53 protein-coding genes and 1 pseudogene (1 of these 54 cut by a window edge) are annotated in these 55,024 nt (G+C 65.6%); 19 read left to right on the top strand and 35 right to left on the bottom strand.

What is annotated here, in order from left to right; translation table 11 throughout:
• The 13 genes from B2R83_RS11700 to B2R83_RS11640 form a co-directional block, all read right to left on the bottom strand.
• Positions 1-1,502: the 5' portion of an SEL1-like repeat protein gene (locus tag B2R83_RS11700; protein WP_292041345.1), read on the bottom strand. 43 nt of this gene lie to the left of the window's left edge; the window shows 1,502 of its 1,545 coding nt (coding positions 1-1,502); its start codon is at positions 1,500-1,502; its stop codon lies off the left edge, out of view.
• A gap of 9 nt (positions 1,503-1,511) precedes the next feature.
• Positions 1,512-3,713: a putative bifunctional diguanylate cyclase/phosphodiesterase gene (locus B2R83_RS11695; RefSeq protein ID WP_414674401.1), complete on the bottom strand. Its 2,202-nt coding sequence runs from the start codon at positions 3,711-3,713 to the stop codon at positions 1,512-1,514.
• A 25-nt stretch (positions 3,714-3,738) separates the two neighbouring features.
• Positions 3,739-5,910 (bottom strand): HDOD domain-containing protein, encoded by a 2,172-nt coding sequence (locus tag B2R83_RS11690; RefSeq protein ID WP_292041341.1) that lies wholly within the window; start codon positions 5,908-5,910, stop codon positions 3,739-3,741.
• 306 nt (positions 5,911-6,216) lie between these two features.
• On the bottom strand, positions 6,217-7,506 hold the full coding sequence (locus B2R83_RS11685; protein WP_292041338.1) for a multidrug effflux MFS transporter: 1,290 nt from the start codon (positions 7,504-7,506) through the stop codon (positions 6,217-6,219).
• A 6-nt stretch (positions 7,507-7,512) separates the two neighbouring features.
• A complete protein-coding gene (locus B2R83_RS11680; RefSeq protein WP_414674400.1) occupies positions 7,513-8,718 on the bottom strand; it encodes a THUMP domain-containing class I SAM-dependent RNA methyltransferase in 1,206 nt (401 codons plus the stop codon).
• A 200-nt stretch (positions 8,719-8,918) separates the two neighbouring features.
• A complete protein-coding gene (locus tag B2R83_RS11675) occupies positions 8,919-9,332 on the bottom strand; it encodes a CopD family protein (RefSeq protein ID WP_292041336.1) in 414 nt (137 codons plus the stop codon).
• A 23-nt stretch (positions 9,333-9,355) separates the two neighbouring features.
• Positions 9,356-10,621, bottom strand: a complete 1,266-nt coding sequence (locus tag B2R83_RS11670) for a glutamate-5-semialdehyde dehydrogenase (RefSeq protein ID WP_292041334.1) — start codon at positions 10,619-10,621, stop codon at positions 9,356-9,358.
• Between the two features lie 49 nt (positions 10,622-10,670).
• On the bottom strand, positions 10,671-11,684 hold the full coding sequence (gene holA / locus B2R83_RS11665; protein ID WP_292041332.1) for a DNA polymerase III subunit delta: 1,014 nt from the start codon (positions 11,682-11,684) through the stop codon (positions 10,671-10,673).
• A gap of 17 nt (positions 11,685-11,701) precedes the next feature.
• Positions 11,702-12,208, bottom strand: coding sequence for an LPS assembly lipoprotein LptE (gene lptE / locus B2R83_RS11660; protein ID WP_209587123.1), 507 nt, complete (start codon positions 12,206-12,208; stop codon positions 11,702-11,704).
• Between the two features lie 4 nt (positions 12,209-12,212).
• Positions 12,213-14,855 (bottom strand): leucine--tRNA ligase, encoded by a 2,643-nt coding sequence (gene leuS / locus B2R83_RS11655; protein ID WP_292041328.1) that lies wholly within the window; start codon positions 14,853-14,855, stop codon positions 12,213-12,215.
• A 257-nt stretch (positions 14,856-15,112) separates the two neighbouring features.
• Positions 15,113-15,439, bottom strand: coding sequence for a barstar family protein (locus tag B2R83_RS11650; RefSeq protein ID WP_292041325.1), 327 nt, complete (start codon positions 15,437-15,439; stop codon positions 15,113-15,115).
• Positions 15,440-15,441: 2 nt separating this feature from the next.
• Positions 15,442-16,254 carry a 4-hydroxy-tetrahydrodipicolinate reductase gene (dapB, locus tag B2R83_RS11645; protein ID WP_292041323.1) on the bottom strand — a complete coding sequence of 271 codons (813 nt, stop codon included), beginning with the start codon at positions 16,252-16,254 and terminating at the stop codon, positions 15,442-15,444.
• Positions 16,251-16,862: an outer membrane protein assembly factor BamE gene (locus B2R83_RS11640; protein WP_229413128.1), complete on the bottom strand. Its 612-nt coding sequence runs from the start codon at positions 16,860-16,862 to the stop codon at positions 16,251-16,253. Before B2R83_RS11640 ends, dapB begins: the two co-directional genes overlap by 4 nt.
• A 78-nt stretch (positions 16,863-16,940) precedes the next feature.
• Here B2R83_RS11640 and fur point away from each other — a divergent pair, with 78 nt between their 5' ends.
• On the top strand, positions 16,941-17,369 hold the full coding sequence (gene fur, locus B2R83_RS11635) for a ferric iron uptake transcriptional regulator (RefSeq protein WP_027866534.1): 429 nt from the start codon (positions 16,941-16,943) through the stop codon (positions 17,367-17,369).
• A 104-nt stretch (positions 17,370-17,473) separates the two neighbouring features.
• On the opposite strand, the gene hrcA is transcribed toward fur, so the two are convergent.
• The gene (hrcA, locus tag B2R83_RS11630) at positions 17,474-18,484 is read right to left on the bottom strand and encodes a heat-inducible transcriptional repressor HrcA (RefSeq protein WP_209587120.1); all 1,011 of its coding nucleotides are present in this window, start codon (positions 18,482-18,484) and stop codon (positions 17,474-17,476) included.
• Positions 18,485-18,522: 38 nt separating this feature from the next.
• A complete protein-coding gene (locus B2R83_RS11625; RefSeq protein ID WP_292041317.1) occupies positions 18,523-19,233 on the bottom strand; it encodes an HAD family hydrolase in 711 nt (236 codons plus the stop codon).
• Between the two features lie 243 nt (positions 19,234-19,476).
• On the opposite strand from B2R83_RS11625, the gene B2R83_RS11620 reads away from it, so the two are divergent.
• On the top strand, positions 19,477-20,064 hold the full coding sequence (locus B2R83_RS11620) for a hypothetical protein (protein WP_292041315.1): 588 nt from the start codon (positions 19,477-19,479) through the stop codon (positions 20,062-20,064).
• A gap of 29 nt (positions 20,065-20,093) precedes the next feature.
• A complete protein-coding gene (locus B2R83_RS11615) occupies positions 20,094-20,747 on the top strand; it encodes a hypothetical protein (RefSeq protein WP_209587117.1) in 654 nt (217 codons plus the stop codon).
• Positions 20,748-20,928: 181 nt separating this feature from the next.
• Here the strand turns inward: B2R83_RS11615 and B2R83_RS11610 are convergent, their stop codons facing one another.
• The 5 genes from B2R83_RS11610 to B2R83_RS11590 form a co-directional block, all read right to left on the bottom strand.
• Positions 20,929-21,102 (bottom strand): hypothetical protein, encoded by a 174-nt coding sequence (locus tag B2R83_RS11610; protein ID WP_169728133.1) that lies wholly within the window; start codon positions 21,100-21,102, stop codon positions 20,929-20,931.
• Positions 21,103-21,328: 226 nt separating this feature from the next.
• Positions 21,329-22,099 carry a 16S rRNA (adenine(1518)-N(6)/adenine(1519)-N(6))-dimethyltransferase RsmA gene (rsmA, locus tag B2R83_RS11605; RefSeq protein ID WP_292041310.1) on the bottom strand — a complete coding sequence of 257 codons (771 nt, stop codon included), beginning with the start codon at positions 22,097-22,099 and terminating at the stop codon, positions 21,329-21,331.
• Positions 22,100-22,122: 23 nt separating this feature from the next.
• The gene (pdxA, locus tag B2R83_RS11600) at positions 22,123-23,172 is read right to left on the bottom strand and encodes a 4-hydroxythreonine-4-phosphate dehydrogenase PdxA (RefSeq protein WP_292041369.1); all 1,050 of its coding nucleotides are present in this window, start codon (positions 23,170-23,172) and stop codon (positions 22,123-22,125) included.
• 9 nt (positions 23,173-23,181) lie between these two features.
• Positions 23,182-24,576 carry a peptidylprolyl isomerase gene (locus B2R83_RS11595; protein WP_292041308.1) on the bottom strand — a complete coding sequence of 465 codons (1,395 nt, stop codon included), beginning with the start codon at positions 24,574-24,576 and terminating at the stop codon, positions 23,182-23,184.
• Positions 24,577-24,659: 83 nt separating this feature from the next.
• Positions 24,660-26,939, bottom strand: a complete 2,280-nt coding sequence (locus B2R83_RS11590; RefSeq protein ID WP_292041306.1) for an LPS-assembly protein LptD — start codon at positions 26,937-26,939, stop codon at positions 24,660-24,662.
• 96 nt (positions 26,940-27,035) lie between these two features.
• Between B2R83_RS11590 and B2R83_RS11585 the strand changes: the two genes are divergently transcribed.
• Genes B2R83_RS11585 through B2R83_RS11570 form a run of 4 tightly spaced genes read left to right on the top strand, consistent with a single transcriptional unit; the run spans position 27,036 to position 31,318 of the window.
• Positions 27,036-28,094, top strand: a complete 1,059-nt coding sequence (locus tag B2R83_RS11585) for an aminoglycoside phosphotransferase family protein (RefSeq protein ID WP_292041305.1) — start codon at positions 27,036-27,038, stop codon at positions 28,092-28,094.
• Positions 28,095-28,110: 16 nt separating this feature from the next.
• A complete protein-coding gene (gene murU, locus B2R83_RS11580; RefSeq protein WP_292041303.1) occupies positions 28,111-28,830 on the top strand; it encodes an N-acetylmuramate alpha-1-phosphate uridylyltransferase MurU in 720 nt (239 codons plus the stop codon).
• A complete protein-coding gene (locus B2R83_RS11575) occupies positions 28,827-30,170 on the top strand; it encodes an aminopeptidase P N-terminal domain-containing protein (protein ID WP_292041302.1) in 1,344 nt (447 codons plus the stop codon). The genes murU and B2R83_RS11575 overlap by 4 nt, the downstream gene beginning before the upstream one ends.
• The gene (locus tag B2R83_RS11570) at positions 30,170-31,318 is read left to right on the top strand and encodes a UbiH/UbiF/VisC/COQ6 family ubiquinone biosynthesis hydroxylase (protein WP_292041300.1); all 1,149 of its coding nucleotides are present in this window, start codon (positions 30,170-30,172) and stop codon (positions 31,316-31,318) included. Before B2R83_RS11575 ends, B2R83_RS11570 begins: the two co-directional genes overlap by 1 nt.
• A gap of 3 nt (positions 31,319-31,321) precedes the next feature.
• Here the strand turns inward: B2R83_RS11570 and B2R83_RS11565 are convergent, their stop codons facing one another.
• Positions 31,322-31,546, bottom strand: a complete 225-nt coding sequence (locus tag B2R83_RS11565) for a DUF7661 family protein (RefSeq protein ID WP_292041298.1) — start codon at positions 31,544-31,546, stop codon at positions 31,322-31,324.
• A 209-nt stretch (positions 31,547-31,755) separates the two neighbouring features.
• Here B2R83_RS11565 and B2R83_RS11560 point away from each other — a divergent pair, with 209 nt between their 5' ends.
• The gene (locus tag B2R83_RS11560; RefSeq protein WP_209587108.1) at positions 31,756-32,955 is read left to right on the top strand and encodes an RNA-guided endonuclease InsQ/TnpB family protein; all 1,200 of its coding nucleotides are present in this window, start codon (positions 31,756-31,758) and stop codon (positions 32,953-32,955) included.
• A gap of 162 nt (positions 32,956-33,117) precedes the next feature.
• Here B2R83_RS11560 and B2R83_RS11555 read toward each other — a convergent pair whose 3' ends face one another.
• Genes B2R83_RS11555 through B2R83_RS11545 form a run of 3 tightly spaced genes read right to left on the bottom strand, consistent with a single transcriptional unit; the run spans position 33,118 to position 36,040 of the window.
• Positions 33,118-34,572: an NAD(P)(+) transhydrogenase (Re/Si-specific) subunit beta gene (locus B2R83_RS11555; protein ID WP_209587107.1), complete on the bottom strand. Its 1,455-nt coding sequence runs from the start codon at positions 34,570-34,572 to the stop codon at positions 33,118-33,120.
• A complete protein-coding gene (locus tag B2R83_RS11550) occupies positions 34,569-34,904 on the bottom strand; it encodes a proton-translocating transhydrogenase family protein (RefSeq protein ID WP_209587106.1) in 336 nt (111 codons plus the stop codon). Before B2R83_RS11550 ends, B2R83_RS11555 begins: the two co-directional genes overlap by 4 nt.
• Positions 34,905-34,927: 23 nt before the next feature.
• Positions 34,928-36,040: a Re/Si-specific NAD(P)(+) transhydrogenase subunit alpha gene (locus B2R83_RS11545; protein ID WP_292041292.1), complete on the bottom strand. Its 1,113-nt coding sequence runs from the start codon at positions 36,038-36,040 to the stop codon at positions 34,928-34,930.
• A 246-nt stretch (positions 36,041-36,286) separates the two neighbouring features.
• On the opposite strand from B2R83_RS11545, the gene B2R83_RS11540 reads away from it, so the two are divergent.
• On the top strand, positions 36,287-36,769 hold the full coding sequence (locus B2R83_RS11540) for an NUDIX hydrolase (protein ID WP_292041290.1): 483 nt from the start codon (positions 36,287-36,289) through the stop codon (positions 36,767-36,769).
• Between the two features lie 15 nt (positions 36,770-36,784).
• Entirely contained in the window at positions 36,785-37,888 is a 1,104-nt protein-coding gene (gene mnmA / locus B2R83_RS11535; RefSeq protein ID WP_292041288.1) for a tRNA 2-thiouridine(34) synthase MnmA, read from the top strand.
• Positions 37,889-37,940: 52 nt separating this feature from the next.
• Here mnmA and B2R83_RS11530 read toward each other — a convergent pair whose 3' ends face one another.
• On the bottom strand, positions 37,941-39,701 hold the full coding sequence (locus B2R83_RS11530) for a sensor domain-containing phosphodiesterase (RefSeq protein WP_292041286.1): 1,761 nt from the start codon (positions 39,699-39,701) through the stop codon (positions 37,941-37,943).
• Between the two features lie 184 nt (positions 39,702-39,885).
• Between B2R83_RS11530 and B2R83_RS11525 the strand changes: the two genes are divergently transcribed.
• Positions 39,886-40,590, top strand: coding sequence for a GAF domain-containing protein (locus B2R83_RS11525; protein ID WP_292041284.1), 705 nt, complete (start codon positions 39,886-39,888; stop codon positions 40,588-40,590).
• Between the two features lie 8 nt (positions 40,591-40,598).
• Here B2R83_RS11525 and B2R83_RS11520 read toward each other — a convergent pair whose 3' ends face one another.
• Genes B2R83_RS11520 through B2R83_RS11510 form a run of 3 tightly spaced genes read right to left on the bottom strand, consistent with a single transcriptional unit; the run spans position 40,599 to position 42,520 of the window.
• The gene (locus tag B2R83_RS11520) at positions 40,599-40,997 is read right to left on the bottom strand and encodes an ANTAR domain-containing response regulator (RefSeq protein ID WP_292041282.1); all 399 of its coding nucleotides are present in this window, start codon (positions 40,995-40,997) and stop codon (positions 40,599-40,601) included.
• Positions 40,998-41,009: 12 nt separating this feature from the next.
• Positions 41,010-41,795 carry a 5'-3' exonuclease gene (locus B2R83_RS11515; RefSeq protein WP_292041280.1) on the bottom strand — a complete coding sequence of 262 codons (786 nt, stop codon included), beginning with the start codon at positions 41,793-41,795 and terminating at the stop codon, positions 41,010-41,012.
• 56 nt (positions 41,796-41,851) lie between these two features.
• A complete protein-coding gene (locus B2R83_RS11510) occupies positions 41,852-42,520 on the bottom strand; it encodes a glutathione S-transferase (RefSeq protein WP_292041277.1) in 669 nt (222 codons plus the stop codon).
• Positions 42,521-42,602: 82 nt separating this feature from the next.
• On the opposite strand from B2R83_RS11510, the gene B2R83_RS11505 reads away from it, so the two are divergent.
• Both B2R83_RS11505 and B2R83_RS11500 read left to right on the top strand, forming a co-directional pair.
• Entirely contained in the window at positions 42,603-43,490 is an 888-nt protein-coding gene (locus B2R83_RS11505; protein WP_292041275.1) for a DUF72 domain-containing protein, read from the top strand.
• A 44-nt stretch (positions 43,491-43,534) separates the two neighbouring features.
• Positions 43,535-43,915: a hypothetical protein gene (locus B2R83_RS11500; protein ID WP_292041274.1), complete on the top strand. Its 381-nt coding sequence runs from the start codon at positions 43,535-43,537 to the stop codon at positions 43,913-43,915.
• Positions 43,916-43,931: 16 nt separating this feature from the next.
• Here the strand turns inward: B2R83_RS11500 and B2R83_RS11495 are convergent, their stop codons facing one another.
• The 3 genes from B2R83_RS11495 to B2R83_RS11485 are packed head-to-tail and all read right to left on the bottom strand — an operon-like array spanning position 43,932 to position 46,341.
• A complete protein-coding gene (locus B2R83_RS11495; RefSeq protein WP_292041272.1) occupies positions 43,932-44,195 on the bottom strand; it encodes a DUF6587 family protein in 264 nt (87 codons plus the stop codon).
• A 3-nt stretch (positions 44,196-44,198) separates the two neighbouring features.
• Positions 44,199-46,079 (bottom strand): ferrous iron transporter B, encoded by a 1,881-nt coding sequence (gene feoB, locus B2R83_RS11490; RefSeq protein WP_292041270.1) that lies wholly within the window; start codon positions 46,077-46,079, stop codon positions 44,199-44,201.
• 4 nt (positions 46,080-46,083) lie between these two features.
• Positions 46,084-46,341 (bottom strand): FeoA family protein, encoded by a 258-nt coding sequence (locus tag B2R83_RS11485; protein WP_036213477.1) that lies wholly within the window; start codon positions 46,339-46,341, stop codon positions 46,084-46,086.
• 221 nt (positions 46,342-46,562) lie between these two features.
• Between B2R83_RS11485 and B2R83_RS11480 the strand changes: the two genes are divergently transcribed.
• Complete coding sequence (locus tag B2R83_RS11480) at positions 46,563-46,772, top strand: (2Fe-2S)-binding protein (protein WP_027866506.1); 210 nt, start codon at positions 46,563-46,565, stop codon at positions 46,770-46,772.
• A 221-nt stretch (positions 46,773-46,993) separates the two neighbouring features.
• Entirely contained in the window at positions 46,994-47,464 is a 471-nt protein-coding gene (gene bfr, locus B2R83_RS11475; RefSeq protein WP_027866505.1) for a bacterioferritin, read from the top strand.
• A gap of 129 nt (positions 47,465-47,593) precedes the next feature.
• Here the strand turns inward: bfr and B2R83_RS11470 are convergent, their stop codons facing one another.
• Both B2R83_RS11470 and B2R83_RS11465 read right to left on the bottom strand, forming a co-directional pair.
• Positions 47,594-48,526, bottom strand: a complete 933-nt coding sequence (locus B2R83_RS11470) for a PfkB family carbohydrate kinase (RefSeq protein WP_292041265.1) — start codon at positions 48,524-48,526, stop codon at positions 47,594-47,596.
• Positions 48,523-49,137, bottom strand: coding sequence for a glutathione S-transferase C-terminal domain-containing protein (locus B2R83_RS11465; RefSeq protein ID WP_292041263.1), 615 nt, complete (start codon positions 49,135-49,137; stop codon positions 48,523-48,525). Before B2R83_RS11465 ends, B2R83_RS11470 begins: the two co-directional genes overlap by 4 nt.
• Before the next feature lie 157 nt (positions 49,138-49,294).
• On the opposite strand from B2R83_RS11465, the gene purB reads away from it, so the two are divergent.
• Complete coding sequence (gene purB / locus B2R83_RS11460; protein ID WP_036212779.1) at positions 49,295-50,674, top strand: adenylosuccinate lyase; 1,380 nt, start codon at positions 49,295-49,297, stop codon at positions 50,672-50,674.
• Positions 50,675-50,677: 3 nt separating this feature from the next.
• On the opposite strand, the gene B2R83_RS11455 is transcribed toward purB, so the two are convergent.
• Entirely contained in the window at positions 50,678-52,642 is a 1,965-nt protein-coding gene (locus B2R83_RS11455; protein ID WP_292041260.1) for a TonB-dependent receptor plug domain-containing protein, read from the bottom strand.
• Between the two features lie 197 nt (positions 52,643-52,839).
• Here B2R83_RS11455 and B2R83_RS11450 point away from each other — a divergent pair, with 197 nt between their 5' ends.
• The 3 genes from B2R83_RS11450 to B2R83_RS11440 are packed head-to-tail and all read left to right on the top strand — an operon-like array spanning position 52,840 to position 54,553.
• Complete coding sequence (locus B2R83_RS11450; RefSeq protein WP_292041258.1) at positions 52,840-53,385, top strand: cytochrome b; 546 nt, start codon at positions 52,840-52,842, stop codon at positions 53,383-53,385.
• The gene (locus tag B2R83_RS11445; RefSeq protein ID WP_292041256.1) at positions 53,385-53,936 is read left to right on the top strand and encodes a YceI family protein; all 552 of its coding nucleotides are present in this window, start codon (positions 53,385-53,387) and stop codon (positions 53,934-53,936) included. The genes B2R83_RS11450 and B2R83_RS11445 overlap by 1 nt, the downstream gene beginning before the upstream one ends.
• Before the next feature lie 41 nt (positions 53,937-53,977).
• Complete coding sequence (locus B2R83_RS11440) at positions 53,978-54,553, top strand: YceI family protein (RefSeq protein ID WP_209587091.1); 576 nt, start codon at positions 53,978-53,980, stop codon at positions 54,551-54,553.
• 75 nt (positions 54,554-54,628) lie between these two features.
• Here the strand turns inward: B2R83_RS11440 and B2R83_RS11435 are convergent.
• Positions 54,629-55,024 (bottom strand): annotated as a pseudogene (locus B2R83_RS11435) (hypothetical protein); the annotation flags it as partial.

Genomic DNA, 55,024 nt, shown 5'->3' with positions numbered 1-55,024 from the left:
CGCGCCGCGATCTTCTTCAGGTAGCCTGACGCGGCGGCCACGCCCGCCCCGCCCGCGCGCTGCAGCCAGGCGTAGGCCTCGACCAGGTCGCGCTGCACGCCCTGCCCTGCCGAATACATCACGCCGAGGTTGAACTGGGCGCGCGCATGCCCCTGGCGCGCCGCGCACAGGTACCAGAAATGCGCCGCCTCGTAGTCGCGCTCGACGCCCTTGCCGCAGTCGTGGCGCAGGCCCAGCTCGAATTGCGCCAGCGCGTGGCCCTGGTCGGCGGCCTTGTGGAACCAGTCGGTCGCCTCGCTTGGATCGGCATGCTCGGCGCGGTCCAGCAGCACGCCCACCATGTACTGCGCCGGCGCGTAGTCCTGGTTCGCCGCGCGCCGGTACCACTCCAGCGCCTGCGCCTCGTCGCGCGCCACGCCCACCCCGCCCTCGTAGCGCAGGCCGAGGTCGAACTGGGCGCGCAGGTGGCCCTGTTCTGCCGCCTTGCGGTACCAGTGGGCCGCCTGGGCGGGATCCTGCGGCACGCCGCTGCCGGCGTCGAACAGCTGGCCGAGGTGGTACTGGGCCGAGGGCATGCCCTGCTCGGCGGCCTGGCGGTACCAGTGGGCAGCCTGGCTTGGGTCGGGCTCGACGCCCTGCCCGTGCTCGTAGCGCACGCCGAGGTTGTCCTGGGCGCCCGCATGGCCCTGGCTTGCCGCGCGGCGGTACCAGTGCAGCGCCAGCGCTTCGTCGCGCGGCACGCCGTGCCCGCTGTCGTAGATGAGGGCCAGATTGAACTGGGAGCTGGCGTGACCCTGTTCGGCGGCGCGGCCGTACCACAGGATCGCCAGCGCGCTGTCCTGCTCGAGGTCCTGCCCCTTGTCGTAGCGCAGGCCGAGGTTGAACTGGGCCGGCGCGTAGCCCTGCTCTGCGGCCTTGCGGAACCAGTCGACCGACTGCGCCCCGCTGGAGCGCAGCGCGAGGCTGAACTGCGAGCGCGCATAGCCCTGTTCCGCGGCGCGGCGGTACCACTCGGTGGCGGCATCCTGGTCCTGGGGCACGCCCTTGCCGGTCTCGTACATCATGCCGAGGTTGTGCTGCGCGCCCGGTTCGCCCTGGCCGGCGGCCTGGCTGAACCAGTGCAGGGCCTGCTGCACGTCGCTCGGCACGCCCTGGCCTTTCGCATACAGCCAGCCCAGGTTGTACTGCGCCGGCGCATAACCCTGTTCGGCGGCGCGGCGGTACCAGTAGGCGGCCTGGCCGTAGTCCTGGCCGACGCCCTGGCCCTTCTGGTACATCACGCCGAGGTTGTACTGCGCCAGCTCGAGGTCGGCGCTGGCCGCCATGCGGTACCAGGCCACCGCCAGTTCGTAGTTCTGGGGCACCCCCTGGCCGCTCGCGTACATGAAGCCCAGGCTGTGCTGGGCGCTCGGCACGCCGCGCTCGGCCATGCCCTTCACGCGCAGGAATTCCGCGGTGTGGCGACCTTCGATGTCGCCAGGCTGGGCAGGGATGTCGAGCATGGCGTCCGCTTACGCCTGCACTGCCCGCAGGCCGAACAGCGTCGGCTGGGTGCGCAGCGACTTGATGAATTCGCCCAGCGGGATCGGGCGGTAGTACAGGTAGCCCTGCATCGTCATGCAGCCGTTGGCGCGCAGGTAGCGTGCCTGCTCCTCGGTCTCCACGCCTTCCGCGATCAGGTTCAGGCCCAGGCCGCGCGCGATCGAGATGATCGCCAGGATCACCGGATAATGGCCGCCCTCTTCGTGGATCTCCTTGACGAAGGACTGGTCGATCTTGACGGTGTGGATCGGGAAGCGGTGCAGGTAGGACAGCGACGAGTAACCGGTGCCGAAATCGTCGATGGCGATCGACACGCCGAGCTGGCACAGTTTATTCAGCTGTTCGATCGCGTACTGCGGGTTGCGGATGCAGATGTTCTCGGTGATCTCGACTTCGATCTGGCCCGGCGCGATCCCGTAGCGCACCAGCGCGTTGCGCATCTTCTCGAAGAAGTCGCCGCGGTCGAGGTATTGCGGCGACAGGTTGAGCGACAGGCGCACGTGGTCGGTGCCCGAGGCATTCCACTGCAGCATGTCGCGACACAGCGCGCCGATCATCCAGTCCGAGATCGGCAGCATCAGGCCGTTCTCTTCCGCAAACGGCAGGAACTCGCCGGCCGACAGCACGCCGCGGGTCGGGTGGTTCCAGCGCATCAGCGCCTCGGCGCCGACGATGCGGCCGGTGAGCGCGTCGATCTGCGGCTGGTAGTACATCTCCAGCTCGTCCTGCTCGAGCGCGCGGCGCAGCGCCTGCTCGAGGGCGATCTTCTGGTGCGAGATGTCCAGCATCGAGGTGTGGTAGAAGCTGTGGCCGTTCTTGCCCTGGGCCTTGACCTGGTACATGGCGATGTCGGCATGACGCAGCAGCTCGTCGATCGATTCGCCGTCGGTCGGGTAGATGGCGATGCCGATCGATGCCGAGATGTGCACTTCGTGGCCGTCCAGGTCGAACGGCTCCTGCAGGACCTCGAGGAACTTGTCGGCGACCATGCGCGCGTCGTCGCGGTCGCGCAGCTCCGGCAGCACGATGGTGAATTCGTCGCCGCCCTGGCGCGCCAGCGTGTCGCCCTTGCGCAGGCAACTCTTCAGGCGGGTGGCGGCCTGCTGCAGCAGCTCGTCGCCCTTCACGTGGCCGAGGGTGTCGTTGACCAGCTTGAAGCGATCGAGGTCGATGAACATCACCGCCAGCTCGGTCTTCTTGCGCTTGGCCTGGATCACGGCCAGTCCGAGGCGATCCTTGAACAGGATGCGGTTCGGCAGGTCGGTCAGGATGTCGTGGTAGGCCTGGTAGGAGATGACTTCTTCGGCGCGCTTGCGGTCGGTGATGTCGCGCGCCACGCCGTAGGTGCCGAAGAACTCGAGCTTCTTCACTTCCTGGTCGGGCACGTGCATGCCGATCGCGTTCAGCGAAATCGTCATCAGGGTGTTATTGAAGGTGCGCTCGTGGCCGTTGCCGTTGCCGCTCCTGCACTTCAGGCGCAGCTCGACGTTGCGCGAGGCGCGCTCGTCGACACGGCGCTCGTTGAAGACGTAGCGCGCGCGTTCCAGGTCTTCCTCATGCACCAGCACCGAATAGTGCTTGCCGAGCAGCTCGTCGCGCGAGTAACCCAGCAGCTGGTAGGCGCGGTCGTTCACGAAGGTGAAGCGGCCTTCGTGGTTCAGCGTGTAGATGATGTCCGGCGAGGAGTCGACCAGGTAGCGGTACATCTTCTCGGAGGCGTCCAGCTGGGTGGCCATGCGCTGGTTCTCGAGCGCCAGGCGGCGGCCCTTGAGGGCGTTGGCGACCGTGGCCAGCAGTTCTTCGCGCGCGTAGGGCTTGCGCAGGTAGTCGTAGGCGCCGCGCTTGAGCGCGCCGATCGCCGCATCGATGCCGACTTCGCCGCTCATCACGATCACGTCGGCGTCGATGCCCTTCTGGTTGATGAAGTCCATGATCTCGTGGCCGCCGATGTCGGGCAGGCGCAGGTCGAGCAGGACCAGGTCGAAGCGCAGGCGCGACAAATGGGCCAGGGCTTCGGTGCCCGAGGACGCGGTGGTGAGCTGGTAGCCGCGGCCCTTCAGCAGCTCGTACAGCGAGGACAGCAGGCGCGGCTCGTCGTCGACCAGCAGCAGGCGTGGCTGGCTGTCGGTCTCGAGCGTTGGGGAATACGGGGCCGGTTCGCCGGAAAACATGGCGTTGTGCGCGTTGATCATGATGTTATGCGGAGCCGATCGCGCGGGCCGGCAGCGCCACGGCGTTACCAAGACTGGTGCCGGTGGCGGCGGCGCCGGACCACGCCGGCAGGAGGATTTCGAATGCGGTGCCGTTGCGGCCGCTGCGGCAGCCGATGTGGCCGCCCAGCTTCTTGACCAGGCTGTGCACGATGGACAGGCCGAGGCCATGGTGGGCGCCGTCCTTGGTGCTCTTCACCGGCGAGAACAAATGGGCCAGCACGTCGCGCGACAGGCCGGGGCCGTTGTCGCTGACGACCAGTTCCAGGTAGAGCTGGCGCTCGCGGTTCACATGGCCGCGGTTGACGATCTCCACGCGCCCGCCGCCCGTGCCGAGGGCCTCGATGGCGTTCTTCACCAGGTTCACCAGGATCTGCTTGAGCACGTCGGCGTCGCCCTCGATGCGGGTCGCTTCCTCGTGCATGGTGACGACGATGTCGACCGTGGCCGGAACGAAGCCGGTGCTGCGGAACAGGCGCTGCACCTCGTCCACCACCTTGGCGACGTCGGTCGGGCGCGGGCCGGTATCGACCGGCTTGAGCTCGGCCAGGCTGCCGACCAGCTGGCCGACGCGGTCGATCTCTTCGTTCAGGATCGACATCTCGGTGTTCACCGGCTCCTGGCGCGCCAGCTTGCTGTCGAGGACACTCAGGTAGTTCTTGATGATCGACAGCGGGTTGTTCACTTCGTGCACCACGCGGCGCGAGGCCTCGCGGTATTCCTCGGCCACGTGGGCCAGCTGGCGCCTTGCATGGCCGCGCTCGAGCAGCATGTTCTCCAGCGCGGTGGCGGCCTGCGCCCCGAAGGACTGCATGAAGCGCTCGCGCCGCTGGCAATACGGGACCTGCCAGGCCGCGATGCCGCCGATCAGCACGCCCAGGCAGCGCGCGCCGGCGACCAGCGGCACGCACACCAGGCTGTCGGTGCCGAGCATGCGCAGCAGCTGTTCCTCGGCCAGGCCGAGGCTGTCGCCGTCGCGCCCGATGAAGGCCGGACGGCGCTCCAGCGCGCTCTTGGCGATGGCGCCGCCTTTCGCGAGCGGCACGGCGAATTCGGCGATGCGCTGGCTGCCCTGGGTCGGCGCACCGACCAGGGCGTGGCCGGTCGGGTTCTCCAGCAGGACCACGGCATTGCCGAAGTCGAACAGGATGCGCGCCGAGCGCGTCATCGCTTCCAGCAGGCCGGATTCTCCCTGCTGGCGCGCGAAGCTCTGGCCCACTTCCGAGACCAGCACCATGTTGCGCACTTCTTCGGACAGGCGCTGCTGCACCGGATCCAGGCTTGGTGGCGCATAGGCCGGCGGCGCCGGGACGTCGTCGGCGCCTTCCAGGTCGATGCCCAGGTGGGCGGCGGCCTTCTCGACCTGGCGCGCGGCGCCGGCCAGCATCTGGCCGGCCTGTTCGTCGTCGATGCCGCACAGGGCCGCGGCGTCGCGCACCATGACTTCGTCGCCGGCATGGCTGGACAGCACGTGGGCCAGGCGCACGATGCGGATCAAGGGGTGGGCCGACTCCAGGCGCTCGCTCGGCTCGTGGTGGTACAGCACGGCGTCGGCCAGGAAGGAATCGAGCTGCCAGCGTTCGATCAGCCAGGCGCCGGCTTCGGCGTGGGTGATCTGCAGGGTGCGCTGCTCGACCGCGCACAGGTCCTCGTCGTCGCGCGCGCTGAAGTTGAAGGCGTATTCCTTGGGCGCGGTGGCCAGGAGGGCCAGGCGGCCGACATTGTGCAGCAGGCCGGCCAGGTAGGCCTCTTCCAGGTGCGGGTACTCGACGGCGCGTGCGATGTCCTTCGCGATGACGGCCGTGCTCAGCGAATTCTTCCAGAAGGCGCGCAGGTCGGTGCTGCCCGAATGCGGGAAATTGTTAAAGGTCTGGAACACCGAGTCGCTGATCACCAGCGTCTTGATCATGTCGGTGCCGAGGGCGACCAGGGACTGCTCGAGGTTGACGTTGCGGTGGTGCCGCTGGTAGGCGGAGCTGTTGGCCACGGCCAGCAATTTGCCGGTCATGCCGGCATCCTTCGAGATCAGGGCGGCCAGCTCCGGCATGCCGAGGTCGTCGGCCTGCAGGTGTTCGATGAGACGCACGAGGATCTGCGGCATGGCCGGCAGACGGGCAATCAGCAGACGATTGCGTATATCCTGATCCGAAGCTTGCATGGTCTCCAACGCGGCCGCGTGTCGAAGGTTGTCCGAGGCAGCCCGGGTAGGGTTGCCACAAAGTCTTTCTTGTTTATGTATTGAACAGAACAATGTTTAAACGTTTGTTCTGGGCACGAAAAACTTATCTTAGCATATAGACATTTCTGATCGGGAACAATACTTTCTGTAAAAAGTGTTGTCGAGATGTCGCTCTAAAGTGAGAGGCGCAAGAAAGCTATTTCGGCATCAATGGAAGATTATTTCACATATGCATGCATATATGAAATTTTATTTCACGACAATGATCGGGTTCACTGAACCCGATCACGGCATCGGGTGCCCGTCGCGGATTTTCTGGCGCCGGTAGTGGCGCGCAGTGGCCCACAGGCCGATCGACAGCAGCGTGAAGCCGGCCTGGCCGAGCGCCAGCGACAGCACCGAATGCGACAGCATCGGCGAAATCACGCCCGCCACGATCGCCCCCGCCAGGGTGGTCATGAAGGACTGGCACGAGGCCACGGTGCCGCGGATGTGCGGGAACATATCAAGTGCCATCAGGGTGGCGCCCGGCGCGATGATCGAGCTGCCGAAGGTGAAGAAGAACATGTGCGCCACGCTCCAGGGCAGCGAGGGCGGCAGGAAGCTGTGGTAGGTCACGTTGAAGGCGACCGCGCCCAGCATGAAGAAGAAGCCGATACGGATCTGGCGCGCGAAGCCCAGCTTGCCGGCCATGCGGTTGGCCGCCAGCGCGCCCAGGAAGATGCCGCTCACGGTCGGCACGAACAGCCAGGCAAACTGCGACGGGCCCAGGCCGAGGTGCTCGGGCAGCATCACCGGCGCCGACGCGATGTACAGGAACAGGCCGGCGAAGTTCAGCGCCACCACGCCCGACTTCATGTGGAACAGGAAGGAGCTGAAGATGGCGCCGTAGCTCTGGGCCAGGAAGCGCGGATTGAAGGGCTGGCGCTTTTCCTTCGGCACGGTCTCGGGCAGGTGCTTCCAGCAGAACCAGCCCAGGATGACGGTATAGGCGCACAGCGCCAGGAAGATCGCGCGCCAATCGGCCAGGGTCACGATCCAGCCGCCCAGCACCGGCGCGATGGCCGGTGCGATCGAGAAGATCATGGTCACCATCGACAGCAGGCGCGCCGCCTCGGCATCCGAATACAGGTCGCGGATGATGGCGCGCCCCACCACCACGCCCGCCCCCGCCGACACGCCCTGCATGATGCGGAACACCCACAGGTAGTGCACCGAACTGGCCGCCGCGCAGCCGAAGGTGCCGATCGCGAACACGACCAGCGCGAACAGGACCACGTTGCGCCGCCCGAAGGCATCCGACAGCGCGCCGTGCCACAGCACCATGCCGGCGAAGGCCAGCATGTAGGCGGTGAGCGTCTGCTGCACTTCCAGCGCCGAGGCGTTCAGCTCGGCGCGGATCTGCGGGAAGGCCGGCAGGTAGGCGTCGATCGAGAACGGCCCCAGCATCGACATCGCCGCCAGCAGCGTGGCCAGGCCGCCGGCGCTGAGCATGGCGATCTTGTGGGGCGCGGGCAGCGGAACCGGCGTGACCGGATCCTTGGGCAAGTCGTCGGGTTCGGTCGGCGGCAGCATGGAGGCTTATTGCTCCTGTTTCGGTTTGGCTTCCTCGCGGCGGTTGAAACCCGCCACCATGTCGAAGCGGAACAGGCGGCATTCGAGCGCGCCGTTGAAGAACGGGGTCTTGCGCGATTCCTTCAGGCGCAGCAGCTTGGGCAGCCCGAGGTCCGCCGTGAACAGGAAGGCGGTCCAGCCGGCGAAACGCTGCTTCAGCGTGGTGCCGAGCGCGGAGTAGAAGGAGACCGCCATCTCGTCCTGCGGCACCGTGGAATCGCCGCGCACGCCGATCCGCTCGCCATACGGCGGGTTGGTCAGCAGGATGCCTGGCTCGCTTGTGGGCGGCGACACGTGCTGGGCTTCGATCTGCTTGAGCGGCACGTCGAACAGGATGCCGGCGATCTTCAGGTTATGGCGCGTCATCGCGACCATGTCGCCCGAGATGTCGGAACCGAAGATGGTCGGCTCGGCAGGCAAGAGGTTCGGCTTGATCTCGGCCTTCAATGCTGCCCAGGCCTCGCGGTCGAAGTCGGCGAATTTTTCAAACGCGAAGCGGCGGCGCGCGCCCGGCGGAATGCCCTGCACCATCTGGGCCGCTTCGACCAGGATGGTGCCGGAGCCACACATCGGGTCGAACAGCGGGATGCCTGGCTTCCAGCCGGCCACGCGCAGCATGCCGGCGGCCAGGTTCTCGCGCAGCGGCGCGTCGCCGGTCTCTTCGCGCCAGCCGCGCTTGAACAGCGCTTCGCCCGAGGTGTCGAGGTAGATGATGAAGTTGCGCTGGTCGAGGAAGCCGACGATGCGCATGTCCGGCTCGCGGGTGTTCACCGAGGGACGCTTGTTGAACTGGTCGCGGAAGCGGTCGCAGACGGCGTCCTTGATCTTCAGCGTGGTGAACTCGAGGCTCTTCAGCGGGGATTTCACCGCGGTGACGTCGACGCGGATGGTGTGGTTGACGCCGAACCAGTCTTCCCAGGGCTGCTCGAGCACCAGGTCGTAGATGTCGTTCTCGTTGTTGTAGCTGCGCTGCCCCATGCGCATCAGGACGCGCGAGGCGATGCGCGAGTGCAGGTTGATGCGGTAGGCATCCACCAGCGAACCGGAGCAGTGCACGCCGCCAGGCACCTGGTTGTGCACCCGCATGGTGGTGCTGTGCTGGGCGATTTCACCCAGTTCTTCGGCAAGTGCCGCTTCCATGCCGCGCGGGCATGGGCAAAAATATGAGGCCATGAGGGGTACCCTTTGTCCGTTAATAAAACTTGAAACGTGTTAGCAGTATCAGTACTGCTAACCTTGAGACCGTCGCAATCTAATTGCACCGTTAGCCTGAAGACCGTCGTTCCGGCGAAGGCCGGAACCCACTGACGTTCGTGGCGGACCCGCGAACTTGGATCCCGGCCTTCGCCGGGATGACGTTCCAGAGCTAACTCTTAGAACGGTTTGACGACTACCAAAATCACAATCGCCAGCAGCAACAGCACCGGCACTTCATTGAAGTAGCGATACCATGTGTGGCTGCGCACATTCGTCCCGCGCTCGAATTTCTTGAGCAGCGAGCCGCAGGCGTGATGGTAGCCGATCGTCAGGATCACGAGCGCCAGTTTCGCATGCAGCCAGCCGCCCCGGATGCCGTAGCCCAGCCACAGCCAGATGCCCAGCACCAGGGCCGGCACCATCAGGATCGTGGTGAAGCGGTACAGCCGGCGCCCCATGCCCAACAGGCGCTCGAGCGCCGCCGGATTGGTTTCCTGGGCCAGGTTCACGAAGATGCGCGGCAGGTAGAACAGCCCGGCGAACCAGGAGGCGATGAAAACGATGTGCAGGGCCTTGATCCAGAGGTACATGCGATTCCTTGTTGTCGTTCTTGTCAGCTACGCACTTCGCCGTGCCCGAACACGACGTACTTGAGCGAGGTGAGCCCCTCCAGCCCCACCGGTCCGCGCGCATGCAGCTTGTCGTTCGAAATGCCGATCTCCGCGCCCAGGCCGTATTCGAAGCCGTCCGCGAAACGGGTCGAGGCGTTCACCATCACCGAGGCCGAATCCACCTCGCGCAGGAAGCGCAGCGCGGCGCTGTAGTCTTCGGTGATGATCGATTCGGTGTGCTTCGACGACCAGGTGTTGATGTGGTCAATCGCGCCGTCCAGCCCTTCCACCACGCGGATCGACAGGATCGGCGCCAGGTATTCGGTGCTCCAGTCCTGCTCGGTCGCATGCGCCAGCCAGGGGTAGCCCGTCAGGATCGCATGCGCTTCCGCGTCGGCGCGCAGCTCGACCTCTTTCGTCTTGTACAGCTCCGCCAGCTGCGGCAGCACGACGGGTGCGACCGAACGTGACACCAAGAGGGTTTCCATCGTGTTGCAGGTGCCGTAGCGGTGGCACTTGGCGTTGAAGGCGACCGGCAGCGCCTTGGCGATGTCGGCCTTGTCGTCGATGTAGACGTGGCAGATGCCGTCCAGGTGCTTGATCATCGGGACGGTCGACTCTTCGATCAGGCGCGCGATCAGGCCCTTGCCGCCGCGCGGGACGATCACGTCCACGTACTGCGACATCGTGATCAAGGCGCCGACGGCGGCGCGGTCGACCGTGTCGACCACCTGCACCGCGTCCAGCGGCAGGCCGGCGCCCTGCAGGCCCTCCGACACCAGCTTGGCCAGCGCGCGGTTGCAGTGGATGGCTTCCGAGCCGCCGCGCAGGATCGCCGCGTTGCCGCTCTTGATGCACAGGCCGGCCGCATCCACCGTCACGTTCGGGCGCGCCTCGTAGATGATGCCGATGACGCCCAGCGGCACGCGCATCTGGCCGACCTGGATGCCGCTCGGGCGCGACTTCATGTTGGTAATTTCGCCGACCGGGTCGGGCAGCGTGAGGATCTGGCGCAGGCCCTCGACCATGGTCTTGATGGCGCCCTCGGTCAGCGCCAGGCGGTCGAGCAGGGCCGGTTCCAGGCCGCCGGCGCGGGCCGCCTCCATGTCTTCCTGGTTCGCCGCGCGCAGCACGGCGGCGTCGCGCTCGATGGCGTCGGCGATCAGGAGCAGCGCGCGGTTGCGGGTGGCGCCGTCGGCACGCGCCATGGCGCGCGAAGCGGCACGGGCCTTGCGGCCCATGGAGTGCATGTGTTCGGTGATGTCCATCGTCGTTCCCTAGCCTAGTTGTAATGAGACGCAGCCGGAACGGATTCGGTTATCGTGCGACCCGCAGCGCCAGCTGCAGCATGGCATCCCACGCATCGCCCGCAAACGCCTTCGCGCGCAGGCCCTTGACCATCCGGTCCACCTGCGCCGCCTCCTGCAGCGCCGCTTCCAGCGTGGCGAGGGACACGCGCCGCAGCGCCGGTTCCATCATGCGCTCGCGCGGACCCCAGATGCGGTATTCCTTCAGCAGCGCGCCCAGCGGGCGGCCCTGCGCCATCCCGGATTTCAATTTTAGCAGCGTGCGGATTTCTTCACTGACGGCCCATAAAACCAGCGGCAGCGCCTCGCCCTCGCCTTTCAGGCCGTCGAGCATGCGCGCCAGGCGCGCCGGGTCGCCCGCCAGCATGGCTTCGGACAGCTTGAACACGTCGTAGCGCGCCACGTTGAGCACGGCGTCGTGCACCTGTTCGAAGCTCAGCTTGCCCGGCTCGTACAGCAGGCCGAGCTTCTGGATTTCCTGGTGCGCCGCCAGCAGGTTGCCCTCGACGCGATCGGCGATGAAGTCCAGGCTCTGGCGCTCGGCACTCTGCCCTTGCGCGGAGAGACGCATGCCGATCCAGCCCGGCAGCTGGGCGCGCTCCACGTTCGGAATCTCGATGTAGACCGCCGCCTGCTGCAGCGCCGCCACCCACGAGGCCTTGGCGGTCTGCCAGTCCAGCTTCGGCAAGGTGATCAGGGTGAGGTTGTCGGGACCGAGGTCCTTGGCATAAGCCTGCAGGGCGGCGCTGCCGTCCTTGCCGGGTTTGCCGCTCGGGATGCGCAGCTCGATCAGCTTCTTGTCGCCGAACAGGGACATGGCCTGGTTCGCGGCCAGCAGTTCGCCCCACTTGAAGTTGCGCTCGACCGTGAGCACGTCGCGCTCGGTAAAGCCTTGCGCGCGGGCGGTCTTGCGAATACGGTCGGCCGCTTCCAGCGCGAGCAGGTGCTCGTCGCTGGTGATCACGTACAAGGGCGCCAGGCCCTTGGCCAGGTGGCCCTCGAGGGCCTCAGGCCGCAGCTGCATGCTTCAGTCTCAACTCGTCAGACAGGTTTGATCGCGGCCAGGCGGCGCAGGATCTGCTGCACCAGGTCGGCCTGCATGTCGCGGTACAGCAGCTGCTCTTCCGATTCCTTGGCCAGCACCTGCGATTCGTCGAAGGCGATGTTGCGGCGCAGGGTGATCTCGGTCGGGCCGAGCAGCTCCTTGTTGTTGGCGTCGCGCACGCGGAACACCAGGGTGTAGCTCAGCGAGTACTCGCGCACCCGGCCCAGGCTGTTCAGCGACAGGATCGACTTGCCGCGCGACTCGGACAGCACGTCGAACAGGGCCTGCGCCTTGGAGGCGTCGGTCTCGACGCGCACGGAGTCGCCCGCGCGCAGGTTGCGCTTGAGCTCCGTGCCCAGCGGCGAGGTCTCGGGGAAGGCCAGGTAGATGCTCTGGAAGGGCATGTTGTACTGGCCGGTCGAGCCGCGCAGCTGGAAGCCGCAACCGGCGACGGTTGCGGCCACCAGGACCGCTGCCAGCGTGCGTACCACGATGGTTTTCATCGATTTACACCACGATGTTGATGAGTTTGCCCGGCACCACGATGACCTTCTTCGGCGTGCCCTCGATGAACTTGCTGACCGATTCCTCGGCCAGCGCAGCCGCTTCGATGCTCGCCTTGTCGGCATCCTTCGGCACCTTGACCGAACCGCGCAGCTTGCCGTTCACCTGGATCATCAGCTCGATCTCCGACTGCTCCAGCGCGGCCGGGTCGACTTGCGGCCACTGCACGTTGAGGATGTCGCCATGGACGGCGGCATAGCCCAGTTCCTGCCACAGACCGTGGGTGATGTGCGGCGCCACCGGGTTCAGCAGGCGCAGGAAGATCGAGAAGCCTTCGGCGATCACCGCATCCGACGCCACACCCTCGGCCAGCTTGGCCGACTCCAGCGTGTTGAGCATCTTCATGCAGGCCGAGACCACGGTGTTGTACTGGATGCGCTTCAGGTCATAGTCGGCCTGCTGCAGCACCTTGTGCACTTCACGGCGCAGGGTCTTCTGGGCGTCGTCCAGCGAACCTTGCTGCTGGCCTTTCAGGGCATTGGCGATGCGCTCGCGCTGCGCGTAGCCGTAGGCCCAGACGCGGCGCAGGAAGCGGCTCGCGCCTTCCACGCCGCTGTTCGACCACTCCAGGGTCTGCTCCGGCGGCGAGGCGAACATGGTGAACAGGCGCGCGGTGTCGGCGCCGTACTGCTCGATCTGCGCCTGCGGGTCGATGCCGTTGTTCTTCGACTTCGACATCTTCTCGGTGCCGCCGATCTGGACCGGCTGGCCATCCGATTTCAGGACGGCGCTCTGCGGGCGGCCCTTGTCGTCGAACGTGAGCTCGACGTCGGCCGGGTTGAACCAGGTCTTCTTGCCGGACTGGTCTTCGCGGTAGTAGGTCTCGTTCAGCACCATGCCCTGGGTCAGCAGGTTCACGAAGGGCTCGTCGAACTTCAGCAGGCCGAAGTCGCGCATCACCTTGGTCCAGAAGCGCGCGTACAGCAGGTGCATGACGGCGTGCTCGATGCCGCCGATGTACTGGTCCATCGGCATCCAGTAGTCGTTGCGCTCGTCGACCATCTTGTCGTTGGAGCCCGGCGAGGTATAGCGCATGTAGTACCAGGACGAATCGATGAAGGTATCCATCGTGTCGGTCTCGCGGCGCGCCAGCTTGCCGCACTTGGGGCAATCGCACTTCAGGAAGGCTTCGTCCTTGTTGAGCGGGTTGCCGGTGCCGTCCGGGACCAGGTGTTCCGGCAGCACGACCGGCAGGTCTGCTTCCGGCACAGGCACCGCGCCGCAGTCGCCGCAGTGGATCATCGGGATCGGGGTGCCCCAGTAGCGCTGGCGCGAGATGCCCCAGTCGCGCAGGCGGAAGGTGACCTTCTTGTCGCCCAGGCCCTGGGCGGCAAGGTCGCCGGCCACCGCGTTGACGGCGGCGATGTAGTCCAGGCCGTCGTACTTGCCCGAGTTGACGGTGCGGCCAGCTTCCTTGTCGCCGTACCATTCCTGCCAGCCGTCCAGCGAGAATTCCTGGCCTTCGACGGCAACCACCTGCTTGATCGGCAGATTGTATTTGGTGGCGAAGCCGAAGTCGCGCTCGTCGTGGCCCGGCACGCCCATCACGGCGCCGTCGCCGTAGGTCATCAGGACGTAGTTGCCGACCCAGACCGGCAGCTGCTCGCCCGTCACCGGGTGGGTCACGGTCAGGCCGGTCGGCATGCCTTTCTTTTCCATCGTCGCCATGTCGGCTTCGATGACGGAACCCAGCTTGCACTCGGCGATGAAGGCCTGCAGTTCCGGGTTGTCTTTTGCTGCGTGCTGGGCCAGCGGGTGCTCGGCCGCCACGGCGCAGAAGGTCACGCCCATGATGGTGTCGGCGCGGGTGGTGAAGACGTACAGCTTGCCCTCGTTGATGAGCTCACCCGATTCGTCCTTGATCTGGTGCGGGAAGGCGAAGCGCACGCCGGTCGACTTGCCGATCCAGTTGGCCTGCATGATGCGCACGCGCTCCGGCCAGCCCGGCAGCTTGTTGTCGACGTAGTCCAGCAGCTCGTCCGCGTACTCGGTGATGCGCACGTAGTACATCGGGATCTCGCGCTTCTCGATCAGCGCGCCCGAGCGCCAGCCGCGGCCGTCCACCACCTGTTCGTTGGCCAGCACGGTCTGGTCCACCGGGTCCCAGTTCACGGTGCCGGTCTTCTGGTAGATGATGCCCTTCTCGAGCATCTTGAGGAACATCCACTGGTTCCACTTGTAGTATTCCGGCTTGCAGGCGGTCATCTCGCGCGACCAGTCGATGGCCAGGCCCATCGATTCCATCTGCCCGCGCATGTGGGCGATGTTCGAATAGGTCCACTCGGCCGGCGGCACGTTGTTCGCCATCGCCGCGTTCTCGGCCGGCATGCCGAAGGCGTCCCAGCCCATCGGCATCAGGACGTTGTAGCCGTTCATCCGCAGGTAGCGGTACATCACGTCATTGATCGTATAGTTGCGCACGTGACCCATGTGCAGCTTGCCCGACGGATAAGGCAGCATCGAGCAGGCGTAATACTTGCCTTTTGGGAAACGTGGGTCGTTCTCGACGGCCTTGTAGGCGTCGATCGACTTCCAGTAGGCCTGGGCGGCCTGTTCGACTTCAGCTGGACTATATTTTTCTTGCATGATTTCTTGCAGACGTGGAGGGTGGAACAGAACATTATACTGTTTCATTTTGCACTGCGGCGAAAGGCGGTGGACCAGGCGTAAGTAGCGCCTGCGGCGATGTCTTTATGACCACAGAATGAAAAACCGTCATTCCCGCGCAGGCGGGAATCCAAGTTCGTCGCACCGCGTTGGCCTACGCATGGGCCACGGCAACGCAAACAAAATTGGATTCCGGCCTTCGCCGGAATGACGGTCTTAAAGCCGTGGGCTAAGGTTTAGCGCAGCACCAGCTCCAGCGCCGGCTTCTCGCCGTAGTCCTCGTAGCGCTCGTTGATGCCGCCCACGCAAAAGGCGATTTCGTCCAGCAGGTCCGGCACGGCCGCCTTCATCCTGTCGGCATCGGCGATGACGATTTCCAGCACCTCATTCGGCTTGAGCCGGAACTTGGTCATGTTTTCCTCGTCGCGCAGGTAGCTCAGGCAGTCGACCCAGGCGTCGATGCTGCCGGCATAGGACTCGGGGAAGCCGAACGCGCGCCGGGATTCAAGATGGAAGGAGGCCTCGTCGACGATGGCCGCGCCGTTCAGTTCCGCGACGGCCATGCTTACCCCTTCAGGCCCAGCACGTCGTCCATGCCGAACAGGCCGTTCGGCTTGCCCGACAGGAAGCGTGCGGCGCGGACGGCGCCATGGGCGTAGGTGACGCGGCTGCTCGACTTGTGGCTGATCTCAATGCGCTCACCGGTGCCGAGGAACATGACGGTATGGTCGCCCACCACGTCGCCGCCGCGCACGGTGGCAAAGCCGATCGTCGACGGGTCGCGCTCGCCGGTCACGCCTTCGCGGCCGTAGACGGCGCATTCCTTCAGGTCGCGACCCAGGGCGTCGGCGATGACTTCGCCCATCTTGAGGGCGGTGCCGCTCGGTGCGTCCACCTTGTGGCGGTGGTGCGCCTCGACGATCTCGATGTCGTAGCCTTCGCTGAAGCTCCTGGCCGCCATTTCCAGCAGCTTGAGGGTGACGTTCACGCCCACGCTCATGTTCGGGGCGAACACGATGCCGACCTTCTCGCCGGCAGCATGGATCGCCGCCTTGCCGGCATCGTCGAAGCCGGTGGTGCCGATCACCAGCTGCACGCCGTTGGCCGCGCAGTATTCCAGGTGGCGCAGCGTGCCTTCGGGACGGGTGAAGTCGATCAGCACGTCGGCGTTCTTCAGTGCGCTGGCGAGGTCGGACTGGATGATCACGCCGGTCAGCTGGCCGGCGAAGGCGCCGGCGTCCATGCCGATCGAGGGCGAACCCGCGACGTCGAGCGCACCTGCCAGCTCGGCGTCCGGCGCGGCCCCGATGGCTTCGACCAGCATGCGGCCCATGCGGCCGCTGGCGCCGGCGACGGCGATTTTCAACTTGGTGGTCATGGCTGCACCACCGGGGCGCCGCCGACCTTGGGCGCTTCCATCGGGCGCGATTCAGGCTTGGCCTTGGTGCTGACCTTGGACGGGCCGGCGATGCGGTCGATGTATTCGCGCTCGGTCGGCAGGTTGCCGCCTTCGAAGCGCTCGACCTTGTCGTCCTTGAAGAAGACGGTGACGCGGCTGGTGGTCAGCTCGCCGTTGCCGCGCGCGAGGTAGAACGGGTAGTCCCAGCGGTCCTGGTGGAAGACGTCGTTCAGCAGCGGGGTACCGAGGAGGAAGCGCACCTGGTCGCGGGTCTGGCCGACCTTCAGCTGGTCCAGCATCTCCTGCGAGACGAAGTTACCCTGCTGGATGTCGGGGCGGTAGGGCGAGAACACCCACATGAACTTCTGCAGCTTGGTGGCCTGGACGGTCTGGGCGCCGGCATTCGCGGCAGCGGCCGACTTCTGTGCGTCCGCGGCGACAGCCGCCGGGTCCGTGCTCACCGGCGGCGCGGGACGCGTCTGGTTGCGCCAGGCGGCGCAGCCGGACAGCATCAGCGTGCATGCGAGGCCGGCCACGACGACTGCCCGGCTTGAGAATCGGTGGAGAACGGCTGGTTTGACGCGCATAGGTAACCTCAAAACGTTTGAGCGGGAGCTCCAAAACGCTATATCATAAAGCACTCCGCCAAACTACGAGCAACAAACATGAGTAACAACCCCACCGACCTGAAGGCCAGCGGCCTGAAGGCAACGCTGCCACGCCTGAAAATCCTGGAAATCTTCCAGAACAGCTCCGTTCGGCACCTGACGGCGGAAGATGTCTACAAAATCCTCCTCGCCGACAACATGGACGTGGGCCTGGCCACCGTGTACCGCGTGCTGACCCAGTTCGAACAGGCCGGCCTGCTGAACCGCAACCACTTCGAGACCGGCAAGGCCATCTACGAGCTGAATGCCGGTTCGCACCACGACCACCTCGTCTGCCTCGACTGCGGCCACGTGGAAGAGTTCTACGACGAAGAAATCGAAGCGCGCCAGCACAAGATCGCGGTGGAACGCGGCTTCAAGATCGCCGAGCACTCGCTGGCGATCTACGGCAATTGCGTGAAGCCGGCCTGCCCGCACCGCCACTGATTCAGGTAGGGGTGTAAAAAGCGGCCAGGGCAAGGCGCCGAGTCGAAGACAGTACGGGTAGTACGGCGAGACGAGGCAACGCAGCCATGGCCGCTTTTTACACCCTACGACTGGCTCAGGGCGTTCGACAGCAGCTTGGCCGTGATGTCGACAATCGGAATCACGCGCTCGTAGGCCATGCGCGTCGGCCCGATCACTCCCAGGGTGCCGACGATGCGTCCATTGACCTCGTAGGGCGCCGTCACCACGCTCATCTCGTCCATCGGCACCAGCTTGGATTCGCCGCCGATGAAGATCTGCACTCCGCCGGCCTTGCTCGACACCTCGAGCAGCTGCATCAGGCCGGTCTTCTGCTCGAACATCTCGAACATCTGGCGCAGGGACGACATGTTGGACGACAGGTCCGACACCGACAGCAGGTTGCGTTCGCCCGCGATCACCATGTCGTCGCCCTCGGCCATCGCCTCGCTGCCCGCCTCCACCGCCACCTGCATCAGCTTGCCCATGTCGTCGCGCAGCTGGCGCAGCTCGCCGCTCAGGCGCGCGCGCACCTGGTCGAAGGTGAGGCCCGCATAGTTCTGGTTCAGGTAATTGGCCGACTGGGTCAGCTGGCCCGGCGTGTAGTCGACGTCGGTGTGCAAGAGGCGGTTCTGGACGTCGCCGCGCGGATCGACGATGACCAGCAGGATGCGCTTTTCGGACAGGCGCAGGAATTCGATCTGCTGGAACACCGACTCGCGCCGCGGGCTTTGCACCACGCCGGCGAACTGCGACAGCGAGGACAGCATCTGGGCCGCGTTGGCGATGATCTTCTGGGGCTGCTGGCTCGGGAGACGCATGTGCTGGGCAGCCTGCTCGTCGATGTGCTGCACGGTGAGCAGGGTGTCGACGAACAGCCGGTAGCCGCGCGGGGTCGGGATGCGGCCGGCCGAGGTGTGCGGACTGGCGACGTAGCCCATTTCCTCGAGGTCGGCCATGATGTTGCGGATCGTGGCCGGCGACAGGTCGAGGCCGGAAATCTTCGACAGCGCACGCGAACCGACAGGCTGGCCGTCGGCGATGTAGCGCTCGACGAGGGCTTTGAGCAGGGTCTGGGCGCGGGGTTCGAGTTGCATGCTCTTATTATGCACGCGATAGCGGGCGGGGCGCCAGTTCAGGCGTGCTCGCGCTTGAGCCAGTCCAGCAGCCCGTCCAGGCTGCTCGTTTCCAGGTCGGGGCGGACCTGCTCCGGCATGTCGTTGACCTTGCCGATCCGGTTCATCCACACGGCGCGCAGCCCGGCGCGCTGGGCGCCCTGGACGTCCAGCAGCAGGTCGTCGCCCACGTACACCGCCTCCTGCGGCGCCACGTCCAGCAGACGGCAGGCCTCCAGGAAGATCCGCGGGTCCGGCTTGGCGACGCCGAAGCCGGGGGCGGCGACCGAGGCATCGAAATGGCGCGCCAGGCCGATCGTCTGCAGGTCGGCATTGCCGTTGGTGACCGAGCCGATCCGCACCCTGCCCTTCAGGCGCAGCAGGCCGGGCAGCACGTCGTCGTAGGGAATCACCGCATTGCGTGCCGCGAAGAATTCGGTCATCGCCAGTTCCACCTTGCCCGCATCCTCGCCGGCCTGCTCGAAGGCGGCGATCAGGCCGGCCCGGCGCAGGGCGCCCAGGTCGAGCTGGAATTCGGGCTGGCGCGCCAGCAGCTCGAGCCGGGCCTGGCGCAGCGTCTCGATGGTGAACTGCTGCGCCACCCGCGGCGCATGCTGGCGCAGCCAGGCGAACAGGATCTGCTCGGCCTCCAGGATCACCGGGGCGATCGGCCACAGGGTGTCGTCGAGGTCGAACAATACGGCTTTGGGCCAGGCGCGGCGCTGGATCATGGTGTGCTTGCTTGGAAGATGGGTGCCTGGCCCAAGGATAGCGAGCACGCCCGTAGAAAGCAATCGGGCACTGCCCCCTGCTACCCACGGTTACAGCGTGATACAAAGGCAAACCGTCCAGTCGCTTGTTAAATGGACTAAAATGTTGGGCTAATATAATGTGGTCGTAGCTCGTCCACCAGCGTGTCCACAGCTCACTTGCACACGCTTGCACGTTCACCAGTCAGATTTTTTGGAGAAATTATGAAGAGTTCGTACCTGCGTGCCGGTGCTGCGCTGGCATGCGCGCTGGCGCTGTCCGCCTGCGGCGGCGGCGATGGCGACCGGGTTATTGGCGGTTCGTTTTCGGGCGTGACCAAGCCTGGCCTGGTCCTGCAGAACAATGGCGGCTCCGACCTTGTCATCAATCCGACCAACGGAGGTATCGGCAATTTCTATTTCCCTAACATGGTGGAAACCGATTCCGACTACAACGTGACGGCCAAGAGTTTCCCGAGCAATGCTGAAACTTGCACCGTAACCAACGGAAAAGGCAAGGTCGCCATCGACATCAACACCATCTACGTCGAGTGCACCATCCGCCAGCATGAGCTGAAGGGCACCGTCACCGGCCTCACCGGCAACCTGGTACTGGTCAACGGTTCCGACCGCGTCACGGTCGCCCCCGGCGCCACCTCCTTCAGCATGGCCAAGGTCAACGAAGACGCGCCCTACGGCATCGCCATCCTGACCCAGCCCGACAACCAGACCTGCACGGTTGCCAACGGCAGCGGCACCGTGGGCCAGGCCGACATCACCAACGTGACCGTGACCTGCGGCCCGCGTACTTGATCAACACTGTATATCCTGGAGCAAGCTTCATGAAGTTTTCCCTGATCCGTCCGGCAAGCATGCTGGCAATGGCAGCGGCCCTGGCATCCTGCGGTGGCGGTGGCGACGACGACAGTTTTACGGTGGGCGGCCGCGTCGCAGGTATCGTGTACCCGGGCATGACGCTGACCAATAACGGCACCGAGACCATCAACATCGCGCCGCCGGCCAAGGCTGGCGAAGAAGTCACGTTCAGTTTCGCCAAAAAGCTGGAGTACGGCGACACCTACGACGTGCGCATCACGTCCAATCCGCAGCACCAGGACTGCCGCATCTACCAATACGCGCCGAACAGCACGACCGGCACGGCCGGCCAGCTGGCCGTGATCAATGCCCGCTTCGAGTGCTTCATCCAGACGCATGCGATCGGCGGCGAAGTCACGGGCCTGACCAAGGACAATACCGGCCTGGTGCTGGCCAATGGCAGCACCACCGGCACCACCGTGATCATCCCACCTGAAGCCAACACCACCGGCGCCGCGTTCAAGTACTCGATGGTTGTGCCGGTGGAGTACAACCAGTCCTATGGCGTGACCATCGTGACCCAGCCAAAAGACGCCGTCTGCACGGTCCAGAACCCGACCGGCATCATGGGTGACGTCGATGTTACCAACATCAACATCACCTGCGTCCGCTCCTCATAAGATATTCGAAAAACTTATGTCGAATATGCGAAAGGAAAATTGGACTTATATGCTGTAACGCAGCATACTAGCTCCTGTCTCCTCCAACTCTCCTCAGAAAAGAATTGGATTTCAAGCCCGCTACCCAGCGGGCTTTTTTTTTGCCCGCCGCCCGGCGGTGGCCGGAAGGGGGCATCGGACATCAGGCCGGACGCTTGGCCGTGACCTTCACCACGGCGACCTGCGAGGCGCCCACCGACACCTGGGCATTGTATGCCTCGGCCGCGCGGCTGGTGGCGGCTTGCGCATAGCTGCTGACGCCGGCGAGGACCAGGGTGGCGAGGAAGATGGCTTCCATGTGCTTGAGGACGTTCATTTTGTGCTCCCTTCGGTGAATTGGTGGCCGCTTCGTGTGTCGTGCGGCTTGTCGATGGAAGCACTTTAGCCAAGGCGTCCCGCGGCTTCCACCGGGGTGCGACGGACTGCAGGAATTGGCGGATGAAGGGACAAAAAATGGGATACGCTGTCGTTGTGCAGCGCAATGTAGAGCAGGATTGAGGGGAGTTTGACTGGGCGGCAAGGCGCCGCCCAGCGCGGGACGATCAGAGCAGGTTTGCCAGCGCCACGTACTGTTCCAGGCCCACCGCTTCCGGCCGTGCGCCCGGATCGATCCCGGCTTCGACCAGCTGCGCCTCGGTGAACATGCCCGCCACGCAGTTGCGGATCACCTTGCGGCGCTGCGAGAAGGCCTTGGCCACGACTTTTTCCAGCTTGTCGCCGTCCACTTCCAGCTTCTGGCGCTTGGGGATCATGCGCACGATCGCCGAGTCCACCTGGGGCGGCGGGTCGAAGGCGGTCGGCGGGACGATGAACAGCAGGTCCATGTCGTAGCGCCACTGCAGCATCACCGACAGGCGGCTGTAGGCCTTGGTGCCCGGCTCGGCCACCATGCGCTCGACCACTTCCTTCTGCAGCATGAAATGCTGGTCCTCGACCAGCGGCGCGAATTCCGCCAGGTGGAACAGCAGCGGGCTCGAGATGTTGTACGGCAGGTTGCCGACCACGCGCAGCTTCCGGCCTTCCGGCACAGGAATGGAGCCGAAATCGAACTTCAGCGCATCGCCCGAGTGCACGGTGAGCTTCTCTCGCGGGTAGGCCTTTTCCAGGCGCGCCACCAGGTCGCGGTCCAGCTCGACGACGTGCATGTGGTCGAGCGACTTGAGCAGCAGCGCCGTCATGGCGGCCAGGCCCGGCCCGATCTCGACCATCGCCTGGCCGCGCTGCGGGCCGATGGCGTCGATGATGTTGTCCAGGACGAGTTTGTCGGTCAGGAAGTTCTGGCCGAAGCGCTTGCGTGCTACGTGTTTGCTCATGGTGTTCTAGTAGTTGTGTTCGTTCAGCGGCGGTGCGAGGCCGCCATCTGCATGGCGGCGCGGATCGCCTCCTCCATGCTGCCGCAGTCGGCCAGGCCCAGGCCCTGTGCCGCCAGGTCGAGCGCGGTGCCGTGGTCGACCGAGGTGCGCACGATCGGCAGGCCGAGCGTGACGTTGATGCCGCGCCCGAAAGTGGCGTGCTTCAGCACCGGCAGGCCCTGGTCGTGGTACATCGCCAGCACGCAGTCGGCATCCTGCAGGTACTTCGGCTGGAACAGGGTGTCGGCCGGATAGGGACCGCGCGCGTCGATGCCGCGCGCCCGTGCCGCTTCGAGTACGGGCGTGATGACCTCGATCTCTTCGCGGCCCAGGTAGCCGTTCTCGCCCGCGTGCGGGTTCAGGCCGGTGACCAGGATGCGCGGCGCGGCGATGCCGAACTTGTTCTTCAGGTCGGCGTCGACGATGTCGATCACCTGCGCCAGGCTCTCCGGCGTCAGCGCCGCCGGGACGTCCTTCAGCGGCAGATGGGTGGTGGCCAGCGCCACGCGCAGGTAGGGCTGCTCATTTCCCCCTGCCGCGCCGGGCTGCCCCGCCAGCATCATCACGACCTTCGGGGTGTCGGTCTTCTCGGCCAGGTATTCGGTATGGCCGGAAAAGGCCACGCCGGCGTCGTTGATCGTGCTTTTCTGGAGCGGCGCGGTAACGATGCCGTCGAACCAGCCACACTTGGCGCCTTCGATCGCGAGGTCCAGGGTCGCCAGCACGGCGCGCCCGTTCTCGGCATTCAGCAGGCCCGGGACCACGTGGGCGGCAAGCGGCACGTCGACGACGGCCAGGCGGTCCTTGCCGAAATGCGGCAGGCCGCCGTTGCGCAGGGCCTGGATCGACAGGGCCGACAGGCGGATGGCGGGATCGATCAGGCTGGCGGTGAGCGCCAGGAAGGCGGCGTCGCCGACCAGCACGCAGTTGGCGGATTCGCGCAGCGCCCAGGCCGCGCGGATCGAGATCTCGGGACCGATGCCGGCCGGCTCGCCGACCGTGACCGCGAGGGTGGGCCGGCGTCCGTTCGACATCAGCATGGCTTACTGCTCCTCGCGGAACTCGACGTAGGCGCGGTCGCGCACCTGGCGCATCCAGTCTTCCAGCGCTTCCTGCATCTTGCGTTCGCGCAGCACCTGGCGTGCATTGTTACGCTCGCGCTGCTTGCTCTGGTCTTCCGACTTGCGCTCGGTGACGCGCAGGATGTGGAAGCCGAACGGCGACTCGATGACGTCCGAGACCTCGCCCGGCTTCAGGGTGGACAGGGCCTGGTCGAATTCCGGACCGGCGTCGCCCGGCTCCAGCCAGCCCAGGTCGCCGCCCTTGGCCGCACTGCCCGGTTCCTGGCTGTTCTGGCGCGCCAGGTCTTCGAAGGTGGCGCTCTTGTTGACGATCTTTTCCTTCAGCTCGAGCAGCTTCTTCTTGACCTCGGCCGCGTTCATGGTCGGCGTCGGCTTCATGAGGATGTGGCTGACGCGGGTCTGCTGGACCACGGCGTCCTCGGGCGCGGCCTCGTCGGCCAGGTTGCGCTTGTCGGCCATCTTGAGGATGTGGAAACCGACGTTGGTCTTGATGATGGGAGTGACCTGGCCCTTGTTCAGCTTGCGCAGCTCGGTGGCGAAGATGGCCGGCAGGCGGTCCGGGTCGCGCCAGCCGATTTCGCCGCCCTTCAGGGCGTCGGGCGCGTCGGAATAGGTCGCGGCCATCTTGGCGAAGTCCGCGCCGGTGCGCAGCTGGCGCGCCACTTCGTCGGCGCGCGCGCGGCGTGCCGCGATCTGCTCGGGCGAGGCGTTCTCGGGCACCGCCACGAGGATCTGCGCCAGGTTCATCTCGACGCGCTCGGCCGCGGCAGCCTTGGAGGCGGCCAGGTAGGTGTCGATCTCGGCTTCCGAGACCTGGATCTTGGAGTCGACCTCGTGCTCGCGCAACTGCTGCATCATGATCTCGTTGCGGATGTCTTCACGGAACTGCCCGAAAGGCAGGCCCTCTTTCTCCATCTGGTTGCGCATCTCCTGCACCGACATCTTCTGGTTCTCGGCGATGCGGGCGATGGTGGCGTCGAGGCGGCGGTCATCGACGCGCACGCCCATTTCCTTGGCCAGCTGGAGCTGGGCGCGCTCGACGATCATCGCCTCGACCACCTGGCGCTCCAGGGTGGACTGGTCCGGCAGCTGCACGTTGCGCGCCTTCAGGTTCTGCGCGGTCTGGGCCACGCGGTTGCCCACCTCGTTTTTCGTGATCACTTCGTCATTGACGACGACGTGGATCGAGTCGAGCACCTTGGCATTGCTGGACGCCGGCGGCAGGAAGCCGCTGCCCGGCTTGGCGGCCGGCGTCGCAGCCGGCGCCGTGGCTTGGGCCAGAACCTGGCCCGCGGTCAGCGCGCACAGCAGGGTTGCGGCGAGCTTGATGGTGTGCAAACGGGTGGTACGCGTCATCTGGAAAGCACTCATTCAGGGTGAAGAATCATTCAATAGCAGCCGAGTAGTGTACTCCACGGCGTTTAAGGCGTCCTTAAATTTTAAGGCCGCCCCACATTGGTCGTGAGCTGCTGGTAGCCCGGCACGGCCTTGTTGAAGGCCTCGAGCGGGTTGCCCGAACCGAGGCGCGACAGGCCATTGAGCTCGAGCTGGAAGAAGATCGGCGTCGAGGTGGTCTGCGCCGCGGTCACGAAGCGCTGTGCACCGAAACGGAACACCCAGCAATCGGCCTTGTATTCCAGGCCGATCAGGCTCTCGAGCAGCTTGCCCTTGCCCGGCGTGACGCTGCCCACGGTGTACGAGCGCAGCGCATAGCTCACGCGCCCGACGCCGTACCAGCGCGAGGACAGCGGCCACTGCCCCGACAGGTCGACGTTGCGGAAGCTGCCGCGCTGGTAGCGGTATTCGGCGTTCAGGACCTTCATCGCGGCCGGGCGCCACTGCGTGCTCAGGTTCGAGCTGTACAGGTTGCTGCCGGTCGCGTCGTATTGTACGCCGCTGTCGAAGCTCCAGGTTTCGGAGATGCGGCCCGAGGCCGCCAGCAGCACGTCCGAGCGGCTCTGGTGCACCGGCTCGCCCGGCAGGCGCACGCGCGGCTCGTCGAAATAGATGCGCTGGCCGAAGGCCAGGCGCAGGCGCTCGGCGCCGTCGGACTGGATGAAGCGCGACACCACGGCGGCGGTCATCTGGTTGGCGTCCGACACCCGATCCAGCCCGACGAAGCGGTTCTCGCTGAACAGCTGGGCGTAGTTGAAGCCCGCGCGGCCGGTATCGAAGTTCGGGAACAGGCTCTGGTCCTTGTACGGCGTGTACACGTAGAACAGGCGCGGTTCCAGGGTCTGGGTCATGCTGTTCTTGAACAGCGTGGTGTCACGCTCGAACACCAGGCCGCTGTCGAGCGAGAAGGTATTCAGGCTGCGCGACAGCTTGGTCGGTCCGGTGTAGCCGTTGGCGCGGTCCAGGTCATACTTGGTATGGTGGCTGATGAGCTTGGGCGTGACGAACCAGCCCGGACGCACGAACGGGTAGCTGACCTGGGCCACGGCCACGGCGCGGTTGCCGCGCACCCAGTCCGGGTGCCAGAAGCTCACCGCCTCGGCATCCACCGCCCAGTCGAAGCCCTTGACGTCGTAGCGGCCGGCGTGGAAGTTAATCTGCGGCAGGCGGTCGTAGGGACGCGGCACCGTCAGGCGCGGGTCGCTGGCGGCCGCCGGGTCCTGCAGCACCTGGTAGTTCTGGGCGCGCGCGGAGAGGTTCCAGAACTGGCCGACGAAGTCGGTGCGCACCTCGCGCAGCAGCTGGCGCTCGGCGCTGGCCGCCACGGTGCGCGAGAAGTCGCTCGGGTATTCGTCGTCCGAAGCCGCATGCAGGTTCCAGCCGTAGGACCAGCCCGGGCCGAGGGCCTGGGTGTGCACTGAGTCGACGCGCCAGCGGTCTTCGCCGGTCTCGCGGTCCTTGCGCAGGCCCTCGACGTGCGTCTCGCCATTGTAGGCGCCCAGGTCGGTGACGCCGAGGTAGCGCCCGGTGGCGCCGAGCTGCAGGCCGCGGTCGAACATCATGCGCGGGTACAGCGTCAGGTCGCGGTTGGGGGCGATGTTGAAGTAATACGGCACCATGACCTCGGCCTTGCCCTTGGAGCCGAAGCCCACGGTGGGCGCCAGCCAGCCGGAGCGGCGCGCGCCCGACAGCGAGAACGACAGGGCCGGGGTGCCGATGATCGGCACGTCCTTGAAATAGATGACGGTCTTGCCGGCCAGGCCGACGTCGCGGCCGCTGTCCAGGCGCAGGGTGCTCGACTTGAGGTACCAGTCCGGGTCCGGGCCTTCGCAGGTGCTGTAGGTGCCGTCGCGCACCAGCGCCACGTCTTCGCCGAGGAAGTCGATGCGCGAGGCATTGCCCTGGGCGTTATTCAGCTGCAAACGGTACTCGGGACGCAGCACGTAGCCCTTGCCCGTCTCGAGGTTCAGCTGCAGCTCGTCGCCCTTGTAGCGGTCGCCGAAGCGCCACATGTTGACGTTGCCGACGGCCGTTACCTGGTCTTCGACGCGCTGGTAGCAGGCGGTGTCGGCAGTGAGGCGGGTCTGACCGCGTGTCAGTTCGACATTGCGTTCGAGGTTGATCTGGCGGTCTGGACGGCCGCTGATCTCCTCGGCGCGGATCGTGATCGGCAGGTCCTGTTCATCGCGAGATGAGCTCGACTGTGGCGTGGGAGCGACGTCCTGTGCATGCAGCGGCAGCGCGACGCCGGCGGCCGCACTGGCCAGTACATACAATGCGAGCGCTTGTCGCGGAGGAAATGGGTGGGCCGAAAACCAGCTCATGGAGAATCTGCGTGCGCCATAAAGGGCGGTATTTTTGGAATGAATCCCTTATTATATGGGAATAACTTTGATCAACCCGATTCACCAGGCCGCTTCATGTCTTCTTTGTATCAAAATTCTTCCACTTCCGCTGACAAGGACGCGCGCCTGCAGCAGCTGAACGAATGGCTGGCTTCGACCGGCCTGGTGGAAGTGGAAACCGGCCGCCCGGCATCCGCGGATGCCAGCTTCCGTCGTTATTTCCGCTACGACGTTGTTCCCGCCATGCGCGAGAAACTGGGCGCGACCCTGGTGGCCATGGATGCCCCGCCCGAGCGCGAGAACGTGCCGGCCTTCATCCATGTGCAGGGACTCCTGCTGGATGCCGGCGTCACGGTGCCGGCGATCGTCGCTAGAGCCGTCGAGAGCGGCTACCTGCTGCTGTCCGACCTCGGCGTGACCACCTACCTGCAGCGCCTGGACTCGGACAATGCCGCTTTCATGTACTCGAGCGCGGTCGACGCCCTGCTCAAGTTCCAGCTCGCCAGCGAGCCCGGCAAGCTGCCTGAATTCGACCGCGCCTTCGTGCTGCGCGAGATGAATCTGTTCCCGGAATGGTATATCGGGCGTCACCTGGGTGTGACCCTGAACGACAAGCAGCAGAAGCAGCTCGATGGCGTGTTCGAGGCGATCACCGCCAACGTGCTGGCGCAGCAGCAGGTCTACATGCACCGCGATTTCCATTCGCGTAACCTGATGTGGCTCGAACAGGGCAACCCGGGCGTGCTCGACTTCCAGGACGCCGTCTACGGCCCGATCACCTACGACCTGGCTTCGCTGCTGCGCGACGCCTACATCCAGTGGGACGAAGAGATCGTGCTGGACTGGGTGGTGCGCTACTGGCAGAGCGCCAAGCAGGTCGGCCTGCCGGTGAACCCCGACATCGACGCCTTCTACCGCGACTTCGAATTCATGGCCCTGCAGCGTCACCTGAAGATCCTCGGCATCTTCTGCCGCCTGAACTACCGCGACGGCAAGCCGCACTACCTGGGCGACCTGCCGACCGTCATGGATTACGTGCGCCGCACCGCTAACCGCTACACCGAACTGAAACCGCTGCTGCGCCTGCTCGATTCGCTCGAGGACAAGGCGCCGCAGGTCGGCTACACCTTCTGAGGACGATTCCTTTCTCATGAAAGCCATGATTTTCGCCGCCGGCCGCGGCGAGCGCATGCGCCCGCTCACGGACGCCTGCCCCAAGCCGCTGCTCAAGGTGCGTGGACGGCCGATGATCACCTACCACGTGCTGAACCTGGTGCGCGCCGGGATCAAGGACATCGTCATCAACCACTCGCACCTCGGCCACATGATCGAGGACGTGCTGGGCGACGGCAGCAAGTACGGTGCGCACATCGTGTACTCGCACGAGCCGACCCCGCTCGAGACTGCGGGCGGCATCGCCAATGCCCTGCACCTGCTGGGCGACGAACCCTTCCTGGCGGTGTCGGGCGACATCTACGCGCCCTACTTCGACTTTTCCCAGGTGTTCGACGTCCTGAAGGACAAGGACATGCTGGGCATCCCCTACCCGCCGGACAAGCGCGACATCGCCTGGCTGTGGCTGACGCCGAATCCCTGGCACAACCCCGAGGGCGACTTCGCGCTCGACATGTACACCCTGCGCAACGACGGCCCGGCCAAGTGGAACTTCGCCGGCATCGGTGTCTATCGCCCCGAGATGTTCGAGGGGATCAAGGCCGGGGACTTCGTCAAGTTCGGGCCCCTGATGCGCAAGTTCATCGAGCAGGGCCGCGTGGGCGGCGAGCTGTACAACGGCCAGTGGGTCAACGTCGGCACCGCCCAGCAGCTGGAAGAACTCAACGCGCCGCTGGCGGCCAAGACGGGGTCATGACGGCCGCGGTCGCGCGCCATATCGAACGCCGTGCTCGCGTGGCGGCGCGCATGCAGCCAGGATCGGTCGCGGTGCTGGCCACCGCGCCGGAAGTGCTGCGCAACGGCGACAGCGACTATCCCTACCGGCACGACAGCTATTTCTATTACCTGACCGGTTTTACCGAACCGGAGGCGGTGCTGGTGTTGCTCGCCCCTTCGGGCGACACGCCTGCGCGCTCGATCCTGTTCTGCCGCGAGAAGAATCCCGAGCGCGAGATCTGGGACGGCTACCGCCATGGACCGGAAGCGGCGCGCATCGCCTTCGGTTTCGACGAGGCCTATCCGGTCGGCGAACTCGATGCGCAGATGGGCAAGCTGCTGGCCAACGTGCCGGCGCTGTACTACGCGCTGGGCCACAGCGCCGCCCTCGACGCCCAGGTTGCAAGCTGGCTCAAGGCCGTGCGCGCGCAGGGCCGCAGCGGGATCACGGCGCCCGGCAGCACCCACCACCTGCTCGGCATGCTCGACGAGATGCGCCTGCTGAAGGATGCGGACGAACAGGCGCTGATGGCGCGCGCCGCCGGCATCGCCGCAGCCGCCCACGCCCGTGCGATGCGGTTTACGCGTCCCGGCGTGTTCGAATACGAGATCGAGGCCGAGCTGCTGCACGAATTCCGCCGCAACGGCGCCCAGTTCCCGGCCTATACCCCGATCGTCGCTTCCGGCGCCAACGCCTGCGTCCTGCACTACAACCAGAACGACCGCCAATGCCGCGAGGGCGAGCTGGTGCTGGTCGATGCCGGCTGCGAGCTGGATGGCTATGCCTCGGACATCACGCGCACCTGGCCGGTGGGTGGCCGTTTCAGTGCGCCGCAGAAAGCCTTGTACGAGCTGGTCCTGCGCGCGCAGGAAGCGGCATTCGCCGCGATCGCGCCCGGACAGCCGTACAGCGGCATGCACGAGGCGGCGGTCAAGGTGCTGGCCGCGGGCATGCTCGATATCGGCCTGCTCGACAAGCAAAAATACGGTTCGCCCGAAGATGCGATCGCCGACAAGGCGCACCTGCAGTTCTACATGCACGGCACCGGCCACTGGCTCGGCATGGACGTGCACGACGTCGGCCCTTACCGCGACCTGAGCGTGGCCGACAAGCCCTCGCGGCCCCTGCTGCCTGGGATGGCGCTGACGGTGGAGCCGGGCATCTACGTGCGTCCGGCGGAGGGCGTGCCGGAAGCGTATTGGAACATCGGCATCCGGATCGAGGACGACGTGATCGTCACGGACGACGGCTGCCAGGTGCTCTCGGGCGATGCACCGAAGGGCGTGGCCGAGATTGAGAACATGATGAAGGAGCGCTGATGGCGGACGAAGGCATTGACGTCGATGTGGCGATCTGCGGCGCCGGTCCGGTCGGACTGGCGCTGGCGGCCTTCCTGGTCCGGCGCGGCGTCGAGGGCAAGCGCATTGCCCTCATCGACGGCAAGTCGCTGGGCCAGGCGATCACCGATCCGCGCTCGATCGCGCTGTCCTGGGGCAGCGTGCAGCTGCTCGAAGAAGTGCGCGCCTGGCCGCTGCCGGCCACGCCGATCCACGAGATCCACGTTTCGCGCCGCGGCCAGCTGGGCCGCAGCCTGATGGACCGCGCCGAGCACAGGCTGCCGGCGCTGGGCTATGTGGCGCGCTACGGCGACGTGGTGGATGCGCTGGCGCGCGCCTGCGACAAGGCCGGCGTGGCGACCCTGCGCCCGGCCCGCGTCGCCTCCTTCGACGAAACGGACGATGGCGTGGCGCTGTGCCTCGACGACGGCCGCACCGTGTTCGCCCGGGTGGCGGTGCAGGCGGAAGGCGGCGTGTTCGGCCAGCAGGAAAGCAAGGCGCAGCAGCGCGACTATGGCCAGACCGCCCTGATCGCGCGCGTGAGCGTGAGCGAGCCGCTTGCCCACCGCGCCTTCGAGCGCTTCACCGACGAGGGCCCGCTGGCCCTGCTGCCGCAGGATGGCGGCGATGGCCACCAGTATGCGCTGGTGTGGTGCATGCGGCCGGAACGGGCGCTGGATGTCCAGCTGCTCGACGATGCCGGTTTCCTGGCCCAGCTGGGCGAGGCCTTCGGCACCCGCCTCGGAAGGTTCACGTCGGCCTCGCCGCGCGTCGCCTTCCCGCTCGGCCTGAACGCCGAAGCGCGCGCCACCGCGCGGACGGTCGCGATCGGCAATGCCGCCCAGACCCTGCACCCGGTCGCCGGCCAGGGCCTGAACCTCGGCCTGCGCGACGCCGCCGTACTGGCGCGCCAGCTGGGCCGCGGCGCCACCCCAGGCGCGCTCGAGGGCTTCATGCGCGAGCGAGCCCAGGACCGCAGTCTGACGATTTCCCTGACCGACACGATGGCCCGCGCCTTCACCGGCGGCGGCCCGCTGCAGCCCCTGCTGGGCCTGTCGCTGGCGGCGCTGGACGTCGTCAAGCCGGCCCGCCTGCTGCTGGCCGACCTGATGATGTTCGGCCGCCGCTAGGACCTAATTTGCAGGGAGGCGCTCGACCGTATTGCGCCTTGGGGTCGCGTCTTCATGGAACAGGTCGGCCAGGTAGTCGGCCAGCCCATCCTCGGTGACATCGGCGGGAACGATGAAATCGGCCAGCCGGCGCGTGCCGTCGTTGCCGGGATAGAAGGCCTGCCATGCACCTGGCTTGCCGCTGATGGCAACCAGGGTGCCGAAGACATTGAAACGAAGCGCGTTCATCGATGAGGGTTTTAACGGTTAGTCAGAAACTTATCTAGTTTTGCACGATCTCATCCTGTAATGAATAAACTGGCCGCAATCGGTATCGCTGCCGTCGCCTTTGGGAGTCTCGCTCAGCACATTATGGCGCTGGGAGGCTAGGGACAGGTTCTGTAGCTACATAAACCAAAGCTGGTTGACGGGATGCGGCAGACGGTAAAGGATGTGTAATGTTCGTAGCTCATCGCATCCGGCTCGATCCGAATAATGTACAAGCGACCTACTTCGCGCGTGCGGCTGGCATTGCCCGTTTCGCCTACAACTGGGCTCTGGAGGCATGGAAGAAGCAACATGAAGCCTGGAAAATGGATCCAACGCTGCCAAAGCAAAATGAAGGAGCATTGCGTCGCCAACTTAACGCCATCAAGCGCGAGCGGTTTCCTTGGATGCTGGAGGTGACGAAGAACGCGCCACAAATAGCGATCATGCAGCTGGGGCGTGCTTTCGAAAACTTCTTTGCCAAGCGCGCCGGGTTTCCAAGCTTTCGCAAAAAAGGACGGGACGACCGCTTTAGCTTATCCAACGATAAATTTCGCATTCAAGACAAGCGCATCCGCATCCCGAAACTCGGATGGGTCCGGATGCACGAGACACTGCGCTTTGCAGGCCACATCGTATCGGCATCAATTTCGCGCGTGGCCGATCATTGGTACGTCAGCATTACCGTGGACACGCCTGAGCCTTCAGGACCGCCAGTCGAAAACCAAGGCGCGGTCGGGGTGGACTTGGGCATTACGACGCTGGCAACGCTGTCGACGGAAGAAAAGTTTGCAGGGCCGAAGGCGCTGCGGACTTTGCTGGAGCGTCTGCGGCGCCTGTCGCACAGTTTTTCGCGCAAGGTGAAGGGCTCGCGCAATCGCGCCAAGGCCAGGCTGAAACTGGCCAGATTGCATGAGAAGGTCGCCAACATGCGACGTGACAGCCTGCATAAACTTAGCAACAGCATCACGCGACGATTTCACACGATCGGTATCGAAGACCTCAATGTGGAAGGCATGATGGCGAATTCCCGCCTGGCCCGGGCCGTTTCCGACATGGGTTTTCACGAGCTGCGTCGCCAACTGGAGTACAAGTCAGCCTGGCGAGGCGGGCATGTGGTCATCGTCGATCGCTGGTTCCCAAGCAGTAAATTGTGCTCTTGCTGCGGCGACAAGCGGGAGTCGCTCGACTTGAGAACAAGGCATTGGACCTGTTCAGGTTGCGGTACGCAGCATGACCGCGACGTCAACGCGGCGATCAATTTGAGGAATATGGCGGTGAGTTCCACCGTGTCTGCCTGTGGAGGGGAAGGCGCTGGCCACGTGCCTGAGCGCGTGGCGAAACCGGCCCCGGTGAAGCAGGAATCCAACGGTAGAGCTGGCCCGACGTAGCTCTGCGTAAGTTTGGATGAACGGATTAGGGGCAGCGTCGAATGATTCGCCAGGCATCCTGGATCAGTTGAGGAGGCGCCATGTTTGATTCAAGCGCGACCGATCGCGGGATCACCTGGAAAATAATTCAACACTGACCCTAATGAGGTTTGCAAGATTTGATCAGTCGACGGCCTTGACCATCGATTCGATCACCTTCTTGGCGTCGCCGAACACCATCATCGTGTTCGGCTGGTAGAACAGATCGTTATCCAGGCCGGCATAGCCGGAGGCCATCGAGCGCTTGTTGACGATGATGCTCTTGGCCTTGTAGGCCTCGAGGATGGGCATGCCGGCGATCGGCGACTTCGGGTCCTTGGCGGCGGGGTTGACCACGTCGTTCGCGCCCAGCACCAGCACCACGTCGGTCTGGCCGAACTCGCCGTTGATGTCTTCCATCTCGACCACCTGGTCGTAAGGCACCTCGGCCTCGGCCAGCAGCACGTTCATGTGGCCCGGCATGCGGCCCGCCACTGGGTGGATCGCGTAGCGCACCTGCACGCCGTGCTCGGTCAGCTTGTCCACCAGTTCCTTCACCGAGTGCTGGGCGCGCGCCACCGCCAGGCCGTAGCCGGGAACGATGATCACCGATTCCGCGTTCTGCAGGATGAAGGCGGCGTCGTCCGCCGAGCCGGACTTCACCGGGCGCTGTTCCTTCGCCGCGCCATCGTCCACCGCCGCCTCGCCGCCGAAGCCGCCCAGGATCACGTTGAAGAAGGAGCGGTTCATCGCCTTGCACATGATGTAGGAGAGGATCGCGCCGCTCGAGCCCACTAGCGAACCGGCGATGATCAGCATCGAGTTGTTCAGCGAGAAGCCGATGCCCGCCGCCGCCCAGCCCGAGTACGAGTTCAGCATCGAGACCACCACCGGCATGTCGGCGCCGCCGATCGGGATGATGATCAACACGCCCAGCACGAAGGACAGCGCGGCCATGATGATGAACGGCGTCCAGCTGGGCGCCACGCCATCGGCGAAGCAGAACACCAGCCCGAGCGCGATGATCGCGATCGCCAGCACCAGGTTCAGGATGTGCTGTCCGGCGAAGCGCACCGGCGCGCCCTGGAACAGGCGGAACTTGTATTTGCCCGACAGCTTGCCGAAGGCGATCACCGAACCGGAGAAGGTCACCGCACCCACGAAGGTGCCGATGAAGAGTTCGAGGCGGTTGCCGAAGGGCAGCGGGGTGTCGCGCGTGGCGATGTTGAAGGCCCAGGGCTCGGACACCGCGGCGATCGCGATGCACACGGCGGCCAGGCCGATCAGCGAGTGCATCGCCGCCACCAGCTCCGGCATCTTGGTCATCTCGACCTTCTTTGCCGCCACCGCGCCGATCGCGCCGCCCACCACCACCCCAAGAAGCACCAGGGTGAAACCCATGCCGCCGGTGGCGAGTTGCGCCTGCAGCTTGAACATCAGGGCGATGGTGGTCAGGACGGCAATCGCCATGCCGGCCATGCCGAAGGTATTGCCGATGCGCGCCGTGGACGGCGAGGACAGGCCCTTGAGCGCCTGGATGAAGCAGACCGAGGCCACCAGGTAGAACAGGGTCACGACGTTCATGCTGATGAAGTTCATGCCTGTTCTCCCGCGGCCGAACCCGGGGCCGCCTTGGCCGCCTTCGGCTCCTTCTTCTTGAACATCTCGAGCATGCGGCGCGTGACCATGAAGCCGCCGAAGACGTTCACCGCGGCCAGCGCCACCGCGACGGTGCCGGCCACCTGCCCGGCCAGGCCTTCGGTAAGGCCGGCGGCCAGCATGGCGCCGACGATGATGATGGCCGAGATCGCGTTGGTCACCGCCATCAGGGGCGTGTGCAGCGCGGGAGTGACGTTCCAGACCACGTGGTAGCCGACGTAGATGGCCAGCACGAAGATGATCAGGTTGATGATGGTGTGGCTGATTTCCATGCTTCGCTCCTCGGGTCCTGTTCTTAGGTACGCAACACAGCGCCGTCCGCGCACACCAGCGTGGCGCGCACGATCTCGTCCTCGCGGTCGATCACGAACCGGTCTTCCTTGTCGATGACGAGCTTGAGGAAGTCCAGCACATTGCGGGCATACAAGGCGGAAGCGTCGGCCGCCACCATCGAGGCCAGGTTCGGCTCGCCGATGATGACCACGCCATGCTTCACCACCGTGCGGCCCAGCTCCGTGAGCGGGCAGTTGCCGCCCTGCTCGACCGCCATGTCGACGATCACCGAGCCCGGCTTCATGGCCTGCACCGTCTCTTCGCCGATCAGGGTCGGCGCCTTGCGGCCCGGGATCAGGGCGGTGGTGATGATGATGTCGGCCAGTTTGGCGCGCTCGTGCACCAGCGCCGCCTGGCGCTGCATCCAGCTGGCCGGCATCGGGCGCGCATAGCCGCCCACGCCCTGTGCAATCTCGCGTTCCTCTTCGGTTTCGTAGGGCACGTCGATGAACTTGGCGCCGAGCGACTCCACCTGCTCCTTCACGGGCGGGCGCACGTCCGAGGCTTCGATCACGGCGCCCAGGCGCTTGGCGGTGGCGATCGCCTGCAGGCCAGCCACGCCCACGCCCATGATCAGCACGCGCGCGGCCTTGACCGTGCCCGCCGCCGTCATCAGCATCGGCATGAAGCGCTGGTAGGTGTTCGCGGCCAGCATCACGGCCTTGTAGCCGGCGATGTTGGCCTGCGAGGAAAGCACGTCCATCGACTGGGCGCGCGTGATGCGCGGCGCGGCCTCGAGGGCAAAGGCGGTCAGGCCGGCGCCGGCGAGCGCCGCCAGGTTCTCGGTATCGAAGGGATTGAGCATGCCGACCAGGACGCTGCCCGGACGCATCCGGGCGCGCTCGGCGCCGTCCGGGCTGCGGACCTTGAGCACCATGTCCGCGTCGAAAGCGGTGGCCGCGTCGACGATGGTGGCGCCGGCCGCCTCGTACGCCGCATCGGGGTAGGAAGCGCGCACCCCGGCGCCGCTCTCCACTAGCAGCTGGTGATTCGCAGCCAGCTTCTTGACGGTTTCGGGAGTTGCAGCAACGCGGGTCTCGCCCGGCCTGGTCTCGGCCGGTATGCCAATTCTCATGAATCCCTCCGTTCAGTGGACACATCGGTCCACAATCTATCATGTAATTACGCTAATTGCTCAAAAACAAATACTAAAAGCAATATTTGATTGTCACGAAAACCCATCACTGTAACGGGCGCCAGGAATCATTTGTTTGCAATGAATCAAGGCCATTTAACGACAGGCAAGCGCACCGTAGCGGAGGTGGATGAGCAGAGATGCCTCCTGTCAAGGTAAAATATCGGCTCATTTTCAAGGACGCGCATGACCGATATCTTCAAACCATCCGTGACCGTCGCCGCGATCATCGAGCGCGATGGACGCTTCCTGCTGATCGAGGAAGAGACGAGCGAAGGCGTGAAGCTGAACCAGCCGGCCGGGCACCTCGACCCGTACGAGTCGCTCGAGCAGGCGGTGGTGCGCGAGGCGCTGGAGGAAACCGCGCACGAATTCATCCCGACCGCGCTGGTGGGCATGTACATGTCGCGCTACCATTCGAAGTCGCGCGGCGCCGACGTCACTTACCTGCGCTTCACCTTCTGCGGCCATGCCGGCCGCGAGCTGGACCAGCCGCTCGACGAAGGCATCCTGCGCACCATGTGGATGACGCGCGACGAGATCGCCGCCACCGCCGAGCGCCACCGCAGCCCGATCGTGCTGCAGTGCGTGGACGACTACCTGGCCGGCCATCGCACCCCGCTGCGCCTGCTGTACACCCACCCCTCGGTTTTCGAGGGTGGAATCTAAGAATACGGACGTAACATGAGCAAGAAAAAAGTCGTGATCGGGATGTCGGGCGGTGTCGACTCCTCGGTCGCGGCGTGGATGCTGAAGGAACAGGGCTACGAAGTCATCGGCCTGTTCATGAAGAACTGGGAAGACGACGACGATTCGGAATACTGCTCGACGCGCCAGGACTGGATCGACGCGGCCAGCGTCGCCGACGTGGTCGGCGTGGACATCGAGGCCGTCAACTTCGCCGCCGAATACAAGGACCGCGTGTTCGCGGAGTTCCTGCGCGAGTACCAGGCCGGCCGCACCCCGAACCCGGACGTGCTGTGCAACGCCGAAATCAAGTTCAAGGCCTTCCTCGACCATGCGATGAAGCTGGGCGCCGACCTGATCGCGACCGGCCACTACGCGCGCGTGCGCGAGAACGACGGCCGTTTCGAACTCCTGAAGGCATTCGATCACACCAAGGACCAGAGTTACTTCCTGCACCGCCTCAACCAGGCCCAGCTGTCGAAGTCGCTGTTCCCGCTGGGAGAAATCCCGAAGACCGAAGTGCGCAAGATCGCCGAACGCCTGGGCCTGCCGAACGCGCAGAAGAAGGACTCGACCGGTATCTGCTTCATCGGCGAGCGTCCTTTCCGCGAGTTCCTGAACCGCTACCTGTCGCACAAGCCTGGCCCCATGAAGCTCGACACCGGCGAGACCGTGGGCGAGCACATCGGCCTGTCCTTCTACACCCTGGGCCAGCGCAAGGGCATCGGCATCGGCGGCCTGAAGTCGCGCAAGAACGCGGACGGCACCAGCGAGCCGTGGTTCGTGGCGCGCAAGGACGTGGCCAGCAACACGCTGTACATCGTGCAGGGGCACGACCATCCGTGGCTGCTGTCGCCGCACCTGGAAGCCGGCCAGGCCAGCTGGACCGCGGGCGAAGCGCCTGCTAGTGGAAAAGCTTTGTCGGCCAAGACCCGCTACCGCCAGGCCGACGTGGCCTGCACCGTGCATGCCGAGGGCATGGACCGTTTCGCGCTCGATTTCGAGGAAGCGCAGTGGGCGGTCACGCCGGGGCAGTCGGCCGTGCTGTATGACGGCGACGTGTGCCTGGGTGGTGGGATTATCGATTCGAACGCAGCGTGATGTCGTAGGGGTGATCTGGTCCAGTGGACCAGATCACGCTCTGCCGTCCACCCTACCTTGCAGCGAGCCACTCTGCCAGCGCCGCCGGCGCCATCGGCCTTCCATAGTAATACCCCTGCGCCTCGTCGCAGCCCGCCGCGCGCAGCAGCTGCGCCACCTCCTCCGTCTCCACGCCTTCCGCCACCACCCGGTGGCCGAGGTCGTGCGACAGCTTGATCATGGTCGTTACCAGGGCAAGGGTGCGCTCGTCCTTTTCCATGCCGCGTACGAAAGACTGGTCGATCTTGACCACGTCCGCCGGCATGTCCTGCAGGTAGGACAGGCTGCTGTAGCCGGTGCCGAAGTCGTCGATGGCGATCTTCACGCCGCCCTCGGCCAGCCGCGCCATCGTGTCATGCGCGATCTTCGGCTTGCGCATCAGCGCGCTTTCCGTCATTTCCAGCGCCAGGCAGGCGGCCGGCAGGCCGTGCCGCGCCAGCCCTTCCAGTACGCGGTCGCTGAAGTCCGGTTCCTCGAGGTTCACCGCGGAGACGTTGACGGCGACCTGCAGCGACACGCCATCAAGGCGCCAGGCCGCCAGCTGGCGCAGCGCCGCCTCCAGCACCCATTCGGTGGTGGCGCGCGCCAGCGCGGTGGTTTCCACGATCGGCATGAATTCGCCCGGCGGGATCGGACCGGCGTCGGGATGGGTCCAGCGCAGCAGAGCTTCCACGCCGAGGCAGCTGCCATGGTGCAGGGAGACCTTGGGCTGGAACACGAGATGCAGCTCGCTCGCCTGCGCCAGCGCGCGTCCGAATTCGCTGATCAGCCAGAAGCGGTGGCGGTAGGCGGCATCCTGCTCGGGCGAATACACGCGCAGGCCGGATTCGGCGTCGCGCGCATCGTGGGCGGCGCTGTGCAGGTTGCGCAGCACGTCGAGCGGCGCGTCCTGGCCCACTGCGAAGCGGACCAGGCCGACCGTGGCCGTGGTCAGGAAGCCCGCCTGCCCCATCGGCTTGCGTTCGTCCAGCCAGGCCATCAGGGCGCCGCTGAAGCGCGCCAGGGACAGGCCGAGCGGCGCCAGGAAGGCGAACTGGGTCGGCGCGACGTGGTAGACCTTGCCGCCGCCGGCCAGTCTGCGCAGGGCCGGCACGGCAGCGCGCACGATGTCGTCGAGCCAGGTGCCGCCCATCACCCGCATGGCGTCGCTCAGCTCTTCCGGTGTGGCCAGGCTGACCAGGGCCGCCAGCTGGGGCGCCCCCTCGGCCGTGACCAGGCCCAAGTCGCGCACGTCGCTGACGAACTGGTTGCGGTTGGGCAGGCCGCTGACCGGATCGATCCGTCCCAGCGCGTGCTGCAGCTCGATCTGCGCCATGACCATGGCCGCCAGGTCGGCCAGCGTGGCGCGGTCAGCGTCGCTCACGCGGCGCGGCTCGGTACCGAGCACGCACATCGCGCCCAGGCAGTGCCCGGTTTTCGTCACCAGCGGCGCGCCCAGGTAGAAACGGATTCCGCTGTCGGCCAGCAGGCTGTCGCGGAAGCACTCGCTTTCCAACAGGTCCGGCACTTCCAGCATCCGGCCGCTGTCGGCCACCGCGGCGCAGGGCGCCTTGATGCGCGGGATCGTATCGTGCGCGACACCCACCTTCGACTTGAACCACTGGCGGTCGCTATCGGTCAGCGACACCGCCGCGATCGGTAGCTGGAACAGCTGCGCGGCCATGCGTGTGATGCGGTCGAAGGCTTCGCTGGGGGCGGTGTCGAGCAGCTCCAGCTGGCGCAGGGCTTCCAGCCGGCTGGCTTCCTCGAGCGACGGGTCATACAGTGAATTCATGGGCGGCCTTGGCAGTCGCACACCCAGGAAAGGCGCACGTATTTATCGGAAGTGACGATTGCAACGCTATTCTGGCGCTATATAATGCTTACAGTCAACAGTTATTCCAATCGTGTGCGCATTTTCGTCAAATATTTTCGGGTTTCGGTTAGAATAAGTGTATCGACTACAAATTACCAGGAAGATGAGCGAGGACGATCCGATCCTGACGACGCGGGAAGCGGCGCACATGCTGGGCGTTGCCGTCAGCACCGCGCAGCTCTGGATGGAAAGCGGCGCGCTGCCGGCATGGAAGACGCCCGGTGGGCACCGGCGCGTGCGCCTGAGCGCGGTGCGCCAGCTGCAGGCGCGACAGGGCACCACCGGCACGGCGCCGGGTGCGCCGGCTGGCCCGGGGATGGTGTCCCTGCCCACCCCGGCGCCGCCCGCGCCGCGGGAGGCCGGCGCGCCGGCCGGCCATGCCCTGCTCGATACGCCGCCCGAAGATGTCTTCGACCGCCTGGCGCGGCTGGCCGCCCAGGTGACGGACTGTCCGATCGCGCTGGTGACGGTGCTGGCCGGGGAGCGCCAGTGGTTCAAGGCCCGCGTCGGCCTCGACCTGCGGGAAACGCCGCGTGAATGGGCATTCTGCAAGCACGCGCTGGCCAGCGGCGAGGCATTCGTGGTGGGCGACGCCACCCTCGATGCGCGCTTCGCCGCCAATCCGCTGGTGACGCGCGCGCCGCATGTGCGCTTCTATGCCGGGGTGCCATTGGAGGATGCGCAGGGCCGCCGCTTCGGCACCCTGTGCGTGCTGGACCGCGAGCCGCGCCGCCTGCGCGAACGCGAGCTGCGCGCCCTGCGCGAGCTGGCGACGATCGCCTCGGACGAGATCAAGCGGCGCGGCTGAGCGCCTGGTCAGTTCGCGCTGCCCGAGGCGGCCTGCTGCTTGCGGACGACCGCGATCACGGTATTGCGGATCGTCTTGAGCACGGCGTCGGCCTTGAAGGGCTTGACGATGAAGCCGTGCACGCCGCGCCCGAGCGCGTCCTGGATGGCGGCGGCGTCGAGCGTGCCCGACACCATGAAGATCATCGCCTTCGGCAGTTGGGCGCGCAGTTCCTCGACGATGCGGCTGCCGTCCTCGACCTGTTCACGCGCGATGCAGACGATCTGCGGGCGGTGCTTCATGGCGAGGCCGTAGCCGAGCGTGCCGGTATGCGTCTGCGCGACGACGTCGTAGCCGCCATCGGTCAGTACGGTGTTGAGCAGGCCGCGCGCGATGGCGCTGCCGTCCACGATCAATGCCTTCAGCATCGGCGCTTTCCTTCAATGGGATTCATAGGCCAGCATGTTCCAGGTCACGCCCAGCCGCACGTCCAGCTTGAGCGACACCAGGCAGCGCGACATCTCGAGTATCTCACGCTCGGCGCGCAGCCTTTCGCCCAGCGGGGTCTTGAGGATGCCGGCGCCGGCCATCACGGCGTCCAGGCTGCCGTAGGCGTTGAGCAGGCGCGCCGCAGTCTTCATGCCGATCTTGGACACTCCCGGCACACCATCGGTCGGGTCGCCCATCAGGGCCAGCAGGTCGTGCAGCAGTTCGGGCGCCACGCCGAAGCGCTGGCGCACCCAGGCGTCGTCATGCCATTCGTTCTTGAAGTGGTCCCACACCAGCGCGCCGTGCGCGATCAGGATGTGCAGGTCCTTGTCGGTGGTGGCCACGATGGCCTCGCCCCGCCCTTCCCCCAGCCAGCGCATGACGCCGGTGGCGATCACGTCGTCGGCCTCGACCTCGGGTATCGCCAGCACGTGCAGGCCGGCCTGGCGCAGGCGCTCGTGGAATTCCGGCAGGGCTTCGCGCAGCGGCGCCGGCATGGCGGCGCGCCCTTCGCGGTAGCGCGGATAGAGGGCATGGCGCCAATTGGGACCGCCGTAGTCGAAGGCCGCCAGCACGTGCGTGGGCGCGTGCGCTTCCAGCACGTTGCGGAAGGACGAGAACGCGTGGCGCAGCGCGATGCTGGCCTTCAGGTCGGAGTCCGGTTCGGGGCTGGCTTCGTACACGCGACGCACGATGTTCAGGCCGTCGATGGCGAGCAGCTTTCCCTGTTTGCTCATGGTGGTGCGTCTATCGGAGTAATCACTGGCGCCGCCATGATAAACCGAGGGGCCCGTCAGGCATAGTCGTACTTGCCGCCGCGCTCGAGCGCGCGCGCGTAGGCCGGGCGCGCGTGGATCCGCGCCAGGAAGGCGGACAGCTTCGGATACTGGCTGCCCAGTCCTCCGCGCGAGGCAGCCGCTTCCAGCGCAAAGCTCATCTGGATGTCGGCGGCGCTGAACTCCTCGCCGGCGAACCAGGTCGACTTGCCCAGTTCGCTCTCCAGGAAGTCGAGCTGGCTGCGGATGTTCGGCATGACGAAGCTGTCCTTGACCTTGCGTGCGATCGAGCGCGCGATCGGCTTGGCAAAGAAGGGCATCGGGCTGTTCTCGACCTTGTCGAACACCAGCTTCATCAGGAGCGGCGGCATGGCCGAGCCCTCGGCGAAGTGCAGGAAGTAGGTATAGCGCAGGCGTTCCGGGGTGCCGGGCGCCGGCACCAGGCGTCCGTTGCCATAGCGGCCGGTCAGGTATTCCACGATCGCACCGGATTCGGCCACCACCAGTGCATCGTCGGTGATCACCGGCGACTTGCCGAGCGGGTGCACCGCCTTCAGTTCCGGCGGCGCCAGCATGGTCTTCGGGTCGCGCTGGTATTTCTTGATGTCGTAGTCGAGCCCGAGCTCTTCGAGCAGCCAGAGGATGCGCTGCGAGCGCGAATTGTTCAGGTGGTGGACGACGATCATGAAGTTTTCCGGATAGTTCGACAGGCTGCCAGCTTAGCATGGGTGCGCCTGACAACGGACGAGGCAGAGTAAGCTTGAGCCCATGAATGGATCGGTCTACATCGGCATTTCCGGCTGGCGCTACGTGCCGTGGCGCGGCGTGTTCTATCCCAAGGGGCTGGTCCAGCACCGCGAGCTTGAATACGCGGCCGGGCAGCTGCCCAGCATCGAGATCAACGGCTCCTTCTACTCGCTGCAGCGGCCCGAGAGCTATGCCGCCTGGCATGCGGCCACCCCGCCCGGCTTCGTGTTCGCGGTCAAGGGCAACCGTTTTCTCACCCACATGCTCAAGCTGAAGGACATCGAAGGCCCGCTGGCCAATGTGCTGGCCTCGGGCGTGTTCGAACTGCGCGACAAGCTCGGTCCCTTCCTGTGGCAATTCCCGCCCGTCGTGAAATTCGATCCGCAGCGCTTCGAGCACTTCCTGTCGCTGCTGCCCCGGGATACCGATAGCGCCCGCGAACTGGCGTTGCAGTACCAGCCGCGCATGGAAGGCCGGGTTGCGCTCGAATCCGGCCCGAACCGCCCGATGCGCCACGCGGTCGAGATCCGGCACGAGAGCTTCCTGGACCCCGCCTTCATCGCCATGCTGCGCCGCTACAAGGTGGCGCTGGTGGTGGCCGATACCGCCGGCAGGTGGCCGCTGTGCGAGGACCTCACCGCGGACTTCGTCTACATCCGGCTGCATGGCGACAAGGAGCTGTACGCGAGCGGTTATGAAGACGAGGCCATCGCGGCCTGGGCGGCGCGCATCGATGCCTGGCGCCGGGGCCGGCAGCCCGAGGGGGCGCGGCTCGTCTCCGACAAGCCACCGCCGAAGGCCAGGGCGCGCGACGTCTACTGCTACTTCGACAACGACATCAAGGTGCATGCGCCGTTTGACGCACGTCGCCTGATCGCCGCGGTAGAAAGCCTTGCAGGGAACGGCTGACTGAAACTGTTGTCTATCCAGGCATTCACAGCCTGGAGACCACCATGACCCTGCTTCGTGTTGCCAGTGTTGCCGCTGCCCTGTTACTTTCAACCACTGTCAGCGGCGCCGATGCGCCGCCCCTCAAGGCCTCGAACGGCGTGCTGGTCAATGCCGCCGGCATGACCGTCTACACCTATGACAAGGATGAAGCCGGCAGCGGCAAGAGCAGTTGCGTCGCCGCCTGTGCGAAAAACTGGCCGCCCGTGAAGGCCGATGGCAGCCCGCGCCCGCCCTACTCCGTGATCACGCGCGCGGACGGCAGCAAGCAGCTGGCGCATGGCGGCAAGCCGCTGTACACCTTCGTGAAGGACAAGAAGGCCGGAGACAAGACCGGCGATGGGGTGGGCGGCGCCTGGCACGTGGTCAGCGTGGCGACGCCTTGAAGCGCTGCCGGCGCCGCTAGCGGCGCTCGTGGATCTTGATGACCTTGCCGTTGCCCTTGCCGGGCGGCGGCGCGGGCTCGGTCGGCCCGCAGGTATTGCAGCTGTTGCAGCCGCTGCCGCAGCTGGCCGAGGTGTCCAGCCACTTGACCAGTCTCGATTGCTGGCCGCCCCTGGAGAGGCGGTGCACGATCGCGCGCCGCCAGCTGTCCGGCAGGTACTTCGCGCCGGCGTACAGCACGGCCAGCGCGACGATGATCCCGGCGACCAGTTCCTGCCACATGTCCTAGCCCCCCGTGAAGAACAAGGTGGTGCGGTAGACGATGAAGGCGGCCGCGTAGGCCAGGCCGAACATGTAGCCGGCCATGATCCAGGCGTAGCGGCGGCTGCCGGTCTCGCGCGCCACGGTGGCCAGCGTCGGCAGGCAGTGCGGCGCATAGACGTACCAGGTGAGCAGCGCCAGGCCGGTGGCGAGCGACCACGACTGCGCGATCACCGGCGCCAGGGCGTTGGCGGCTTCGTCGCCGCCCGACAGGGCGTACACGGTGCCCAGCGCGCCGACCGCCACTTCGCGCGCGGCCATGCCCGGCACCAGGGCGATCGCGATTTCCCAGCCGAAGCCGATCGGAGCCAGGATGACTTCCAGCGCGCGGCCGATCATGCCGGCCACGCTGTAGTAGATCGGCGGATGGGTCGCGCCTTCCGGTGCGCCGGGGAAGCTCGACAACAGCCAGAGCAGGATCATCATGGTGAGGATCAGGGTACCGACCCGCTTCAGGAAGATCTTGGCACGCTCCCACAGGCCGGAGGCCAGTGCGCCCGGCTGGGGCCAGTGGTAGGCCGGCAGTTCCATCATCAGTGCATGCTGCTTGTAGTCGCTGCGGCGCTTCATGAACCAGGCCACCGCCATGGCGCTCAGGATGCCCGCCATGTAGAGGGCGAACAGCACCAGGCCCTGAAGGTTCATCAAGCCGGCCACTTCACGGTCCGGGATGAAGGCGGCGATCAGGAGCGCATACACCGGCAGGCGCGCCGAGCAGGTCATGAGCGGGGCGATCATGATCGTCACCAGGCGGTCGCGCGGATTCTGGATGGTGCGCGCGGCCATGATGCCCGGGATCGCGCAGGCGAACGAGGACAGCAGCGGCAGGAAGGCGCGGCCCGACAGGCCGACGCTGCCCATGATGCGGTCGAGCAGGAAGGCGGCGCGCGGCAGGTAGCCCACGTCTTCCAGCAGCAGGATGAAGAAGAACAGGATCAGGATCTGCGGCAGGAATACCAGCACGCTGCCGACGCCGGCGATGATGCCGTCCACGATCAGGCTGTGCAGCACGCCTTCGCCCAGCAGCGCGCCGACCTGCTCGCCGAGGGCACCGACGCCCGCCTCGATCAGGTCCATCGGCGTGCCGGCCCAGCTGAACACGGCCTGGAAGATCAGGAACATCAGGGCGGCCAGGATCACCGGGCCGAGCACCGGGTGCAGCACCACGTTGTCGATCTTTTCCGTCAGGTTGCCGCGGTCTCCGCTGGAGGAAACGGCGAGCTCGAGGATGCGGCGCACTTCGCGCTGGGTTTCCTCGACCGGCACGGCGTCGATCGCGGACAGCGGATTGGGCTTGACGGCGGTATCGAAGGCCATGCGGTCGAGCTGGGCCAGCAGGGCCTGTTCGCCGCCGGCCTGGATGGCAACGGTTTCCACCACCGGCATGCCCAGCGCCGCCGACAGTTTTTCCTTGTCGATCGTGATGCCGCGCTTCCTGGCGACGTCGACCATGTTCAAAACGAGCACCATCGGCAGGCCGAGACGCTTGAGCTCGAGCACCATGCGCAGGTTCAGGCGCAGGTTGGTCGCGTTGACCACGCACAGCACCGCATCCGGCGCCGCTTCGCCCGCGCGCAGGCCGGCCACCACGTCGCGCGTGATGGCTTCGTCCGGGGTGTGGGCGCTCAGGCTGTAGGCGCCCGGCAGGTCGAGCACGCGAAAAGGCCGGCCCGCCGGCGAGGTGAAGCTGCCCTCCTTGCGTTCGATGGTCACGCCCGCGTAGTTCGCGACCTTCTGGCGCGAGCCGGTCAGGCGGTTGAAGAGTGCGGTCTTGCCACAGTTGGGATTGCCGAGCAGTGCGACCAGGGGCGTGCGCGACGCCACCTGTTGTTCCATGACACCCATCCGACTATTCCGGCTTGATCGACACGAGGGCCGCTTCGAAGCGGCGCAGCGCGAAGGTCGACTCGCCGACCTTGACGGCCAGCGGGCCGCCCAGCACGCGCTTGAGCACACGGATGCGCTCGCCCGGCACGAAGCCGAGCTCCATCAGGCGGCGCTGGACGTCGAAACCACCCTGTTGCGCCGGCGGCGCCAGGTGGATCACGGTAGCGCTCTGGCCGGCCGGGAGGGCGTCGAGCGTGGTGAGGGAGGGAACAAGAGTCATGGTCGCGTCCAGTAAGTGTAGCGCTGATGAGACAGATAGCTAGCATCATAAACCTAAATGCGAATTATTTCTATTTGCGGTTTGATCACACCCCTAAAGAAAGATCACGTCAATACAAAATTCCTGTTGCAAACGCCGCCGAGTTTACGGAGAATAGAACACGAATGAGATTGATTCTCATTTAAATGACAAGTGAACAAGTAGCGCCAAGGAACCTCAAGATGATCGTCTGTGTCTGCAACAACATCTCCGACCGCGAAATCCGCCAGGCCGTCGACCTGGGCATCAGCTCGGTCGCCGAACTGCACAAGGAACTGGGCGTCGGCACCATGTGCGGCAAGTGCGTGAGCTATGCACGCGAAGTCCTGCACGAACACATCGAGAGCAAAACCACGATCACCGAAGTGCGCCGCGTCCCGCAGGCGGCCTGAACATCGCCACCGTGTCTCTCCATGCCCCGCTTTCGCGGGGTTTTTTTTCGCCCGCGCCACGGTACTGAGAAGCGTTCGCACAGCGGAACGAGAACGCTTGTCATTCCCGCCGGTTTTTTCGATTTTCACTGCATTTCCCGGGCTTTTTCAGCGTTTTCGACCCAAAAGCGGGCTGCTTGTTTGTTATCATGGAGCCCATTCAACATCATCAAGGGCATCACATGAAAGGCGACCAGAACGTTCTTCGTCTGCTGAACGCGCAGCTGACCAACGAACTCACCGCGATCAACCAGTACTTCCTGCATGCGCGCATGTACCGCCACTGGGGCTTCGGCAAGCTGGCGAAGAAGGAGTACGACGAGTCGATCGGCGAGATGAAGCACGCCGACAAGCTGATCGACCGCATCCTGATGCTCGACGGCCTGCCGAACCTGCAGGCGCTGCACAAGCTGCTCATCGGTGAATCGACCCAGGAAATGCTGGAATGCGACCTCAAGCTCGAGCGCGCGGCCCAGGTGACGGTCAAGGAAGGCATCGCGGCGGCGGAAGCGGCGGCCGACTACGTGACCCGCGACCTGTTCCTGATGATCCTCGAGGATACCGAGGAACACATCGAGTGGCTGGAGACGCAGCTGGACCTGATCGTGAAGGTCGGCATCCAGAACTACCTGCAGAGCCAGATCAGCGAGTAACTCTGCGCTGCGTAAACTTGGGTTCCGGCCTTCGCCGGAACGACGGTCTTACAGCTAACGGTATTAAGGCTACTTACCTATGAGCCGTCATCCCGGCGAAGGCCGGGATCCAATTTCGCTAGCAACCTGCTAGCGCCACTTCCTCATCCACCCATCATAAAACCCCAGATCCCGCGGGACGGCCCCCGGAATCGCGCAGATCGCCCCCGCGAACTCGTTGGCCCGCGCCAGCGACAGGTCGAGCGGCCAGCCGCGCATCTTCCCCAGCAGGAAAATCGCCGAAAAGGCGTCCCCCGCCCCCACCGTGTCGATGACAAAGGGCGGCGCCGGGTTATCGCGGTGCATCAGCACCTGTCCGTCGGCGCCGAAGTACACCGAGCCGCGGTGCCCCAGCGTGACGATCAGCGCGTCGAGCGAGAACATCTGCAGCAGCGCCTGGCACGAGGCGTGCACTTCTTCGGCCGCCAGCGCCGCATCGTCCGGCTTGATCTGGAAATACCAGCCGAACATGGCCTGCAGTTCTTCCTCGTTGACCTTGGCGACGTTGGCTTCCTGCAGCGAGCGCGTGACGGTGCGCTCGTCCACCTGGCCGTCGCGCAGGTTCAGGTCGAGGTAGCGCAGCGCCGGCGTGGCGCGCAGCAGCGCCATCAGGGTGGCGCGCGAGCGCTCGTGGCGCTGGGCCAGGGTGCCGAAATAGAAGATGCCGGGCTGCGTATGTTCCACTGCCGCCTCGGCCTGGGCCCGGTCGATGAAATCGTAGGCCTGGTTCGGCAGGATGGTGAAGCGGTGGCCGCCGCGGGCGCCGCGTTCGACCAGCACGCGGCCGGTCTCTTCGATGGCATCGACCTGCAGGCCGGCTTCGCTCATCGCGAAGCGCTCGAACTCGGCGCGCACCGCCTGGCCCGGCTTGTCCTTGCCGATGCGGGTGAGCATCAGCTGCGGCGCCATGAAGGCCGCCAGGTGGCGCGCCACATTGAAGGGCGCGCCGCCGACCACCTGCTCGGTGGTGAAGTCGTCGACCAGCGCTTCGCCGAAGACGACGGTGGTGGCGGGCGGGTTCACGCGACGAAAGGAACGGTGTCGCGGAACGACGGACGCTCGGCGAGTTTATCGGCCAGGCGCGCCAGGTTCGGGTAGTCGCCGCGCCAGTCGATGTCGGGGAAGCGGAAAGCCAGCCAGCCCAGGGCGCAGCCGACGGCGACGTCGGCCAGCGTGTAATGAATGCCCATGCAGTAGCTCGACTCGCCCAGGCGGGTGGACATCTCGCGCAGGCCGGCGTGCACCTTGCCCATCTGGCGCTCGATCCACTTGGCGCTCTGCTGCTCCGGGGGGCGCTCGCGCCGCTCGAGGAAGACCAGGATCGCGGCATCGAGCACGCCATCGGCCAGGGCTTCCCAGACCTTGACTTCGGTGCGCTCGCGGCCATTCGGCGGCAGCAGCTTGCAGACCGGGGAGATGGTGTCGAGGTATTCGGCGATCACGCGCGAGTCGTACAGCGTGCTGCCGTCTTCCATGACCAGGCAGGGGATCTTGCCGAGCGGGTTGACCTGCTGGATGGTGGTCTCCGGGACCCACACGTTTTCTTGCACAAAGCTGACATCGAGCTTCTTGTCCGCCATCACGACGCGGACTTTACGCACATAGGGACTGGTGAAGGAACCGATGAGTTTCATACATGCCCGAATTTGAGGATTGGGTGCCAGTATAGCATCGCCATTTCGGCGCCTGTCTGCGCCGGACGAGCCTCCCGGGCCGTCCGCGGCGTGGCCTGCGCAAGGCTGCGCGCGCCTCCCGGTGGTAAAATCCGCGTTTTTGCACGGACCGCCTGCCATGACCTCTACCGTCCCCTCCCCTACCCTGTCGGCCCTGTCCCCGCTGGACGGCCGCTATGCGTCGAAAACCGACAAGCTGCGCCCGATCCTGTCCGAAGCCGGCTTCATGCACCACCGCGTGAAGGTGGAAATCGCCTGGCTGCAGGCGCTGTCGCAGGCCGGCTTCCCGGAGATCAAGCCGTTCTCGAGCGAAGCGAACGCTCACCTCGAGCGCATGGCCGCGAACTTCGGCGACGCCGAAGCGGCGCGCATCAAGGAGATCGAGGCGGTCACCAACCACGACGTCAAGGCGGTGGAATACTGGCTCAAGGAGCAGGTGAAGGACGTGCCGGAGCTGGTGGCGGCGAGCGAATTCATCCACTTCGGCTGCACCTCGGAAGACATCAACAACACCTCGCACGGCATGATGCTGAAAGCCGCGCGCGACGGCGTGCTGCTGCCGGCCCTCCAGAACATCATCGCCAAGCTGACCGAAATCGCGCACACCAATGCGGCGCTGCCGATGCTGTCGCGCACCCACGGCCAGACCGCCAGCCCAACCACCCTGGGCAAGGAATTCGCCAACGTGGTCGCGCGCCTGCAGCGCGCCGTCAAGCGCATCGCCGACGTCGAGATCCTCGGCAAGATGAACGGCGCGGTCGGCAACTACAACGCGCACCTAGCAGCCTACCCGGGCTTCGACTGGCCGGCCTTCTCGAAGGAAGTCATCGAGCAGCGCCTGGGCCTGGTGTTCAACCCGTACACCATCCAGATCGAGCCGCACGACTACATGGCCGAGATGTTCGACGCCATCGCGCGCGCCAACACCATCCTGCTCGACCTGAACCGCGACATCTGGACCTATGTCTCGCTCGGCTACTTCAAGCAGAAACTCAAGGCGGGCGAGATCGGTTCGTCGACCATGCCGCACAAGGTCAACCCGATCGACTTCGAGAACTCGGAAGGCAACCTGGGCCTGGCCAACGCGGTGCTGCGCCACATGGCCGAGAAGCTGCCGGTCTCGCGCATGCAGCGCGACCTGACCGATTCGACCGTGCTGCGTAACATCGGCGTCGGCTTCGGCTACGCGCTGCTGGCCTACGACAGCTGCCTGCGCGGCCTGAACAAGCTGGAAGTGAACGCGGCGCGCCTGGAAGCCGACCTCGACGCGAACTGGGAAGTGCTGGCCGAGCCGGTGCAGACCGTGATGCGCCGCTACGGCATCGAGAACCCGTACGAGCAGCTGAAGGAACTCACCCGCGGCAAGGGCATCACCCGCGAAGCGCTGCAGGAGTTCATCGGCAAGCTGGCGATCCCGCAGGAAGCCAAGGACCTGCTGCTGCACATGACGCCGGCGAACTACACCGGCCTGGCGGCGCAGCTGGCGAAAGCGATCTAAGCCCTACAAAGACCACACCAGCTTGACCGCCACCTTGCGGTCAAGCTCCACCCGCGCGTCGGCGGGCCCGTATTCCGCGTGGCTGCCATTCAGGTTCTGCCCCACCACCGACAGCTCCAGCTGCGGCGTCAAGCGCCAGCCGAAGCGCGCGTCCAGCGCCCAGTAGCCCGGCACCTCCGGATTCTCCAGCGCCGCCACCTTGCGCAGCGCCAGCTCCAGCTCGCGCCGCTCATCGATCGCATGGTGCGAGCGCAGCTGCAAGCTGTGCTCCGGATCCTTGCCCGCGATGCCCGGGCCGGCGGCGTCGTTGCTGCCCGGTTTCAGGCGCAGGCGCTCGTGCAGCGCCGTGAAGCCGGCCGACAGGCGCCAGGCCCCGTTCATCTGGTAGTTGCCCCACATCTCGATGCCGGTCGCCTTCCCTTCCATCAGGCTGCCGAAGGTGAGGAAAGTCCAGGTCGGGTCGATCTCCTGGGTCCGCAGGTGGTCGTACTGGTTGTGGAACAGCGTCGCCGAATACGACAGGCCGGGCAGCGGCTGGCCGCGGTAACCCAGTTCGAACACGCGCGCCACCTCCGAGCGCACCCGGGGACCGCCGCGCAGCAGGTAAGGCGGACGGCCCGGGATGAAGGCGTCCACGTCGAGGCGGGTCGGCGCGCGCACGGTGCGCGACAGCGCGGTCCACAACGCGTGCTGGGGCGCCAGGCGCCACGACAGGCGCACGCTCGGCAGGAATTCCAGGCCGGTATAGACGTTGCGCTCGGCGCGCGCGCCGACGACCAGGCTCAGGTCGGGACGCAACGCGATCTCGTCCTGGGCAAACAGGCTGGACCAGGTCTGCTCCGTCTGCGCCGGCAGGAAGGCGATCACCTCGCTGTTTTCCACCTCGTCCCAACTGTGGCGCAGGTTCGCGCCCCAGACCAGGCTGTGGCGGCCCCAGGCCGGCAGCGTATGCTGGAACTGCAGGTCGGCGATCTGCAGCGACTCGACAAAGGTCGGTGGCACTTCGCGCCGTGTGTGGTCGAGGTAGGCCTGCACCGACAAGCGCCCGCCGTCCGCAAGGGCGCGTTCCCAGCGCGCCATGAGGTTGGCGCCCGCGGTGTCGATGTCGCCGAGGCGCAGCGTGGTGCCGCTCACCGAGATCTCGCCCGGTTCCGGCTGTTCGGGCTCGCCACGGTAAGCGTTGCCGTTCACGCTGACGGTGTCGGCGCTGTCCTTCCAGTCGGCCCGGAAGCCAAGCTGGGCCTGGCGCCAGGCGTCACGGATACGCTTGCCGTCGCCGTTCTCGCCGTGTGCGCGCTGCAGCAGCTTGCCGTAGACGCGCCAGCTGGTTTCCCCGCTGCTTCCGCCTTGTCGGAAGGCGGCATCCCCGCCATCGGTGGCGCCGCGCAGCACCGCCAGGCCGCCCTGGGTCGCCGCGGCCGAGCGCGTGGTGATGTTGATGACGCCGTTGACGGCGTTCACGCCCCACAGGGTGCCGCCCGGGCCGCTGATGACCTCGATGCGCTCGACGTCTTCCAGCATCAGGTCCTGCATGTCCCAGAACACCCCGGAGAACAGGGGCGCATAGACCGAGCGGCCATCGATCATCACCAGCAGCTTGTTGGAGGCGCTATTGTTGCTGCCGTTCAGGCCGCGCGCGCTGATCGAGTAGCCATAGCTGGAGCGCTGTGCCACATGCAGGTTGGGCGCGAGCCGCAGCGCTTCGGGCAGGCTGTGCGCGCCGGCGCGGCGGATGTCCTCGGCCGTGATCACGAACACCGATGCCGGCGCATCGAGCAGGCGCTCCGGCTTCTTCGACACCGACATGACGTGGATGTTGGCCAGCTCCTCGATCGACAGGTCGGCCAGCTCACCCTGGCTCGCCGGTACGTCGCCAGCTGCCAGCGCCGGCCAGGCCAGGGCCGCGCCAAGGCAGGCCAGGGCGCGCCGGCTGAGCCTCAGGCCCGATGGTGTAAAAGGATGTCGCATAAGTCCTGCTCCATGGCAGCAAAAGTATCCGCAGGTAATGTTTGATAAGGCCTTCTTTATCGAATTTTACATTCTGGCGGCTATTGCTGTGCAGTGAATACAAAGCGTGCTAGTGTACCCAGCGAAATTACACCTACAGCGAGCCCCGCTAAAGACTGGTATAGTCCTAACCAGTACGAATTATTGAAAATAAACATATGTACCGCTACACCATCCCGGCCATCGTCCTGCACTGGCTGATCGCCTTCTTGATCATCGGGACCTTCACGCTCGGGCTGGTCATGACCGATATCCCGGGCATCACGCCGACCAAGCTGAAGTATTTCAACTGGCACAAATGGGCCGGCGTGACGGTGCTGCTGCTTGCCGCCCTGCGCCTGCTGTGGCGCCTGTTTCGTCATCCGCCGGCCTACGCCGACGAGATGCCGGCCTGGCAGCGCGGCGCCTCCCATGGCCTGCACTGGCTGCTGTACATCCTGATGTTCGCAGTGCCCCTGTCCGGCTATTTCTACAGCCTGGCGACCGGCTATCCGATCGTCTGGTTCGGCGTGATCGAACTGCCGGTGCTGATGGGGCCGGATCCGGCCCTGAAAGTCATCCTGAAGGATGTCCACTACTGGCTCAACATGCTGCTGGCGCTGCTCGTCGGCCTGCACGTGGCGGCCGCGTTCAAGCACCTGCTCGTCGACCGCGACGGCGTGATGGCGCGCATGCTGCCTTTCCCTACCCGTAAGGAGTCTTGATGAAACCCATGAAAAGCCTGCTGCTGGCCTCGCTGTTGGCCAGCGCCGTCGCCATCGCGGCGCCCCTGAAAACCGACCCGGCGAAAAGCAGCGTGACGGCCACCTTCAAGCAGATGGGCGTGCCGGTCGAGGCGAAGTTCAAGCAGTTTGCTGCGCAGATCGACTACGACGCCGCCAAGCCGGCCGCGTCGAAGGCGAGCGTCGAGATCCAGACCGCCAGCCTCGACCTGGGCGACCCGGACTACAACAAGGAAGTCGCCAAGAAGGAATGGTTCAACACCGCCCAGTTCCCGAAGGCGAGCTTCGTGTCGACCGCGATCGCCCCGGCCGGCGCGGGCAAGCTGAACGTGAGCGGCAAGCTCACCATCAAGGGCCGCAGCGCCAACGTCAGCTTCCCGCTGAGCGTCAAGGCAGAAGGCGGCAAACAGGTATTCGAAGGCCAGCTGCCGATCAAGCGGCTGGCCTTCAACATCGGCGAAGGCGAGTGGAAGGACACGAGCATGGTCGCCGATGAGGTTGTCATCAAGTTCCGCGTCACGGCGGACCAGTAATCACCCCAGCAAACACCTCAACACACGCAAGGAATCCTTCCATGAAAATCAAGCACCTGATCGCCGCCCTGGCCGCTTCGAGCACCCTCGGCGCCGGCATCGCCTTCGCCGCCGACACCTACAAGATCGAGCCGAACCACACCTACCCGAGCTTCGAGGCCGACCACATGGGCATCTCGGTCTGGCGCGGCAAGTTCAACAAGACCGACGGCACCGTGACCCTCGACCGCGCGAAGAAAACCGGCACCCTCGACATCACCGTGTACATCGACAGCATCGACTTCGGCCACGACAAGATGAACGAGCACGCCAAGAAGCCGGACATCTTCGACGCCGCCCAATTCCCGACCGCGACCTTCAAGTCGAAGTCGATCAAGTTCACCGGCGACGTCCCGACCTCGGCCGAAGGCGAGCTGACCCTGCACGGCGTGACCAAGCCGCTGACCCTGACCATCAACAAGTTCAAGTGCATCGACCACCCGATGCTCAAGCGCGAAGTGTGCGGCGCCGACGTGACCGGCAGCTTCCAGCGCAGCGACTTCGGCATCAACTTCGGCCTGCCGAAGTTCTCGCCGGAAGTGAAGCTGGCGATCCAGGTGGAAGCGGTCAAGCAGTAATCGCTCGCTCAGCATGGAAAAAGCCTCGGTCCCGCAAGGAACCGAGGCTTTTTTACGTCAGGACGCCGTCAGCGATCAGCGGCCGTCGCGGTCCGCGTCACCCGGGATGGCGCGCTCGACCTTGTGCCATGCGGCGCGCGACGCGTGCTTGGCCTGGTCCCAGCTCAGGCGCGAATTGCCCTTGGTGCGTTCCCACTCGGTCGACAGCTCGTTCTCGTGCATGTCGTAGCCGCCCGGGTAGCGGCCTGCCGAGTTGTAGCCCAGCGCATAGGCCGGTGCGTAGTCGTCGTAGGTGTAGCCCGGGGTGTAGTACGGCTGGGTCTGGTACTGGTTGCGCCAGTGGGCGTCTTCCTCCTGCGGGTTGACCATCTTGGCCACGCCCTTGCCGGCCATGCCGCCGACGGCCGCGCCAATGCCGGCACCGGCCACCGCGCCGACCGGACCGCCGACCGCGCCGCCCAGCACCGCACC

The sequence above is a fragment of the Massilia sp. UBA6681 genome, from assembly GCF_002454935.1.
GTDB lineage: Bacteria > Pseudomonadota > Gammaproteobacteria > Burkholderiales > Burkholderiaceae_D > Telluria > Telluria varians.
The sequence above is the reverse complement of the archived record's forward strand: the minus strand, read 5'-3'. Positions and strand labels throughout refer to the sequence as shown.

Excerpts from the sequence above, each read along its gene's own strand:
- fur (WP_027866534.1), top strand. The coding sequence starts at position 16,941 with ATGAGTAACAACCCCACCGACCTGAAGGCCAGCGGCCTGAAGGCAACG.
- B2R83_RS11540 (WP_292041290.1), top strand. The coding sequence starts at position 36,287 with ATGACCGATATCTTCAAACCATCCGTGACCGTCGCCGCGATCATCGAG.
- B2R83_RS11570 (WP_292041300.1), top strand. The coding sequence starts at position 30,170 with ATGGCGGACGAAGGCATTGACGTCGATGTGGCGATCTGCGGCGCCGGT.
- B2R83_RS11675 (WP_292041336.1), bottom strand. The coding sequence starts at position 9,332 with ATGTACCTCTGGATCAAGGCCCTGCACATCGTTTTCATCGCCTCCTGG.
- B2R83_RS11505 (WP_292041275.1), top strand. The coding sequence starts at position 42,603 with ATGAATGGATCGGTCTACATCGGCATTTCCGGCTGGCGCTACGTGCCG.
- B2R83_RS11550 (WP_209587106.1), bottom strand. The coding sequence starts at position 34,904 with ATGGAAATCAGCCACACCATCATCAACCTGATCATCTTCGTGCTGGCC.
- rsmA (WP_292041310.1), bottom strand. The coding sequence starts at position 22,099 with ATGAGCAAACACGTAGCACGCAAGCGCTTCGGCCAGAACTTCCTGACC.
- B2R83_RS11640 (WP_229413128.1), bottom strand. The coding sequence starts at position 16,862 with ATGCGCGTCAAACCAGCCGTTCTCCACCGATTCTCAAGCCGGGCAGTC.
- hrcA (WP_209587120.1), bottom strand. The coding sequence starts at position 18,484 with ATGCAACTCGAACCCCGCGCCCAGACCCTGCTCAAAGCCCTCGTCGAG.
- B2R83_RS11615 (WP_209587117.1), top strand. The coding sequence starts at position 20,094 with ATGAAGTTTTCCCTGATCCGTCCGGCAAGCATGCTGGCAATGGCAGCG.
- B2R83_RS11480 (WP_027866506.1), top strand. The coding sequence starts at position 46,563 with ATGATCGTCTGTGTCTGCAACAACATCTCCGACCGCGAAATCCGCCAG.
- holA (WP_292041332.1), bottom strand. The coding sequence starts at position 11,684 with ATGCAGCTGCGGCCTGAGGCCCTCGAGGGCCACCTGGCCAAGGGCCTG.
- B2R83_RS11620 (WP_292041315.1), top strand. The coding sequence starts at position 19,477 with ATGAAGAGTTCGTACCTGCGTGCCGGTGCTGCGCTGGCATGCGCGCTG.
- B2R83_RS11465 (WP_292041263.1), bottom strand. The coding sequence starts at position 49,137 with ATGAAACTCATCGGTTCCTTCACCAGTCCCTATGTGCGTAAAGTCCGC.
- murU (WP_292041303.1), top strand. The coding sequence starts at position 28,111 with ATGAAAGCCATGATTTTCGCCGCCGGCCGCGGCGAGCGCATGCGCCCG.
- B2R83_RS11695 (WP_414674401.1), bottom strand. The coding sequence starts at position 3,713 with ATGTTTTCCGGCGAACCGGCCCCGTATTCCCCAACGCTCGAGACCGAC.
- B2R83_RS11650 (WP_292041325.1), bottom strand. The coding sequence starts at position 15,439 with ATGGCCGTCGCGGAACTGAACGGCGCGGCCATCGTCGACGAGGCCTCC.
- leuS (WP_292041328.1), bottom strand. The coding sequence starts at position 14,855 with ATGCAAGAAAAATATAGTCCAGCTGAAGTCGAACAGGCCGCCCAGGCC.
- B2R83_RS11585 (WP_292041305.1), top strand. The coding sequence starts at position 27,036 with ATGTCTTCTTTGTATCAAAATTCTTCCACTTCCGCTGACAAGGACGCG.
- pdxA (WP_292041369.1), bottom strand. The coding sequence starts at position 23,172 with ATGTCGAACGGACGCCGGCCCACCCTCGCGGTCACGGTCGGCGAGCCG.
- B2R83_RS11565 (WP_292041298.1), bottom strand. The coding sequence starts at position 31,546 with ATGAACGCGCTTCGTTTCAATGTCTTCGGCACCCTGGTTGCCATCAGC.
- mnmA (WP_292041288.1), top strand. The coding sequence starts at position 36,785 with ATGAGCAAGAAAAAAGTCGTGATCGGGATGTCGGGCGGTGTCGACTCC.
- B2R83_RS11450 (WP_292041258.1), top strand. The coding sequence starts at position 52,840 with ATGTACCGCTACACCATCCCGGCCATCGTCCTGCACTGGCTGATCGCC.
- B2R83_RS11555 (WP_209587107.1), bottom strand. The coding sequence starts at position 34,572 with ATGAACTTCATCAGCATGAACGTCGTGACCCTGTTCTACCTGGTGGCC.
- B2R83_RS11685 (WP_292041338.1), bottom strand. The coding sequence starts at position 7,506 with ATGCTGCCGCCGACCGAACCCGACGACTTGCCCAAGGATCCGGTCACG.
- purB (WP_036212779.1), top strand. The coding sequence starts at position 49,295 with ATGACCTCTACCGTCCCCTCCCCTACCCTGTCGGCCCTGTCCCCGCTG.
- lptE (WP_209587123.1), bottom strand. The coding sequence starts at position 12,208 with ATGAAAACCATCGTGGTACGCACGCTGGCAGCGGTCCTGGTGGCCGCA.
- B2R83_RS11455 (WP_292041260.1), bottom strand. The coding sequence starts at position 52,642 with ATGCGACATCCTTTTACACCATCGGGCCTGAGGCTCAGCCGGCGCGCC.
- B2R83_RS11690 (WP_292041341.1), bottom strand. The coding sequence starts at position 5,910 with ATGCAAGCTTCGGATCAGGATATACGCAATCGTCTGCTGATTGCCCGT.
- B2R83_RS11575 (WP_292041302.1), top strand. The coding sequence starts at position 28,827 with ATGACGGCCGCGGTCGCGCGCCATATCGAACGCCGTGCTCGCGTGGCG.
- feoB (WP_292041270.1), bottom strand. The coding sequence starts at position 46,079 with ATGGGTGTCATGGAACAACAGGTGGCGTCGCGCACGCCCCTGGTCGCA.
- bfr (WP_027866505.1), top strand. The coding sequence starts at position 46,994 with ATGAAAGGCGACCAGAACGTTCTTCGTCTGCTGAACGCGCAGCTGACC.
- B2R83_RS11560 (WP_209587108.1), top strand. The coding sequence starts at position 31,756 with ATGTTCGTAGCTCATCGCATCCGGCTCGATCCGAATAATGTACAAGCG.
- B2R83_RS11510 (WP_292041277.1), bottom strand. The coding sequence starts at position 42,520 with ATGATCGTCGTCCACCACCTGAACAATTCGCGCTCGCAGCGCATCCTC.
- B2R83_RS11445 (WP_292041256.1), top strand. The coding sequence starts at position 53,385 with ATGAAACCCATGAAAAGCCTGCTGCTGGCCTCGCTGTTGGCCAGCGCC.
- B2R83_RS11680 (WP_414674400.1), bottom strand. The coding sequence starts at position 8,718 with ATGGCCTCATATTTTTGCCCATGCCCGCGCGGCATGGAAGCGGCACTT.
- B2R83_RS11590 (WP_292041306.1), bottom strand. The coding sequence starts at position 26,939 with ATGAGCTGGTTTTCGGCCCACCCATTTCCTCCGCGACAAGCGCTCGCA.
- dapB (WP_292041323.1), bottom strand. The coding sequence starts at position 16,254 with ATGACCACCAAGTTGAAAATCGCCGTCGCCGGCGCCAGCGGCCGCATG.
- B2R83_RS11440 (WP_209587091.1), top strand. The coding sequence starts at position 53,978 with ATGAAAATCAAGCACCTGATCGCCGCCCTGGCCGCTTCGAGCACCCTC.
- B2R83_RS11515 (WP_292041280.1), bottom strand. The coding sequence starts at position 41,795 with ATGAGCAAACAGGGAAAGCTGCTCGCCATCGACGGCCTGAACATCGTG.
- B2R83_RS11610 (WP_169728133.1), bottom strand. The coding sequence starts at position 21,102 with ATGAACGTCCTCAAGCACATGGAAGCCATCTTCCTCGCCACCCTGGTC.
- B2R83_RS11495 (WP_292041272.1), bottom strand. The coding sequence starts at position 44,195 with ATGTGGCAGGAACTGGTCGCCGGGATCATCGTCGCGCTGGCCGTGCTG.
- B2R83_RS11525 (WP_292041284.1), top strand. The coding sequence starts at position 39,886 with ATGAGCGAGGACGATCCGATCCTGACGACGCGGGAAGCGGCGCACATG.
- B2R83_RS11485 (WP_036213477.1), bottom strand. The coding sequence starts at position 46,341 with ATGACTCTTGTTCCCTCCCTCACCACGCTCGACGCCCTCCCGGCCGGC.
- B2R83_RS11500 (WP_292041274.1), top strand. The coding sequence starts at position 43,535 with ATGACCCTGCTTCGTGTTGCCAGTGTTGCCGCTGCCCTGTTACTTTCA.
- B2R83_RS11545 (WP_292041292.1), bottom strand. The coding sequence starts at position 36,040 with ATGAGAATTGGCATACCGGCCGAGACCAGGCCGGGCGAGACCCGCGTT.
- B2R83_RS11625 (WP_292041317.1), bottom strand. The coding sequence starts at position 19,233 with ATGATCCAGCGCCGCGCCTGGCCCAAAGCCGTATTGTTCGACCTCGAC.
- B2R83_RS11520 (WP_292041282.1), bottom strand. The coding sequence starts at position 40,997 with ATGCTGAAGGCATTGATCGTGGACGGCAGCGCCATCGCGCGCGGCCTG.
- B2R83_RS11530 (WP_292041286.1), bottom strand. The coding sequence starts at position 39,701 with ATGAATTCACTGTATGACCCGTCGCTCGAGGAAGCCAGCCGGCTGGAA.
- B2R83_RS11670 (WP_292041334.1), bottom strand. The coding sequence starts at position 10,621 with ATGGACATCACCGAACACATGCACTCCATGGGCCGCAAGGCCCGTGCC.
- B2R83_RS11595 (WP_292041308.1), bottom strand. The coding sequence starts at position 24,576 with ATGACGCGTACCACCCGTTTGCACACCATCAAGCTCGCCGCAACCCTG.